The sequence below is a fragment of the Paraburkholderia solisilvae genome, assembly GCF_902859875.1.
In the GTDB taxonomy this organism is placed as follows: Bacteria; Pseudomonadota; Gammaproteobacteria; order Burkholderiales; family Burkholderiaceae; genus Paraburkholderia; species Paraburkholderia solisilvae.
This window is the reverse complement of the sequence record NZ_CADIKF010000050.1, coordinates 1-54,191: the sequence shown is the minus strand read 5'-3', so window position 1 is coordinate 54,191 and position 54,191 is coordinate 1. Positions and strand designations below refer to the sequence as shown.

Here is a 54,191-nt window from a genome sequence, read left to right as displayed (position 1 = left end):
CTTTGCCGCGCCGGCGCACTGCCGTGACGGCCGCGCCGCGGCGCGGGCCGCGGCGCTCAGCGCCGCGCGAGCAGATCCGCCATATCGTCCGCGTGCTCCTCCTCGACCGCGAGAATCTCCTCGAAAATGCGCCGGGTCGTCGTATCCGCATCGCCGAGATAGTGAATGATCTCGCGATAGGTATCGATGGCGATGCGCTCGGCGACGAGGTTTTCGCGAATCATATCGGTCAGATCCTTGCCCACCTTGTATTCCGAATGCGAACGCGCGACCAGGCTGTCCGGCGACAGATCCGGCTCGCCGCCCAGTTGCACGATACGCGTGGCAAGCTGGTCAGCATGCCCCTGTTCCTCATTCGCATGCGCGAGAAACTCCTGCGCCACGGATTCCGAGTTGATGCCCTTCGCCATGAAATAGTGGCGCTTGTAACGCAGCGTGCAGACGATTTCCGTCGCCAGCGCGCCGTTCAGCAGCTTGAGAACCGTTTCGCGATCGGCGTTGTAGCTCTGCGTGACCGGGCCTTCCTCCATATCTTTACGCGCCTGCGCGCGAATCTTTTCGAGGTCCATCACAAATGGGCCTTTCGCCGCGCCCTGTGCATCAGATGACTTCGACATTTAACTGCTCCTTATGCGATGAGTGGGGACCGCGGAGGACTGTGCCGTCTGCCCGCCGCGCATAGGAAAAGCTGCCGCCGCTACGTTCGGAACACGCCCAGCAGCAGCGTGACGACGAACACCACCAGAAAGATGTAGAACAGGATCTTCGCGATTTCGGCGGCGCCGGCCGCAATGCCGGTAAAACCGAATACCGCGGCAATGATTGCGATCACGAAGAACACGAGTGCGTAATGCAGCATGGCAACGCTCCTTTTTTGAACGATGGATTGTTGTTGTCCGCGAGTGTCTCCCGACCGCTAGTCGACGATCTTCTTCGTCACGACAAAGCCGAGCACGAGAAACACGACGCACAGGATCACGAATACGATGAACAGGATCTTGGCGATCGCCGCCGCACCTGCCGCGACGCCGGTAAAGCCGAGCAAGCCGGCGATCACGGCCACGATGGCAAACAACAGTGCCCACTTGAGCATGATGGGACCCTCCCTGGTTATTTCGGTTGACACTGTCATCGTAGAGAGCACGGAACGGGCCCGCATTCGGGCGCGCTCCGGTTTTCGTGTGAGAATCCGCTGACATCGGCTTACAGCGCGGCCGCGGCGCATGCGCGGCCGTCCGCAAAGCGCGCGCGGACAGCTACACTTGCGAGGCCGGCGCTCGAGTCGAGCGCGCGGCGCTCATCAGACGGGAGCATGTGTGCGCGGCAACGAAAACGGCAACCCGGTTGGGATCGATCCTCGCACCGACGGCGGCGACGCCGGCGTTGACGGCCGCGTGCGAGCGCTCGCGCGGCTCGAGCGCTGGACGCGCGGCTGGATGCGCGAGCGCAGCTGGGCGATTGCGATGACCGTCGCGATCGTGATTACGGTCGGCGGTCTCGTGCTGCTCGAAAGCGCGCGGCAGCGGATCGCCGCCGAATACGAAACGGCGCTCGACGCGCGCGGCGCGGCCGCGCAATTGAGCGAACTCGGCGGTCAGTTCGCGCAATTGAACGCGCATCAGAGCGCGTACCTTCTGGCGAGGCAGGACGCGAGCGCCCGCGCGTTTTGCGGCAGCGCCGCGCGAATCCGCCACAGCGCGCAAGCGTTGAGCGGCTGGTTCAGCCGTGCCGGCGAAGGCGCGGATAGCACCGAGCGGGCGAGCTTCGCGCAGGTGGTCGCGCTGCTCGAGGCGCGCATCGATGCCGGCGCCGCCGCGCTGCAACGCGCGGCGCCGCGGCCGCTGGATCTCGCCGCTTGCGAGGCGAGCGCGCCGGCCGCACCGCCGAACAACGAGCAGGCCGCGCCGGCCGGCCGGGCCGTGCAATCTGATCTGCCCGCGCGGCCCACGCAGCCCGCCGCGAACGCGGATCTCACGAACACGGACGCGGCGGGCAATGCCACTGCAGTTGTCGGCAGCATGCTCGCGCTATTGCGCGACAACGAAGAACGCCGCGCGCAGCATGCGCTCGACGCGAGCCGCGCCGACCAGCGGCTCTCGACGCTTTACGCCGCCGGCCTGTCGGCGCTCAATATCGTGTTGTTCATCCTGCTGTTCCGCAATCTCGGCATTCAGATCGATAGCCAGGCGCGCGTGCAGCGCCAGTTGATCACCCAGCAGGAAGAGCTCGACCAGCTCGTCAACGAACGCACGCGGCAGCTCGAAGCGCTCGGCTGGCACCTGCAGGCGGTCAGCGAAAACGAAAAGACGCAGCTTGCCCGCGAACTGCATGACGAACTCGGCGCGATCCTCACGGCCAGCAAGATGGATGTCGCATGGGCGAACCGCAAGCTGAAAGATGCGGACCCGGCGATCGTCGAGAAGCTGCAGCGCGCGCTCGCGAATCTCGACCAGGGTATCGCGCTGAAACGGCGAATCATCGAAGACATGCGGCCGACCGTGCTCGCGAATTTCGGGCTCGTCACCGCGCTGCGCACGCTCGCCGACGAGGCGGCGCAGCGCAACAGCTGGACGCTCGAGCTGCACCTGCCCGACGACGAGCTCGCGCTCAATGAGCAGACCGAGATCGCGCTCTTTCGCGTCGCGCAGGAATCGCTGAACAATGCGGCGAAGTACGCACGCGCGTCGCAGGTCACGATCGGCCTTGCGATGGGCGATGGCGAGGTAACGCTGCATATCGCGGACAACGGCATCGGCATCATGCCCGCCGACCTCACGCGCACGCATACGCACGGGCTGCTCGGCATGCGCCAGCGCGTCGCCGCGCATGGCGGCCGCTTCGAGATCCGCCGCGGCGCCCGGCACGGCACCGATATTCAGGTGGTGATGCCGGCGCCGGTGACATCGGCCGGACATGATGAGCCAGATGCCCGGGCGTCTGACTCGGCCGGCTCACCAGGCTCACCAGGCTTATCCGGCTCACCTGGCTCACCTGGCAAACTCGCCGCGCAACTCGCCGGGAATCCCGGCGCACATTCCACCAATACAAGCGCTTCGGCGAGTGCCACGGTTACCCCAGCAGTCTCCGCGCCCGCCGTCGACAATACGGCCGATCATCCCGCCCCGCCCGACTTGCCCGCAGGCAACGCGTCGCGCGCGTAGGACTGCGCCGACAACAAAATCGCTGCGCCGCCGACAGCGCCAGCGGGCGCGGCTCCCTATCATGAAATCAGACCGGATCGGCTGGTGCAGCCAGCCGGGTCGAACGATACGCGATGTGCCTGAGGGCTCGCGAATCCATCGTGCATCCTTGTTAAGGGGAAGACTCATGACTCGACTCATCGCTCTGCTTCTGCTCGTGGCCGCAGGCACGGCCACGCTTTCCGCATGCAACACCGTGTCCGGAGCCGGCCAGGATATTTCGAAGGGCGGTCAGGCTATCAGCAACACGGCGGAGCAGGCCAAGTAGCCGTTCCGTTGCCATGCTTCGCCCGGGCGATGCGATGGGCGTTATCTCCATTGCGCATCGTCAATAGTCCGAAGCCCGATGCAGTTCATACGCCGCGCACTGTCGCGGCGTTTTTTTGTTCTGGCGAGCGCGCCGCGCGGCGCGGTGCGCGCGACTGGTTCGATTGGGCCGATCAACTCGATCGACTCGATCGACTCGATCGACCCAATCGACGCGACCGGCGCAGCGCGCGAGATTCGCGCATGCGTCGAATGGACCCGATGCGGCGGGGCAGAAAAAACGGCCCGCGATAGCGGGCCGTCGATACCGCACCTCCCTGATGCGACGTCGTTATTGTCCGTTCAGCGCGTTGGTCAATTCGAGCGCCGGTTGCGACGTGTTGCCGCCCTGCGCGACCAGCAGATGGATCTGGTTCGGCAGCAGCTGGCTCAGCGTGCCGGCAATCGGCACCGTCGTCACGAGCCAGTCCGCGTTGTTCGACAGCGAGAATGTGCCGGACTGGAAAATGACCGTCTTGGTGCCCGCCGTCGTCGCGATCAGCACATACGTGCCGCCGTTCACGTAGACCGAATCCTGTCCGGATGGCGGCACCGCATTCTTGAACGACACGCCGGATAACGTCGGTCCCACCGTGTTCACGTCGGTGCCCTGCGCAACCAGATACAGGTCGACGTTCGGCGCGTTCACCGACGCGTTGAACGCCCGCACGCGCGCGCTATTCGACAGCAGGCCCTTGTCGAACGGATCGTCGATCAGGCCGATGTCAGGCGCGGTCAAGCCCGGCACGGCAATCACCGTGTACTCGTGACCGTTCGCGACGTCGGAGAACGTGCCGCTCGCCAGCGCCGTCGTGCTGCCGGTCGGCGCATAGCCGACCACCGTCTGACCGGTATTGACGTTCGCGAAGTTCGTCACCTGCTTGTAGCTGATACCGGTCTGCAGCGCCGCGCCGTTGACGAGGAAATCGACCGTCGGACCACCCGGAATCGCGTGCACGAAGTGCATCACCGGATTGGTCAGGCCGAGTTCCTTGCCGACATCGTGGGTTCCCCCGCCGCATGCCGCGACTAAGGACGCCGTAGCAAACAGCGTCGCAATGGTACGGATGAGCTTCATGTGCCACCTCTCTGATAGCGGGCATGCCTGCACCCATTGATATGCGGCTTGCCGCGGGCGCCGCTGCGCGTCCGGTTGTGACCGGTTGCGCAGCGCACCCTCCAAACGGCGGCACGCCTTCCTGTCCCTGGAGTTGCGGTCCGCGTCGAAGGACTGTGCTTCGATCGCCGTGCCGCATTGTTTGGACGACCGCATTCAGCAAACCGTGTGCCGCACGAAAGCACAACGCAATGCGAAGCTCAAAGGTGACCCGTCAGATATAGGTCTGCAGATGGTTAGAACACTTCATCAACGCAGGTTGCTGCAAAGCAGCGCGACAAACGCGCGCCGCTCGCGACAGGCCGGCATTACACGGCGTCGTGCAGCGGTTACCGGATCGGCATCGATCGAACGGGATCGCACCGGGATTCGCGCCGGTCACGCTCGCGCGCGCCGCCGGTAGTCGAACCAGAACGACAGGCCGACGCTCGACAGAATGACCACCGTCGCGATCACCGTCGATTGCGTGACCGGTTCGGCCAGCAGCAGCGCACCGAGCGCGACCGCGACGAGCGGATTCACATACATGCAACTGCTCGCGACGATCGGACTCGTGTGGCGGATCAGATACCCGTACGCGACGTATGCGGCCATCGTGCCGATCAGCATCAGATAGAGAAACGCGACGACCGGCAGCACGTGCAACTCGAGCATCCGTTCACCGGATGCCCACGCGACGACACTCGAAATCGCGCCGCCGAGGCCGATCTGCAATGCGGTCGACAGAAACAGATCGGACGGCAGCGACAGGCGCCCGGCCAGATGCGCGCCGCCGGCCCAGAACAATGCGCCGCACAGGATCGCGAGGCTGCCGCCGGCCGAGCCCGGCGTGGTGTCGCCGTGGCTGAGGATCATGATGCCGGCAAGGCCGAGGCCGACCGCAAACCATTCGCCGCGCGCGACGCGGCGCCCGGCGAGCGCGGCGATCACGGTGGCGAACAGCGGCACGGTCGCGACCATCACCGCCGCGGTGCCGGTGCCGACCGTGCGCATCCCGTACGCGAGCATGCCGCTCGACAGGCCGACCAGCATCGTGCCGACGAGCGCCGCATTGCGCACCTGCCCGATGCCCGGCCACGGCGGGCGCCGGCGCACCGCGAAGACGAACAGGCCGATGCCGGCAAACAAGTTGCGCAGGCCGGACATCAACAGCGGCGGAAACGAACCGAGCGCGACATGCACGCACAGATACGTCGAGCCCCAAACGAGATACACGACGGCGAGCGCGAGTGCGATGCGGCCGCCGGTCGATTCCGGCAAACGGAACGGGAAGCGCGCGGGAAGATTCAGCCGCATCGACCGCACCTGCCGCGGCCGGTCGATGCGCCGGATGGATCATCACCATCGGACGGCAACACGGTAAAAGACACCGCGCGAATGGGTGCGGCGGCGGCATGGCGGACTGGACTGAAACACATGGCGGTAGAACAGGCAGAGCAACAGGACGGCAGGCGGAAACGTTCCGGCGCATGCGAATGCGCGCCGATCGCAGACACGCCGCGCGCAGTTCGCGCGTAGCGCACAGACGGCGCACAGGCCGCATGCGTGCGGCTTCAAACCCGATGGCGCACGCGGCGCCCCGCAATTATGCAGTAACCGTCAAGCTCGCCGACGAAAATCCGGCGACGCGATCGCAACCGGACGTTCGCGCCGCGCGGGCGCCATATGAACGCACGCCGGAAAAAACAGAAGCCGGCGCACGCATGCGTGCCCGGCTTCGCGCGAGCCGCCGGCCGCACCCGGCGGCCTGTCGCGGCTCGTATGAGCGGGCGGCGCCGCAGCGCCGCCCGCGTCGCAGACCCGATCGCTCAGTGGCTCATCGCGCCCGACGCCTCGTGGCTCATACCCATCGCGTCGTCGCCCTTCTTCATCTTGTCGTGCTTCATCTTGTCGTCCGAACCCATCTTCGAGGTGTCGTGCGACATGTTGTCGTGCGACATCGCCCCATGCGACATCGCATCGTTCGACATCGCGCCGCTTGCCTGTGCGAACGCGGCCGTACCGGTGGTGAGGAATGCGGCGGCTGCCGCGATCATTGCGAGCTTCTTCATGGTTGACTCCGTGTGTGTCCTGCCTGTTTGAACCGGCGATGCCGGGTGCTTTCCGATGCTCCTGTTGCGCGCCCCTATACCAACGTTGATGCGCATCAGGAGCCTCCGAACCAGTTGTATCCCTGGTCGCTCCAGTAGCCGCCGGGATACGTATTCGTGACGAAAATTTCGACGATGTGCTTCGGGTTCTTGTAGCCGAGCTTGGTCGGCATGCGCAGCTTCATCGGGAACCCGTACTTCGCGGGCAAACGCTCGCCGTCGTAGTCGAACGTGAGCAGCGTCTGCGCATGCAGCGCGGTCGGCATGTCGATGCTTTCGTAGTAGTCGTCCGCGCATTTGAAGCCGACATACTTCGCGCTCGTATCCGCGCCGACGCGCTTCAGGAAATCGCCGAACGGCGTGCCGCCCCAGCGGCCGACCGCACTCCAGCCTTCGACGCAGATATGCCGCGTGATCTGCTCCGCGTGCGGCAGCGTGTAAAGTTCGGGCAGCGTCCACGTGCGCTTGCCGGTCACGAGGCCGCTCACCTGCAGCCGGTAAGCGGCCGCGTCGACATGCGGCACTTCATCGACGCCGTAGTACGCATTGAACGGAAACGGCCGTGTGATCTGCGCTTCCGTATAGGTCGGCGCGAGCTGGTGCGGATCGAACAGGAACGCTTGCGCGCGGTCGTTCAATCGCGACACCGCGACCAGAAACTGGTTGACCGATTTCTCGTCGGTCAGCGAACAGCCGGTCAGCAGCGACAGGCCGCCGAGCGTCAGCAGCTGCTTGCCGAACAGGCGCCGCGCCGGCATCGCCAGTTCGCGCTGCGCATCCTGCAGGATCGAGCCGCGGTCGAGTGCTTGCCGCGGCTTGCGCGTGATGATGGTGTTGTCTCTATCGTTCATCGCGCGCTCCTTATCGTCCACGCAGCATCGCGAGCAGCGAACGCGGCACGAGCGCGACCATCGCGAGGTGCACGACGATAAACGCCGCCATCAGCGACATCGCGCAGAAGTGCACGATGCGTGCGTTGTCGTAACCGCCCATCAGTTCGCGCAGCAGCGGAAACTGCACCGATTTCCAGATAGCGAGGCCGGACAGCACGAGCACGATCAGGTCGGCGATCACAAACAGATACGCGAACTTCTGCACCGCGTTGTAGTGGCTCAGATCCGCGTGCGACAGCTTGCCGGTCAGCGCGGCCACGAAGTCGCGCAGTATCGCGCGCGGCGACAGCGGCATGAATTTGCGAATCAGGCGGCCGCTTGCCAGGTTCAACCCGAGATAGACGATGCCGTTGAACACCAGCAGCCACATCGCCGCGAAATGCCATTGCAGCGCGCCGCCGAGCCAGCCGCCGAGCGTCAGGTTCGGCGGAATCACGAAACCGTGAAAGACCGGCGACGCGTCGTAGATGCGCCAGCCGGACAGCATCATCACGATCGCGGCAAGCGCATTGAGCCAGTGCCCGATGCGCACCCACAGCGGGTGAACCTGGCGCGAGCCGGCCGCCGGCGGCGGGGCTGCCTGCATGTGCGCCGGCGTGTGCGGTACATCGGCGTGAGGGGTAGCCATCATCCGTTCCTCTTACGTTGTGCTTCGTGTGCGTAACGCCGGTCGTCGCCGTGATGCGGCGCGCGGCCGGTCTTTTCGTTCAATCTGCTTACAGCCGCCGGCGCGCGCGCCGGTGGGCAGACGAAATGCGTGCCGGTAACAAGCTTCCCGAAAGCGCGCATCGCAGGCTCCGTTCTTCAGATCTGCACGTTTGTCGACGCGCCGCCGCCGATATGACAGCCACGCTCATATTTTTTTTCGAAAGGAAAAGGCGCACAGATGTGCATCGGCGCCCGCGGCGCCGCGGGCCCGAGGGATCGTCGGCAGGCACGCGGCGTCATACCGGCGCGAACGGCGATATCTTCGACGTTGCTGTCAATGTTAGTGGGCGGACCCGGGTGTGCGCACCCATGAATAGGTATAGGTCCGGCAACCCTTTGCGCGATGCACCGGTTGCCAAGCACCACTGAGCCAGGGTATCTTGTCCCCTGCTAACGCGGGGGTCCTGCATTACGCATCGTTGTCCGTCAATCCGAAGGCTTGCTCAGCCCGGGTCGGTCGCCAATATCGCGTAACGTGGGTGAGAAATACCCTTTGAACCTGATCTGGATAATGCCAGCGCAGGGAAGCGTTCGGGTTTCGCCGCTTCTTTCAACTGCAAGCCTCCCGCGAACCCGTCCCACTTCCTCTCGTCTCCCGTGTAGCTCAACCAGAAGCGGTCCGCCACAGGAGAGCCACGTGAACGCCAACCCGAAGTTCATTTCCGCCAATGCGCATGTCGATGCAGCCGCCGTCGCGCCGCTGCCGAATTCGCGCAAGGTTTACATCACCGGGTCGCAGCCCGATATTCGCGTGCCGATGCGTGAAATCACGCAAGCCGACACGCCGACCGGCTTCGGCGGCGAAAAGAATCCGCCGATCTACGTGTACGACACGTCCGGCCCGTACACCGACCCCGACGCGCGGATCGATATCCGCGAGGGTCTGCCCGCGCTGCGCCAGCGCTGGATCGAAGCGCGCGGCGACACGGCGGCGCTCTCCGGCCTGTCGAGCGAGTACGGCCGCGAGCGCGCGGCCGATGCGGCCACCGCGCAACTGCGCTTTCCCGGCCTGCATCGCACGCCGCGCCGCGCCGTCGCCGGCGCGAACGTCACGCAAATGCACTACGCGCGCCAGGGCATCGTCACGCCCGAAATGGAGTACATCGCGATTCGCGAGAACCAGCGGCGCGCCGAATACCTCGAAAGCCTGCGCACGAGCGGGCCGAACGGCGTGAAGCTCGCCGAGATGATGGGCCGCCAGCATCCGGGCCAGGCCTTCGGCGCCGCCGCGTTCGGCGCGAATGCGCTAAAGGAAATCACGCCCGAATTCGTGCGCGAGGAAGTCGCGCGCGGCCGCGCGATCATTCCGGCGAACATCAATCACCCGGAATCCGAGCCGATGATCATCGGCCGCAACTTCCTCGTGAAGATCAACGCGAATATCGGCAATTCGGCGGTCACGTCGTCGATCGGCGAGGAAGTCGACAAGATGACGTGGGCGATCCGCTGGGGCGGCGACACCGTGATGGACCTGTCCACCGGCAAGCACATTCATGAAACGCGTGAATGGATCATTCGCAACAGCCCGGTGCCGATCGGCACGGTGCCGATCTATCAGGCGCTCGAAAAGGTGAACGGCAAGGCCGAAGACCTGACCTGGGAAATCTTCCGCGACACGCTCATCGAACAGGCCGAGCAAGGCGTCGATTACTTCACGATTCACGCGGGCGTGCGTCTGCAATACGTGCCGCTGACCGCGAATCGCATGACCGGCATCGTGTCGCGCGGCGGCTCGATCATGGCGAAGTGGTGTCTCGCGCATCATCGCGAAAGCTTCCTGTACGAGCATTTCGAAGACATCTGCGAAATCATGAAGGCGTATGACGTGAGCTTCTCGCTCGGCGACGGCCTGCGCCCCGGCTCGATCTACGACGCCAACGACGAAGCGCAACTCGGCGAACTGAAGACGCTCGGCGAACTGACGCAGATCGCGTGGAAGCACGACGTGCAGGTGATGATCGAAGGCCCGGGCCATGTGCCGATGCAACTGATCAAGGAGAACATGGACCTGCAGCTGGAATGGTGCGACGAAGCGCCGTTCTACACGCTCGGACCGCTCACCACGGATATCGCACCGGGCTACGACCACATCACGTCGGGCATCGGCGCCGCGATGATCGGCTGGTTCGGCACCGCGATGCTCTGCTATGTAACGCCGAAGGAACACCTCGGCTTGCCGAACAAGGACGACGTGAAGGAAGGCATCATCACGTACAAGCTCGCGGCGCACGCGGCCGACCTCGCGAAGGGTCATCCGGGCGCGCAGGTGCGCGACAACGCGCTGTCGAAGGCGCGCTTCGAGTTCCGCTGGGAAGACCAGTTCAACCTCGGTCTCGATCCGGACAAGGCGCGCGAATTCCATGACGAAACGCTGCCGAAGGATTCCGCGAAAGTCGCGCACTTCTGCTCGATGTGCGGCCCGCACTTCTGCTCGATGAAAATCACCCAGGACGTGCGCGAATTCGCCGCGCAACAGGGCGTAACCGCCGACGAAGCGCTGCGCAAAGGCATGGAAGTGAAAGCGGTCGAATTCGTGAAGAGCGGCGCGGAGATTTATCAGCGGCAGTGACGCGCGGCACCGAGCAGTAAAAAGCACCGCCGACGCGCGCGCTGACGCAATCTTTGCATCAGCGCGGCGCGACAAGGCCCGCCATTCATCGAATGCGCGGGCCTTTTTGCGTGTGGCGTGCCGTGCTTACCGAAGTCGATGCAAGATTCGGACCGCGGCGAAACATTTGATTACCGAACCGACATTTCGCTGACAACCTCACACAAATCGAAACCGCGTGCGGCGATACCATCGATTGCAAGGGTTGAAGAGTCGCGACGATTCGCGGCTCGCCCGTCAAGAACAAGGGAGTGGGATCATGAACGCATGCAAGCGAATCGGTATGGGTGCTGCGATTGCCTTGATCGTCGCAGGTCTGTCGGCGTGCGGCGGCATGTCGCGTGATACGCGCGACACCGCGATCGGTGCGGGTCTGGGCGGCGCGGCGGGTGCGGCGGTGGGCGGCAATGCGCTGTCGACGGTGGGCGGCGCGGCCGCCGGCGGCATCATCGGTCACGAAGTCGGCAAGTGATGGTGTGACGATCACGCGAATATGTCGGCCGTGCGTCGTGGTGCGATGAGTGGCGTGTCAGTTCGCGTGATGAACGCATAAAACGTGTGGTGTGGCGGCGGTGACTGTGTAACCGCCGTCGCCACGCTGCTGTTTCTGCTCGCGGTGTGCCGGCGTTCTGTCGGCGCCAGTGTCTCTTCTTTCGCATTCCACCTGCTCTATTTTCAGCCGGGTCGACCGCGAGGCCAGGCTCGCTCTGCTCGCGCGTCGGCGATTGCAACGCAGTGAAATAGACGGTAACCCGGGCGTGACGCGACTGACGTAAGCTCGCCGCATAAACATCACTGTTGAGCACGCCAGGCTTGGCGCGCGATCATGTATCAGGAGCACGTCATGAATCCGTTTCCGATGGCGGCACGCGTGAGCGTCGCTGCTGCGGTGCTTGCGCTGTCCGGCTGTTATTACGTTGGGCCGTATCCGTACGGCTACTATGGCGCGGCCCCTTATCCGGCCTACCCGGCTTACCCGGGCGCCGCGCCGTCTGGCGCGACGCAGCGCGACCCGGCGCTCGAGCAAACCCATCCGTCTGGGCCTGGCGGCCCCGGACCCGAAGACGAGGGTCCAAATGCGAACGACGATGGCGCCGGCCCGCCGCCCTCCGCGCAATCGCAGGCACAAGCACAGGCGCCCGTCGCGGGTTACGCACCGCCGCCGGTCGTGGTCGCGCCTGCTTACTATCCGGCGTACCCCGCGTACTATCCACCGTACTACGGCTACGGTTATGGTTACGGCTATCCCGGCTGGTGGGGACCGTCCGTGTCATTGCACTTCGGTTTCGGCGGACACGGCGGCTACCATCATCATTGACCCGGCAGCGCGACGCCGCTCGCGCTTGCAGCCCCGCCAACCATTCAGTTTCATTACATAAAATAGAGACCCACCCGCGCGTCGACCTCTTTTCAGCGGGTTCGCGAACAGCGATTCGCGTTTCAAGGTAGTTTCCCTATTGACTGAAACGGTACGCGCTCTATCCTTGCGTGTGCCACTGCTACGCCTGCTTAATAACCCGGGGTGAGCCGCGCTTGCGCGGCGCCATCGTCATCCGTACTGCTCCCACTCGGCTTGCCATGTCACGCGCGGTAAGGCGCAGAACCATGGCGATTCGAATAACAAAGAAGGAGACGTGATGTTTCACCAGTTGTTGACGCCTATCGGTAACTCGCTGTTCCCCTCGTTCCTCGTCGCCGTCCTTCCGATCATCGTCGTGCTGATACTGCTCGGCTGGGCGCGCCGTCCCGCCTGGCAGGCATCGCTCGCCGGGCTGATCGTCGGCCTGCTCGTCGCCATCTTCGCGTGGCAGTTCCCCGTCGGACTTGCGATCAACTCGGTCGTCGCGGGCGCGGTATTCGCGGTCTGGCCGGTGATGTGGATCGTGGTCACCGCGATCCTGCTGTACAACATCTCGGTGCGCTCGGGCCGCTTCGCCGCCTTCCGCATGTGGATGATCGATCACCTGCCCAATGACCGGCGCATCGTGCTCGTCGTGGTCGGCTTCTCGTTCGGCGCGCTGCTCGAAGGCATCTCGGGCTTCGGCACGCCGATCGCCATCACGAGCTCGCTGCTCATCATGATGGGCTTCCCGACGCTCGAAGCGCTGACCTTCACGCTGATCTTCAACACCGCGCCGGTTGCATTCGGCGCACTCGGCGTGCCGATCACGGTGCTCGGCGCGGTCACGCACCTGCCCGCCGATACGCTCGGCAAGATGGTCGGCCGGCAACTGCCGTTCTTCGCGTTCCTGCTGCCGTTCTACGTGCTCACCGTGTACTCGGGCTTCCGCAAGATGCTGAGCATCTGGCCGGTGCTGTTCGTGTCGGGCGGCAGCTTCGCGCTCACGCAGTTCGTCACGTCGAACTACATCAACTACAGCCTGACCGACGTGCTGTCGTCGCTCGTGTCGCTGGTCGTGACGATTCTCTTCCTGCGCGTCTGGCGTCCGGCGCCGGACCCTGAGTTCGCGATCAACATCGACCGCGCGAACGAAGTGCGCAGCGAAATCAGCGGCATTCAGGGCTGGTATCCGTGGCTGATCGTGTCGGCGGTCGTGATTATCTGGACCGTCGCGAAGATCTTCCTGATCGGCGACGTGAAGGTGCCGTGGCCGGGCCTCGACAAGGCGGTCTACATCACGCTCTATAACCAGCCGTATGGCGCGATCTGGGACTTCCAGCCGCTCGCGACCGGCACCGCGATTCTCGTCGCCGCCATCATCACGTCGTTCGTGGTCGGCCTGAAGCCGTCCGAGTTCGGCCGCGCGGTGATCGATACCTGGGTGCAAACGCGCATCGCGATCTTCACGGTCGCGACGATCGTCGGCCTCGCCTATCTGATGAACTACTCGGGCCTGAACTACACGCTCGGCCTCGGTGTCGCATCGGTCGGCGCGTTCTTCCCGCTGGTGTCGGCGTTCCTCGGCTGGGTCGCGGTGTTCCTGTCCGGCAGCGATACGTCCGGCAACGCGCTGTTCGGCAATCTGCAGGTGGTCGCCGCGAATCAGCTGAATCTGCACCCGGTGCTGATGGCCGCGACCAACTCGTCGGGCGGGGTGATGGGCAAGATGATCTCGCCGCAAAACATCTCGACCGGTGTCGCGACAACCGAGCTCAAGGGCAAGGAAGGCGTCGTGTTCGCGAAGACCTTCAAGCACTCGATTTTCCTCACCATCCTGCTCGGTATTCTGGTGTGGCTGCAGCAGAACTACCTGCAAGGGATGATTCCGCATTGAGCATTCGATAAGCGCTGCGCCGCGCCTCGCGCGCGGCGCTTGCGTGGCGGCCTTGCGTTGAAAAACGGGCGGCGCCTTTTTCAGGCGCCGCCCGTTTTTACATCGCACGCCGGCACTGCCGGGACGCACGCATCCGGTTTCCCGTTTCTTGCTATTTCATTCCAGCGTGAACTGTTCGCCCGATTGCCGGTGATACGATGCCTGCACGTCCTGACTCAACTGCGCGTGACGTCCCACCAATGACTCCGATCAATATCGTTCAACTACTGATTCTCGCCGCCCTATGGGGCGCGTCGTTCCTGTTTATCCGCATCGGCGTAGCCGACTTCGGCGTCACGCCGCTGATGGCATTGCGCGTCGGCATCGGCGCGCTGTTTCTGATCGTGGTCCTGATTGTGCGGCGTCCGCTGCGCGCGTCGGCCGGCACGCTGCGGCGGCAAGCGTGGCCGCTCGCGGTGGTCGGCGTGCTGAATTCGGCGGCGCCCTTCTGCCTGTTCGCGTACGCCGAGCTCACGTTGTCGGCCGGAGTGACATCGGTGATCAACGCGACCACGCCGCTGTGGGGCGCGGTCGTCGCGTTCATCTGGCTGAAGGACCGCTTGAGCGCGCTGCGCAGCATCGGCCTCGCGATCGGTTTTGCCGGCGTGCTGATGCTGGTCTGGGATCAGATCGTTGCGCCGGCCGCCAACGGTGCGAGCGCAACGCCGGCCACCACCGCGCTCGCCGCCGCCGCGGCGCTCGGCGCGACGCTACTGTACGGCATCGCGGCCAGCTATACGAAGCGCCACCTGATGGGCGTCGATGCGTTGACGGTCGCGACCGGCACCATGATCGGCGCGACCGTCGTGCTGCTGCCGTTCGCGATCGCGCAATGGCCCGCCGCGCCGATTTCGCTGCACGCGTGGAGCGCGGTGCTGTGCCTCGGCGTCGGCTGCACCGGCATTGCGTACATGCTGTTTTTCCACCTGATCGCGGTCGCCGGTCCGGCCCGCGCGATCACGGTGACGTTCGTGATTCCGGTATTCGGCATCCTGTGGGGCGCGCTGTTTCTCGGCGAACGCGTGTCGGCCGGTATGCTCGCGGGCTGCGCGGTGATTCTCGTCGGCACGGCGCTCGCGACCGGCGTCGTCAAGCGGATTCCAGGCGTCGGCACGCGCAGCGGCGCGGCGGCGGCAGTGGATAAGTCCTGAGGCAGATCGGATCGGGCGCATCCGAATACGCCCGGCACCGCCCGCGGCCGGACAAACCGCGCTGCACATGAAAAATGCCGCAGGACGTTTCCGTCCTGCGGCATTTGCACTTTCACGGCCTGGACCGTGCATGGCGGCCGCTGCTCGCGGCCGTCACTCCCAGCCGTTACTGCAGCTGATCGACCATCAGCGACATGATCTGCTTCGCCTGCGGCGACGAATCGATCGTGCCCTTGTCGTCGATCACCGCGACGCGCGTCTGGTTCGGCGTAATCGCGCGCACGTTCACGCGATACTGCTTCGCGACCTTCTCCTTGCGGCCGTGGAAAATCTGGCTCCAGAAGCCCTGTTCGGCTGACGTCATGTCCTTCGGATCGACATAGCGCACGAAGTACAGGCCGCGCGTACGGTCGCGATCGTCGACCGTGAAGTTGCTGCGATCGAGCGCAAGGCCGACGCGCAGCCATGCGCGGTCGTACGGTTCGCCGAGCGTCAGTTCGGTCGACGAAAATTGCGCTGACGCGCCCGCGCTGCTGTCGGTCGCCTTCGATGCCGGCGGCGTCTGCGCGGCAAGCGAGACGTTTTGCGCGGCCGTCGCCGCAGCCGCGGCGTTCGCGCCAGCCGGACCCGCCGCCGTGCTGCCCGCAGCCGCGTTAGGCGCCGTTTGCGCACCGGCCGGCGACAGCGCGACGTTCTGCAGCTCGCCGCCACCGGTCGTGCCGGACGCCTGCTGACGTGCCTGCGCCTGCACGAGCGACGCCATCAGCCGCTTCAGATACTCGGCCTCGAGCGCCGGATCGTTCGGCTTCGGAACCCACGTGCTCGAATCGTTGTTCGCGCCGGACAACTGCTCGCTCAGCCCCTTCTGACTCACGAACACATACGTGCCGCCGTTCGGCGCCGGCTCGAGACGCGTGCGGTACTTGTTGCGCTCGGCCGTCACATACGAGTTGCCCATCGCCTTCGACAGCGTGTTGCGGATCAAACCGTCGTTGATGGCCGGATGGGTTTCGTTCCAGTCGGTTTCCATCACGCTTCTTTTACGGTCGTCAACGACCAGCAGAAAGCCCTGTTCCTGCCAGAAGCGGCGCACCTGCGCCCAGACCTGATCCGGCGCTTCGCTGTCGACGACGAGCCAGCTTTCGGTGCCGTCGCGCTGGATATGCATGCCGGTGACCTGCGGCACAACCGCGGTTTCCGGCGGCGCCGAGCTTTGCACCTGCTGCAGCGTGGAAAAGGACGTCTGGCCGCCCTGCGGCGGCAGCGAACGCTGATCGGCGGTCTCGTCGATCATGTTCGGCGGAACGGCGAGCGACACTTCCTTCGATTTCTGGTCGCTTTTGTAATCGATTTTGGTCGGCGACGACGTGCCGCAACCGGCCACCAGTCCGCCTGCCATCAGCAATGCTGCAAACCGCGTGGTGAAACGAAGATCAGTCATGTTCGGAGAATCCTTCCGCTACGCCACGGCGTATCCGTGGATCAACCCGCTATTTTACCGGTCCGGCGACCCTGATGGCAAAAACCGGGATTTGCCCGACCCGAACCCGATTTGCGCCCGGCCCGGACTCGACTCCCACCCGACCCGCATTCGATGCAAAACCGCCGTTGCGCGGAACGTCGCGCAACGCCGCGCGAGGTCATGCGCGACATCCGCCCGCGTGGAAGCGCATCCGCCGTGCTTGTCGATTTGCCGGCGGATCGCGCTGTCTGGCGACCGCAATTTAACACTCTGCAATGTTTTCCACGCAATTCGAGCGAACCGTCAAATTCGAGATAAGTCCATTGTTTTGCCTGGAAATTTCCGGCTCACGAAGCCCTTATTTTTGAGATCGAAATCGCCCGCTCCAGCCCACGGTTGATGGGACGGACCACGCAGGTGCTACTTTGAACCGGCGATCTCAAAAAACTCAGGAGCCCTTGGCAATGAATTTCGCGATAAATCGAAGCATGATGCGCGCGACCGTCGGACTCGTCGCGGGCGCGATGTTCGCGCTGACCGCGTGGCCGGCCTGCGCGCAGCTCGGCGGCATGCAGACCGCGACGCCGGACGCGGGCAGCGAAGCCATTGCGAACAACACGCTCGCCGATGCCGGCATTCGCATCCGCGGGTGGACCGACGAAGGCGGCACGGCGATCCGCGAGTACGCGACCCGCGACGGTCTGATCTTCGCGTACACGTGGCAGGGCCCGACGATGCCCGATCTCAACCGCCTGCTCGGCCAGTACCAGACGTCTTATCGCGCGCAAGCGGCTGCGCTGGCCGGCGCCGGCGCCAGCCTGCATGCGTTGCGCGTCGCGCTGCCTGACGTGGTGGTCGACTCGGGCGGACAGATGCGCAGCTACGTGGGCCGGGCATGGCTGCCGGCCGCGCTACCGCCCGGCGTCGTGCCGGCGGATCTGCCTTGACGGAGGAGCCGTGTGTACGCGAAAAACTCCCTGCTCTACATTTTTGCCTTCCGTGTCAAAAATGACACGCGCAAGACGTGCGCGCGCGGCGGCGCCGATTGCACACGCGATCGCGGGCGCGCTCGCGCTGGCGTCGGCAACGATCCTTGCCGCATGCGGCGGCGGTGGCGGCGATAGCGGCGTCGCACAACGGCCCGCCACGACAGCGCCGAACAGCGCGCCCGTAAGCGCGCCACCAGCCGCCGCACCGTCGATTCCGCAGTCGACCACGCCGAATGTGCAGCCGATCGCGATCAATGCGCTGCCGACCCGCGTGCGCAACATGCTGACGACGAGCGTCACCCTCTGCGTGCCCGCAACGACACAATGCGCGACGATCGACAACGTGCAGGTCGATACCGGATCGCAAGGGCTGCGCCTGCTTGCGTCCGCGCTGCCCGCCGCACTCGCGCTGCCGGCCGTGGCCGGCGCCGGCGGCACAGCGGGCGCCGGCACGGTAAGCGGCGAATGCGGCGTGTTCGGCAGCGGTTATACATGGGGCGCGGTGCGTACCGCGGATATCCGGATGGCCGGGCAGGTCGCGGCCGGCCTGCCGATTCAGGTGATCGCCGACCCGGCGTTGCCGACCGTGCCGGCAGACTGCGCGAGTGCCGGCCCGGCGATGATGTCGCCCGCCACGCTGCACGTGAACGGCATTCTCGGCGTCGGCCTGTTCGCCGCGGATTGCGGCAGCGCATGCACGCGCAACGCGTTGCCGCGCTGGTACTACGCATGCGACATGAGCGGCGCGTGCACACCGAGCTCGCAGCCGCTCGCCGCGCAAGTGACCAACCCGGTCGCCGCCTTCGCCGAAAACAACAACGGCGTGATCATCGAGCTGCCGGCCGTGCCCGATGCCGGCGCACCGAGCGTCACCGGACAGTTGATCTTCGGAATCGGCACGCAGGCGAACAACACGCTGGGCGGCGCGACCGTGCTCAGAACGAACGCGCAGACCGGCTACGTGGTCACCGCCGCGGACGGCCAGACGTGGTCGCGCAGCTTTATCGACAGCGGCTCCAACGGCATGTTCTTCGCCAGCACGACGCTCGTGCAGTGCGGCCTGTGGTACTGCCCGGCGGCCGAAACGACGCAAACCGCGACCATGGCCGGTACGGACGGCGCCACGGTGACATTGTCGTTTCCCGTTGCCAACGCACAGACGCTGTTCGCCACCTCGAACAACGCATTCGACAACCTGGCGGGCATATCCGGCACGACCTTCGACTGGGGACTGCCGTTCTTCTTCGGACGCCGCATCTACACCGCGATCGAAGCACGGCCGACCGCCGCGGGCAACGGCCCGTATTACGCGTTCTGACGCGTCGCGTGCAGGCCGCGCCTCGTGTCACGCTGTGTCCGGGTCGCCGCGCGCTTACGGCCGCGGCGGGGTGCTCGCCGCAGCCTGTCACGGCGAACCGCGGCCACACGCGCAGCCCACGCGGTTCCCGATAACGCCGGTCGCCGCCGTGCGCTCACCGCTGAGGGAGAGCGCGGCGAAGGCGTTGCGGAACGGTGAGGCGCGCGCACGACACGATGACACGCCTTATGGTCGACCGGGATGGGCGCGCACCGCCGTCTCGCCGGTCTATTGCTTCTGTTGCTTCTGTTGCTTCTGTTGCGCGTTCAATTGCGCACCGGTCACGCGAATCTCGACACGCCTGTCCGGCGCGAGGCAGGCGATCAGCGCTTCCCGGTTGCGCATCGAACAGGCGCTGCCCGGCTGCGCCTTGCCGAAGCCGCGCGCGTCGATCGGCACGCTCACGCCGCGGCCGGCCAGATAGCGCCGCACCGTATCCGCCCGCTCACGCGACAGACGCAGGTTGTAGTCCGCCGACCCGAGCCGGTCCGTATAGCCGGCGACGACCAGCCGCTCGATCGTGTCGAGCGCTCGCAAGCGCGCCGCGACACGATCGAGTTGCTGGCGCCCTTCGTCGCTGATCGCGGCGAGATCGCCGCGGCCGAACGCGAACAACGCATCGGCCGACAGCGCAATCACTTCCGGCGCAGGCGCGGACACGGAGGCGAGCGGCGCCTTGCACGCGGCGAGCGCCTGCGTGGCGTCGCGCAAAGGCGCTTGCAGCGCGTCGGCACGCTGCTGTGCGGTGGTGAATGCGCGCGTCCACGCGTCGTGCCCGGCTCGCGTCAGTTCCACCTCGGCGCATGCAGTCAGTTTCTGTGCCGGCGGACAGGACGCGAAACGGGTATCCGCCTTCAGCGCCGCCAGTTGCGCCCAGAGATCCGGGCGCACCGGCACGGACGTGCGCAAGGTTCGCCCGCCGACCGTTCGTGCATTACCCGATGCCGGGACCGGCTGCGACCTGGATTTGTGGCCTGACTCGAGGCCCGATTCGAGGCCTGATTCGCGGCCTGATTCGCGGCCTGATTCCAAGTCTGACTCGAGGCCTGATTTGCGGTCTGACTCGTGGCCTGATTCCAGGCCTGAGATCAGGCGTGTGGCCTCGCCGATCGACTCCTCGACAAAGCCCCATTCGTCGCGCGCCGCAAACGCCTGTTTGCCCGTGTCGATCCAGCATTGCGCCTTCGCACCGTCGTATGACAGCTGCTTCGAACCGAGCCGGTCGAGCCTCTTCTGTAACGCCTCGAGCGTGGCGCCGCGGCGCTTGATGGGCGTGTAGACGTCGGTCCACGCGCTGAGCGCCGCGCCTGCCGGCGCGTCCTGCGGCGTGCCGAACCCGCCGTGTGCGACCGACGGATCGCGAATATCGAGTTGCTCGCGCGCCGCCTGCCCTGCACAGCCCGAACAGGCAGCGAGCACGGCCGCGACGATGCACAGTTGCTTCATATCGTTCCCTTACGCTTGAGCGCCGCGCGTGAGCGTCTCGTTGATCGAGCGTTTGCACGCACGGCGCCCGCACACTTCTTCGATGGTTGACCGGCGAGCGTCAGTCGCCGATGACGATGCCGACGCCGGCCCTGACGATCGTGCTGTTGCTGCCCGCCGAAGCGACACCCGCATTGAGATTGAAGGTGCCCTTCTCGCTCCAGCGCGAGACGCCGATGGCAAGCGCCGCCTGCCCGCGGTACGCGGCTACGCCCGCATTGAGCGTCGTGCGCCCAGGCAGATACGGCGTGACGATCTGCAACGCCGAGGCCGACGCAATGCCTTTGCGTGTGCTTCGGTCGAGATCGCGGAGCGCCTGCTGGGTCTGGTTGAACGCGCTGTTCAACTGGTCGAGGTTCACCGCATCGGTGCCGCGCGTGCCCGGCGCGACGTTCGCGATCTGTCGTTCGGCGCCTGGGCTGCCGACCGACACCGTGTTCGCACGATCCGCCACCGAACCCGCGCCGAGCGCCACCGCGCCGTCCGCCGACGCGACGCTGTTCCAGCCGAACGCGGATGCGCCGTTGCCCTGCGCCGTGGCATATGCGCCGAGCGCGCTGGCGGTGTCGCCGGTCGCGTGGGCATTCGCACCGAGCGCGAGCGCCGCTTCGCCGTTTGCCGATGCGTTCGCGCCAAGCGCCGCCGCATGCGACCCGCTTGCCTGCGCGGCTTCGCGCGTCGCATCGCCGTTCACCGCGACAAACGGACTCGGCGCGCGCGGCAGATCGTTGTTGATCGCGTGACTGATCGCACTGTTCAACTGACCGACGTTGACCGCGTCGGCATCGAGCACGCCGTTCGCGACGTTGTGGATGTGCGTGCCGCCCGCGATGCCCTTGCCGAGCGTGATGCTGCTGTAGTCGACCTGGCCTGCGGCGTTGTCGTAAGTCACCGCGCTGCTTGCATTGCCGTTGCCGTCGATCAGGCCGGCATCTTTCAGCTGCCGCACGTTCACCGCATCGGTGTCCGCGGTACCGGCCGCGACGTTGGCGATCTGCCGCTCGCGCCCCGCGGCGCCGACCGATACGACGTTGTCGCGATCCGCGATCGAATTCGCGCCCAGTGCGATCGAATTCGCCGCCGACGCCCGCGCGTTGCCGCCGATGGCGATCGCTTCACTGCCGGTTGCCGCCGCGTCGCTCAACGCGGAGTTCGCGCGGAAGTAACGAACCACCATCGAGCCGCCGCTGCTGATGTTGTTCACCACGCTGGTCAGATCGTCGAGGCGGACCGTATTGGTCGTCACCCGGCCATCGAGATTCGCGAGCGCATCGCCGACGTTGCGATACACGCTGCCGCCCACGTCGTACACAGGCGCCGACACGGCGCCATCCGCGTTCAGCGAAGCGCCGCCGCCGAATGCCGCCGCGGCGCCTTTCAACTGCGCGACGTTCACGACGTCCGTATCCGAGGTGCCCGCCGCCACGTTGACGATTTGCCGGCGCAACCCCGCATTGCCGACCGACACCGCGTTCTGCCGGTCCGCCACCGAGTTCGCGCCCAGCGCGACGCTGCCCGCGCCGGCCGCAAGCGTATCGGCGCCTAGCGCCAGCGCGCCCACCGCCTCGCGAGAGGTGGTGGCGTTCGAGCCGATCGCGGCGGACTTTACGCCGGAAGCGGTGGACTCCCTGCCCATCGCCAGGGTCTCCGCGCTGTCGCCGCGCGCGAGGTGGCCGATCGCGACCGCGCCGTCCGCTTCGAAACCCGTCGATGCGTAGGCGCCGATCACGGTTGTGCGCAGCCCCAATGCGCCTGCGCCCGCACCCACCGCCGTCGAATACGAGCGCGCGGCAAACGCGCCCGCACCGACCGCGGTTGCATTGATGCCCGAGGCCGCCGATGTCGGGCCGACCGCCATCGCGTTGAGATCCTCGGACGCGTGGGTCGGCGCGCCCGGCGTGGTGTTGACGCTCACCGCAATGTAGTCGGTGACCGGCGCCGCGGCCAGCAAGGCCGCATGCAGCGGCAGCCCGGATGGCTGCGCCGACAGCTGCCGCATCAGCGCGAGCGTGACGCTGTCCGTTTCCGCGCTATCCGCCGCGCTCGCCGCATGAGCGAGCGAGGCCGCCCCGATGCCGACCGCCAGCGCCGCCAGCCGCGCCGCTCCCGGCGACATTCGCGGCCGCCGCGCGCTGCGCCGCGCCGCCACCACCGATGCATATTTGTCGCGCGCACGCGTGACATATCGTTTCTTCTTCATCTCTAGCCCTGCAACGTGTAAATGCCCGACCGATTCGAGCCAACCCCGCTCCGCCGCTCAAGACCGGCAAGCGGATGACACTGCCTATCAATATGGATAACGAATCAATTTCTACGAACCGATTGCATCGCGATCTCCTTCCTTTCCGGCCAACACGATCTCTCCAATTCGCCGGCCGCCGTCAATACAAAGCCGCGCCGACAGCATCGCCCAGTCGACCGACAAGTTTGCTTACGTCGAACGACAGGCGAATCCTACAAACATTGCGCGTCTTTCGATACAAGAAAACTCCCAAAACGATGGCAGCACGGGCACATTGACGGCCGCCATCCATTCACCAGCCGATACAATTAGCGATGCAAACCTTTCTACCTAAACATGTATGGCCACTTCTTTCCTGCTCGATGACTTCGAGCACCATGTCTATCGTCGTGAGCATGACGAAGCCGCCGGCCAGCTGACGCTGCTGCTCTCGCTGCTGCAACAGAAGCGCGGCGAACTCGACGGCGACTTTCGCGCATCCGGCATCGCGAACTTGCCGCCTGACTTGCAGCGCGAACGCTTTTACGCTCGTGCGGTGGCGGCCATCACGACGCTCTTTGCCGATCCGGCGTTTCGCCCGCAAGGCACCGTGTTCACTATGCTGATGTCCGCGCACGCATGGCTTGGCGCGTTATTCGCGGCCACGCCGCTCGGTCACGCCGACCACGTCGGGCGCTGTCTCTATGCGCAGTGGACCGGCGACTCGCCTTCGAGCGCCACAGACGGCGCGCTCGAGAAACTGTACCTGCTCTATTCAGGCGAATCCGATCTGACGCTCGAGCTGGATACGCTTTGGACACGCCAACCGGCGGTCGCCGCCAACCTTGCGCTGGCCTTGCTGTCCGCCGAATTCCAGGGCACCGCGAGCGCACACGGCAAACGCGAGGCGTTGCTCGAATGGCTGCCCGGCAAGCTCGCGCAAATCGGCAGCCTCGATGTCCTGCCGACCGGTGTGCTGCACAACGCGTATATGTTCTGCAGCTACGCGGATACGCCGCGCCGTCATGCGATCAAGGCCGACATCAATCAACTCGTGCGCCGCAAGCTGGACGAACTCGGACTGGACGACCTCGACGCGGCGGCGGCACCCGCAGCCGGACGCAAGCGCAGGAAAAAGCCGCTGATGATGGTCGTGCTCGAGTGGTTCGGCAGCGCGCATTCGATCTATCGCACGCATTCGCGCACGCTCGCCGCGGCGCGCGAGCATTTCGACGTGGTTGCGTTCGGCTTCGGGTATGCCGTCGACGACGCGGGGCGTGCGCTGTTCGATCGCTTTATCGAACTGAAGGAGCCGGACTATATCGGCGAATGCCTGAAGACGATTCGCGATTTCGCCGAGGCTGAACAACCGGACGTGCTCTATATGCCGAGCGTCGGCATGTTCGTATTGACGATTTTCATGTCGAACCTGCGCATCGCGCCGCTGCAGATTGCCGGACTCGGTCATCCTGCCACCACCCGCTCGGAGCGGATCGACTATGTGAGTGTCGAGGAAGACTACGTCGGCGACCCGGCCTGCTTCAGCGAAAAGCTGCTGATGCTGCCGCGCGACGGCCAACCCTATGTCGCGTCGAGTGCGCTGCCGCCGCTCACGCCCGCGGTGCCCGCCCGGCGCGACACGCTGGAGATTGTCGTGACGGCAAGCCAGATGAAGCTCAATCCACGTTTTTTCGACGCCTGCAGACGGATCCGCGAAGCCGCGCGCGCACCGGTGCAGTTTCATCTGATGACCGGCGCACGGCATGGCCTGCTGCTCGAGCAGATGCGCCGCGCCGCCGCGCTCGTGCTGCCGGGTGCCGTCGTGCACGGCTTTTATCCGTACGCGGACTATCTCGCGCGCGTTCAGCACGCGGATCTGTTCTTGAGCCCGTTCCCGTTCGGCAATACGAACGGCATTGTCGATGCATTCACGCTTGGGGTGCCAGGCATTTGCAAAACGGGACCCGAGGTGTTCGAGCATATCGACGGGGCGTTGTTCGAGCGTGCGGGAATGCCGGCATGGACCATCGCGTCATCGGTCGACGACTATACGAACGCCGCGCTCAGAATGATCGATCAGCACGATGAGCGCGAAATGTTGCGCGCCCGGTTGATCGAAACAGCAGCGGTCGGGCGATTCTTCGAGGGCCGGCCGCAGGTTTTCGGCGAACGCGTGCGGCAACTCGTCGAGCAAACCCGATCTGCCGCCGGCAGCGTGCCGGACGACGCGATGGCGCACTGATGGCGCGCGACGGATGCGCCGCTAGGCGGCGCCGCCCGCCAGCACCTTTTCGAGCGCCATCGAGCGCGCGGCCTCTTCCGCCGCCGCCGCAGTATTGAACACACTGCCCGACACATGCACCTGATGCCAGTCAGGCTGGTCGGCCGCATCGCGGAAAATCCGGAAGCGTGCGCAGAAGCCGTGCGGCTTGACCGGAACGACGTCGATATCCACCGACGCGCCTTCAATCTGATGTCTGATGTAGCCGTCCATGCTGACCTCCCGCTTCACCCTGGGGAAATCGTAGCACTGCAGGCCGCGCGCGCACGCAAGCGCAGTCGATGCGCATGTTGCGGTGCGATAGGGGTGGGCGAACGGCGATCGCTGCACGGGCGGTGAGAACGGGCCGCTCGTGGAGAGCGAGGCACGGCTAGCGGTTGGCCTGTGCGCTGGATGGTCCGGACGGATCGGCTGACGCGCGTGTCGCAGAGCGGTTGCGCAAGTGGAGCGGCGGCGCGACCAGGCCGTTCGTTACGTTACCCGTTACTCGGACGGCTCGCTCGCAGCAACATCGGCACGCTTCGCCAGTTTGGCAGGCGCGAGCCATCGGAATGACGTGAGGCTCTCGCCGTCGAACTGGCATTCCATCGCAGCGGGAATCGCGAGCTTGACTGGCTTCGCGGGCCCACGGCGTGTCACTTCCGGTTTGGCCGTGCCGCTTTCAACCGGCGCGGCCGCGAATGGCGGCGCCGTCGCGCCGAGTACGGCCATCGGCGTCGAGGTGGTCTGCCACGCCGGCGCGGTGGGTGACGCCATCGATGTCACCGCAGCCGCCGATGCGGCCGACGCAGCCGCAGCAGCGGCCGCTACCGACGAGTTCGATGCCGCCGCCGCAGTCGCCGCCGCGGTCGCCATGGACGGCGTCGGCGGAGGCGGCAACCCGGCCCAGTCCGCCTGAATCGCCGGCACCGACGACGCCGGCACCGTGCTCACGAACGCGCCCTCGACCACCACGCGGCTACCGTGAATACCCGCGCCGGTATGACTGATCGTCATCGTCTCCGACGCCGCGTCCTCGCCTGCCGCGCTACGCATTCTGTCTTCACACAGCGCGGAGTTCTTGTAGACAGCCGTACACCCCGCGAAGAGCGCGAGCGCCGCAGCAGCGGAAACGAGAGTAAAAACGCGGGTGTTCATAAATCGTCCGTTCTTGATCTGCCGGGCATTGTAGCCTGGGGCGATCCGGAACCCGCCGCCACACCGCGCATGCGGCACACGGCCGTACACAGCCGGCTCGCGGCCTGGCGGGACGAGCCGAAGGCCGGCGCCCACGCATGGCGTCCGGCGATCAGTTCGCCCACGCGTCGGGCAAGCTTTGCGTAAGCGTCGACACGAAGTTCGCGGTTTCCTGCTTGCGCGGCCGCGTAAAGATCTCGCGCGACGGACCGGCTTCGACCACGACGCCGTTGCTCAGGAACAGCACATCGCGTGAAATGGATGCGGCGAGGCGCAGGTCGTGCGTGGCCATCAACATCGTCATGCCTTCCTGCGCGAGCTGACGCAGCACCTCCACGACCTCGCCGGCGAGACCCGGGTCGAGCGCGGAAGTCGGCTCGTCGCACAACAGCACGTCCGGCGACGGTGCGAGCGCGCGCGCAATCGCGACGCGCTGCTGCTGGCCGCCCGATAGCGTGGTCGGCCACGCGTCCGCCTTGTGTGCGATGCCGACTTTCTCGAGCAACTCCAGCGCGCGCGCACGGGCACGGTCCGGATCCCATTTCTGCACGCTCACGAGCCCTTCCATCACGTTCTCGAGCGCGGTGCGATGCGGAAACAGCTGGAAGTTCTGGAACACCATGCCGGTCCGGCGGCGAATGGCGAGCACGGTGTCGCGCGGCGGCCGGCTTGCGCGGCTGAACTCGACACGCAGGTCGCCGAGTTCCAGCGTGCCCGCCTCCGGAATTTCCAGCAGGTTCACGCAGCGCAACAGCGTGCTCTTGCCGCTGCCCGACGGGCCGATCAACGCGGTGACGCTGCCCGGTTCGAGCGCGAGATCGACCGCGGAAAGCACGCGATGGCTGCCGAAGTATTTGTCGATTTTCTCGAGACGGATCATCAGCTGCCCGACTGGAAAAGCGCATGCCGCCCGAACCTGCGTTCAAGCCGTACCTGCGCGGAAGACAGCACCGAGCTGAACACCAGGTAAATCAGCGCGGCTTCCGTATAGAGAATGAGTGGCTCATACGTGACCGATGCGATGCGCTGCGCCGCCTGGAAAATTTCCGGCACGGTCAGCACCGCCGCGAGCGACGTGTCCTTGACAAGCACGATAAACGAGTTCGACAGCGGCGGTAACGCGACGCGCGCCGCCTGCGGCAGGACGACGCGCAACAGCGCCTGGCTGCGCGTCATGCCGATCGAGTACGCGGCTTCCCACTGCCCTTTCGGAATCGACTCGATCACGCCGCGAATCACTTCGGAATTGTACGCGCCGACATTCAGCGAAAAGCCGATGATCGCCGCCGTCAACGGATCGAGCACGATGCCGACGCTCGGCAAGCCGTAAAAGATCACGAAAAGTTGCACGAGCAGCGGCGAGCCGCGGATCAGCCACACATAGAAGCGCACGATTGCCACGGCCCACGGCGGCCCGAACAGGCGCAGCAACGCGGCGACGAACGCAAGCGTCAAGCCGAGCGCGAACGAGACGAGCGTAAGCGGCACCGTAAAGACGAGGCCCGCGTACAGCAGGGGCCACAGGGACTGACCCATCAGATGCAGCCAGGCAGGCATGATTCAGGCTCGCGTGATTCGTGTTTTGTGTGCAGCTGGCGAAAACAAATGTGCAGCGCGACGCTCGAGCGCAATGCCGCTCATTGCGACACGTCTTTGCCGAAGTACTTGTCCGAAATCTTCGCGTAGGTGCCGTCCGCCTTCATATCCTGCAGCGCCTTGTCGATCGCTGCCTTCAATTCCGGGTTGCCCTTGCGAATCAGCACGGCGGAATGGTCGCTATCCGCGCCGTTGTCGATTGCCGCGATTTTCACCTTCGCGTCCGGCTTGTGCTTCTTGAAGTCGAGGAACGACAGCGAATCGTTGACGGTTGCGTCGACACGGCCCGACGTCAGCAGGTCGATCGATTCGTTGAAGCCCTGCACCGGCACCACTTCCGCACCGCGCGCGGCAGCGAGCTTGCCGAAGTTGCTGGTGAGCGTATTGGCCGACTTCTTGCCTTTCAGGTCGTCGAACGACTTGATCGACGTGTTGTCCGCGCGGACGATCAGTGCCGGGTGCGACACGATGTACGGATCGGAAAAGTCGTATTTGACCTTGCGGGCGTCGGTGATCGCCACTTCATTGATCACCGCGTCATAGCGGTTCACATCGAGGCCGGCGATCAGGCCGTCCCACTTGCCTTCGATGAACTCCGGCTTGACGCCGAGGCGTTTCGCGATCTCGCGGCCGATCTCGACGTCAAAGCCCGTCAGTTGTCCGGAAGCGTCGTGAAACGAGAACGGCGCATAAGTGCCTTCCGTGCCGATCTTGATCACGCCGGCGGATTTGATCTGTGCGAGGCCGTCCGCCGCGAACGCCGTGGTTGCCGCTGCCACTTGCAGCAGGCCGATCAGCAGAAGGGATCGAATCGACTTCATGACTATGAGCTCCTGATTTGTTTTTCCGTCAAGGCGATGTCTGCAACTGACAGACGCGCCGCAGAGTGCGCGGACTGTAGCAAACGGCCTTTATTTCGGCAACGCATTTTGCGCTTTAAACATATGCGATGGCGGAATAAGCTAGACCGAAACCGCAAGTTTGGCAAGACGCATGTCTACCGGGCAAACCTCGCTTAACTGGCACCGGCGCGGGCACCGGCGCGCGACGCAGCCGGAAAGGTCAGGTATGCGATGCTCTGCAACAACCGTTCACGGAGGCCGTCGACGCAATGCACAGTCCAATCGAGCCCGCTCCCGCCCCCGACGGTGGCCCTGCGCACACTGCCCGCAGCGCATTTGCCGAACTGCCTTCGAGTGCAGCCCATCCTGCGCTCGCCCTCGAGTACCGGTGGCTCAACCCGCATTGGCGTGACGCGCCGCTCGCCGTGTTCCTGCACGAAGGGCTCGGCTCGGTCGCCATGTGGAAAAACTGGCCGCAGTCATTGTGCGACCGGCTGGGCATGCGCGGCCTCGTCTATTCCCGCCCCGGTTATGGGCGCTCGACGCCACGCCCACACGACATGAAGCTGCCCGTCGATTACCTGGCAACCCAGGCACGCGACGTGTTGCCCGCGCTGCTCGATGTGCTCGGCGTCGGCGCCGCGGAGCGTGCCCGCATGTGGCTGATCGGCCATAGCGACGGCGCGTCGATTGCGCTGCTGTACGCGAGCGCCTATGTGCGTGCGCTTGCGGGAGCCGTGGTGATCGCGCCGCACGTTTTTGTCGAAGCGGTGTCGATCGAAGGAATCGTCGAATCCAGAATGGCCTACGAGCAAGGCAATTTACGCGACAAGCTCGCTCGCTATCATGCCGATGTCGACTCCGCGTTTTACGGCTGGAGCGATATCTGGCTCAGCCCGGCGTTCAGGACATGGAACATTGTGGAGTTACTGCCTGCGATTCGCTGCCCTCTGCTCGCCGTACAGGGCTGCGACGATCACTATGGAACGATGGCGCAAATTGAGCGGATTGCCGATGAGGTTCCGCATACAAAGCGGGTCAAGCTGGGAAATTGCGGCCACTCGCCGCATGTCGAAACACCCGGCGCACTCGACGATGCAATTGAGTCGTTCATCACGGCGAGTCGTTCATCACGGCGAGTCGTTCGTAGCGGCGAGTCGTTCGTAAAGGCGTCAAAGCGTTGACACAATTCGCCCCGGCACGGGCGACTCATGCGAAATGACATGTAGTCAGCCTGCTGACACGCACTGCCTGCCTCACATGCGCAGCGCGCCATACCGAAGCCTTCCCCACTCCGGCATAGCGTGACGCCCGCACATCAGGCGACGGCTCGCAAGCCGTCAGGCGTCGGCGCCGGCTTGACCTTCTTCGGCGCATGCTTGCGCGCTTGCCACAAGTCGTAATCCACCTGCAAACCGAGCCATAGGTCGGCGCGGCCGCCGCGCTCGACACCGAGCCACGCTTCGATACGCAATGCCATTTCCGCCGTGACGCCCGCCCGTTCGTTCAACACACGCGACAGCATCACACGCGATACGCCCAACTGGCTCGCGGCCTCCGTCACACTCAACTGCAGCGCGGGCAGCACATCTTCGCGCAGGATCGCGCCGGGATGCGGAGGATTGAACATCTTGGCCATAAACACCTCTCTACAAGAAATACAAGAAAACCGACAAGACGCCATGCTTCGGCGCCGGCAATGCGCAACCACCTTAGTGATAGTTCTCATAGTTGACGAGAATGACATCTCCCTCGTCGAACTCGAACGTCAACCGCCAGTGGCTATTCACCTGAACCGACCAGCAACTTTTCCGGTTGCCCTGCAACTCATGCAACCCCCAGCCGAACTGGTTCATATCCGCCGGGATTTTCGCCCGGTTCAACACGCCCAGTTGACGTTGCAGCTTCGCCGCATGCGCCGGCTGTATGCCGCTTTCGCAGCCTGTCAGAAAAAAACGCTCAAGGCCTTTGTGCCTGAATGATTTGATCATCTTCGATCTTCCGGGACCGCGCCTGCCTCACGGCGTTGTCCTCATCCCGCACAGACACCACTATAAACTGTAAACCGAAGCTTTACAATAGTACGGAACCGGGCAGGACCGCCCCGTGCCGCTGCATGCTCTTTGCCTCATCGAAACATCGCACTGCGACTGGTTTTCGCGAGGGACGCGATACAGCGAACCGTGTCTTTCCGCGTGCTGTTTGCGCCGCCATCCGAGAAAAAAACTGCAAGGAAAACGGGAGCAAAAGCGCAGCCTTCACGCGGTCCTGCCGCGCTCGATACGGGTACCTGATCCACGGCTGCGGGCAACGAAAAACACCTGAGCGCCCGCGCCGTGTGAGGTCTATCTTCCGTGATGCACGAGGTCTGCCGCAATATGCCGATCGGCCAGTCGCGCGGACTTTTTTGTGTGATCGCGCGCGGCTGCGCACAAGCGTGAAGGCGCCGACGCTCAGCCTGGTTGCGGAATCGTCAAGCCGCGCGCGACTGCGGGGCGCGCGACGAATGCATCGAGCACACGCGTGACATGTTTGAAATCCGCGATGCCGACCAGTTCGCCGGCTTCATAGAAGCCGGTCAGATTGCGCACCCACGGAAACACCGCGATATCGGCAATCGTATAAGCGTCGCCCATCATCCATGGCCGGCCCGCGAGCCGGTCGTCGAGCACATTGAGCAGACGCCGCGCTTCGCCGGCATAGCGGTCGCGCGGACGCTTGTCTTCATAGTCCTTGCCGGCAAACTTGTTGAAGAACCCGACCTGTCCGAACATCGGCCCGATGCCGCCCATCTGGAACATCAGCCATTGAATCGTTTCGTAGCGCTCAGCGGGGTTTTGCGCAATGAGCTGACCGGTCTTGTCCGCCAGATACAGCAGGATCGCGCCGGACTCGAACAGCGCGAGCGGCTGCCCTTGCGGCCCATTCGGATCGATGATCGCGGGGATTTTCGCGTTCGGGTTCAGCGCGCGAAACGCGGCTGACTTCTGGTCTTCCGTATCGAAGTTCACACGATGCGGCTCATAAGGCAAGCCGGTTTCCTCCAGCATGATCGACACCTTCACGCCGTTCGGCGTCGGCATCGAATACAGCTGCAGACGATCGGGATGCTGCGCCGGCCAGCGAGCCGTGATCGGGAAAGTGGAAAGATCGGTCATCGGGTTGTCTCCTCTTTTATTCGAACGCGGCACGGTGCGATCGCATCCGGGCGCCAATACGGCAATACGGCGACCGCTAATCGAACGGCCGTCACGTACGCGACACGCCCAATATAACCATTCCACTTGCCATTGTCCGGCGCTGCCCGACCGGACCGCCAGCCCGCACCCCTCCCCGCGCGGCAAATGCAAAGCGCCCCACCAATGCATGCTCGACCCGATGAATCGCAAATATTTAATGTCGATTTGAAATGTTATGTTATATCATTTGCCCCGCTGCGCATGACGACGGATCGGCCTCAAAGCGGCTTCAAGCGATCTCAAGCGGCCGTAGAGATGACCGCATCACCACCGCGCAGCCACGGGAGCCCGCCGCGCAATAGCCATCGGATAGCCAGAGCGGGCCTGAAAGAAGACCAACAACTCGAAAACATTTTTCCGGATGAAATCTCGCACACACATCGCGCAAGCGGCCGTGCTGCTGTTCGCGGCGCTTGCCGGCAGCCACACCTGGGCGGCCGCTTCGGCCACGACATTGAGCGGCACCGTGCAGGACCCGAACGGCAAGCCGATCCCGCATGCGGATATCCAGCTGAAGACCTCGAGCGGCGGCGATGCCGGCCATGCAAGCACGGATGCGCAAGGTCACTTCGAACTGCACGACGTCGCGCCCGGCGCATATGCGGTTGCCGTCACCGCAACCGGCTTCGCGGCGACCACGAAGCTCGCCGATACGACGGGCGGCACGGCCGCACCGCTTGCGCTCACGCTCAAGAAAGACGACACGCTCGATGTCAACGTCAACGCCAAGCGGCTTGATCAGGCGCGCAACGGGCTGTTGCCCGAGACCGGCAGCAGCATCTACCGCATCACGAGTGCCGATATCCAGCAGATGCCGCAGGGCGAAAACACGCCGTTGAACCAGGTGCTGCTGCAGGCGCCCGGTGTGGTCGACGACTCGTTCGGCCAGGTGCACGTGCGCGGCGATCATGCGGACCTGCAATACCGGATCAACGGCATTCAGATTCCCGAGCCGATCAGCGGCTTCGGTCAATCGTTCGATACGCGCATCATCGACCAGGTGAATCTGCTGACCGGAGCATTGCCGGCGCAGTATGGCGACCGCACGGCCGGCGTGGTCGATATCCATACCAGGAACGGCGACGCCGGCGACGGCGGCTCGATCGACGTATTCGGCGGCAGCCATCAGACGCTGCGCACGAGCGCCGACGTGTACGGCAGCAAAGGCGACTTCAGCTACTTCTTCACCGGCTCGCTGGGCGTCAACAACCTCGGCATCGAGGCGCCGACCGCGAGCCCGTCTCCGATTCACGACCACACGCGCCAGGGCGACGCGTTCGGCTACATGTCGTATCTGATCAATCCGCTCACGCGTATTTCCGTGATGTTCGGCACGGCGGCCAACCAGTTCGAGATTCCGAACACGCCGGGTCTGCCGCAGGTGTTTACGCTGGCCGGCACGCCGACCTTCAATTCGGCGAACCTCAACGAGACGCAGTCGGAGTTGACCAACTACGCGGTGGTCGCGTTGCAAGGCACGAACGGGGCCGCGTTCGACTATCAGGTCGCGTTCTTCACGCGCTATACGCGTACGCAGTTCAATGGCGATCCGATCGGCGATCTGATCTTCAACGGCGTCGCGTCGAACGACTTCCACAACGACACCTCGAACGGTCTGCAAGCCGATACGACGTGGCGTCTGAACGGCGCGCACACGTTGCGCGCCGGCGTGCAGCTGCAGCAGGAACACGCGCAGTTCAGCGACACGGTGTCGGTGTTTCCGACCGACGCCGACGGCAATCAGGCATCCGACGTGCCGATGACGCTGCAGGATTCGAGCAGCAAGACCGGCTATCTGTACAGCGCGTATCTGCAGGACGAGTGGAAAATCACCAGCAAGCTGACGCTGAACTACGGTCTGCGCTACGACGGCATGGACGAGTTCGTGACCGCTCATCAGTTCAGCCCGCGCATCGGCGCCGTCTACCAGCTGACGCCCGCGACCACGCTGCACGCCGGCTTTGCGCGCTACTTCACGCCGCCGTCGTTCGAACTGGTGACGAGCGGCACGATCGGCCGCTTCGCCGGCACGACCAACGCGCCCGAAGTCACGCAAAACGACCCGGTGCAGCCGGAACGCGACGACTACTTCGATCTCGGCGTCACGCAGCGCCTCGGCTCGGACGTGACCGTCGGGCTCGACGCGTACTACAAGAAAGCGCACAACCTGCTCGACGAAGGCCAGTTCGGCACCGCGCTGATCTTCGCGCCGTTCAACTACCGGTACGGGCGCGTCTATGGTCTCGAGTTCACCGCGAACTACAAGCACGAAAACGTCTCCGCGTACCTGAACCTCGCGTATAGCCGTGCGCAGGGCAAGGACATCGATTCCGCGCAGTTCAACTTCGGCGCCGACGAGCTCGCGTTCATCGCGAAAAATTTCGTGTTCCTCGATCACGATCAGAGCGTGACCGCGTCGCTGGGCGGTGCGTACACGTGGCATACGTTCACCTTCACCGCGGACGGCACGGTCGGCAGCGGGCTGCGCGCGGGCTTTGCGAACACCGACAAGCTGCCGCTCTACGCGCAGTTCAATTTCGGCGTGATCGACCACATCCATGCGCCGGTGGTCGGCAAGGTCGACGTGCGCGCCTCGGTGGTGAACGCGTTCGGCCGCGTGTATGAGCTGCGCGACGGTTCCGGCATCGGCGTCGGCGCACCGCAGTTCGGCCCGTATCGCGCGTTCTATGCGGGCGTCACGAAGTACTTCTGAAGCAGTTCACGTTCCACGGGAAGATTCGATGCAAGACTGGCTCGGTATTGTCGAAGCGGCGCGCGTGGCGGGGTGGATCGTCTATCCGCTCACGCTGCTCGCGCTCATCGCGCTCTTTATCATCCTCGATCGGCTCTATGTGTTCTGGCGCTTCGCGCAGGTGCCGGGCATCGCGTCTTACGGCGGCGACGTCAGCGCGCTGCTCGCCACGCTGCCGCCGCAGCATGCGCTGCGCCGGCTGCTGACGCCGCTCGTCGGTCAATTCGCGAAGCCGGTCTGGTGGATCGAGGAACGCGCGAGCGCGGTCGCGCTCGACGTGCAGCGCGACATGTCGCGCGGCTTGTGGGTGCTCGAAACGATCGTCACGGCCGCGCCGCTCGTCGGGCTGCTCGGCACGATCGTCGGCATGATGCACGCATTCCGGCTGATCGGCGGCAATGGGCTCGTCAATCCGACCGGCGTGACCGGCGGCGTCGCGCAGGCGCTGGTCGCGACCGCGCTCGGTCTCGTCATCGCGCTCGTCGCGCTGTTTGCGTTCAACTACTTTGCGCGGCGCATCGACCGGCTCGTCGAAGAACTCGAGGCGTTCGCGAGCGCGTGGCTCGCCGATGTGCGGCTCGCCCGCGAACGCACGTCGGTCAGGGACGGCGCCGCCGGCACGGTCGGCACGGCAACATGAAGCTGCGGCGCTCCCGGACCGCGAAGCGCGGCCGCATCGAAATCATTCCGATGATCGATGTGATGTTCTTCCTGCTCGCGACGTTTATGCTGACCTCGCTGTCGATGCAGCGGCTCGACGCGATCCGGCTGAATCTGCCGCAAGGGCATGCGCAGGCGTTGGCGCAACAGCAGCCGCTGACGCTCGCGGTGACGCGCGACGGCAATATCGAAATCAACCGGCAACGGGTTACGCTCGACCAGGTCGCGGCGACGATCCGCCGGCTCGTCGGGCCGGACGGCAATGTCGTGATCGCGGCGGATGCGGGCGCGGCAAATGGCGTCGTGGTTCAGGCGATGTTGCGCGCACGCGAAGGCGGCGCCGGTCATTTTCTGGTGGCCGTCCAGCGTGACCAATAAGGCGGCCGGCAAACGGATGCGCGTCGGCAGCATGCTCGATGCGCGCGGGCCGCGTGCGTTGCTCTGCGTGCTGCTGGCCGTGGCGATCTGGCTCGGGTTCGCGGTGGGTTTCGTGCGCGGGCTGTGGCGCGCCGACGATCAGGTGAAAGCGCCCAGGCCGGTCGCCTTCGATGTGCGGCTGGTGCGCTTGCCGCCGCCCGAACCGCCGCCGTCGCAGCCCGCGCGGCAGCCGTCGCCAGCCACGCAGCAGCCGCAACGGCCGGCGAGCGCGCGCGCGGTTCAGACGCCGCGCGTGCCGCGCACGCCGACGGCAACCGCCACGCAGACGAATCCTGCGCAAACGGCGCGTCGCGGCCCGGCGCCGGCGCTTACTGCGCCCACGTCCGTGACACCCTCTCGCGACGTGCAGCAACACACTGCGCCAGCTGTTGTCACGGCGCCTGTCGCACCGGACACGCAGCCTGCGCCGCTGACACCGCCGATGCCGCCCACGCCGTCTGCCGCACAGGCGCCGAACGCCACGCCGTCTGCAACGGCCTCGCAGTCTCAATCCGCGCCAACACCTGCCCGATCGGCGACGCAGGACTCATCGTCGAGCGCCGGCAACGGCGCTGCGCATCCGATTCTGCAACCGCTGCCGTCGTTACCCGACGACTTGCGCGAGGACGCGTTTCAGGCAGTCGCGACCGCCCGCTTCTCGGTTCATCGCGACGGGTCGGTCGACGTCGAGCTGATCAAGCCGACGCACAATCCGCGGCTCAATCAGCTACTGCTCGACGCGCTGAAAAAATGGCGCTTTTTCCCGGCGATGAAAAACGGCGAAGCGGTTGAAAGCACGCAGGATATTCGCGTGCATTTCAACGTCGACTGAGCGTCGACGCCAAACTTTGCTGCGCTTGCAAGCGGCACGGCGGCGACCGACTGACCGACATACGGCGGCAATTTCAAGCGACACGAGACGGCAGCCGACATGCAGCGTACCGTACGGCGAGGCGCTCCTCGCCGACCTCCGCGCGCTAGCGAAAACCCCTCACGCCGCGCCGACCTTCCCCGCTTCGAGCGCCTCCTGCAGCGCCGCGCCGCCGCGCGCGAGCACCGGCGCCAACGCCTGTCCGGTATGGCTTGCGCGCACCTTGACGAGCCCTTCCGGATCGGTCGCCGCGACGATCGTGCCGCCACCGACGCCGCCTTCCGGTCCGAGATCGATAATCCAGTCCGCTTCCGCGATCACATCGAGGTCGTGTTCGATTACCACCACGCTGTGTCCGCCATCCGCGAGCCGATGCAGCACGCGGATCAGCTTCGCGACATCGGCCATATGCAAGCCGACAGTCGGCTCGTCGAGCACATACAGCGTATGCGGCGCCTTCTGCCCGCGTCGTGTGATGTCGTCGCGCACCTTCGAGAGTTCGGTGACGAGCTTGATACGCTGCGCTTCGCCACCGGATAGCGTCGGCGACGGCTGGCCGAGCGTCAGATAGCCGAGCCCGACGTCCTTCATCAGTTGCAACGGATGCGCGATGTTCGACAACGATGCAAAGAATTCAACCGCTTCGTCGATTTCCATCGTCAGCACGTCGCCGATATTCTTGCCGCGCCAGGTGACGGCAAGCGTCTCCGGATTGAAGCGCTGCCCGTGACAGACATCGCACGGCACTTTCACGTCCGGCAGGAAGCTCATGCCGATCGTGCGCACGCCCTGCCCTTCGCACGCGGGGCAGCGCCCGTCGCCGGTGTTGAACGAGAAGCGCGAGGCGGTATACCCGCGGGCGCGCGCCTCGAGCGTATCGGCGAACAGACGCCGGATCGCATCCCACACGCCGATATACGTCGCCGGGCATGAGCGCGGCGTCTTGCCGATTGGCGTCTGATCGACTTCGAGCACGCGGTCGATCGCTTCCCAGCCGGTAATCGATGCGCAGCCCTGCCACGCATGCGTAACGCTCAACGCGGGCCGCGGTGCGCTGCGCGCGAGCACGCTCGTGCGCCGGTTGGCCTGCGGCTCGTCGGACTGCGCGGCTTTGCGCGCGCGCCGCGTCGCCGGCGACGACAGCACCGAGCGGCCAACCGCGTCGAGCAGATTGGTCATCAGCACGTCGCGCGCGAGCGTCGACTTGCCGGAGCCGCTCACGCCCGTCACCGCCACGAGACGCCCAAGCGGAATGCCGACCGTCACATCGCGCAGATTGTGCAGCTTGCCGCCGTACACGGTCAGCCATTGCTCGGGCACCGCGGCCGCGCGCTTGCCGGGCGCGACGACCGGACGGCGCGCCTGCAGCGGATGCGGAATCGGCTTCGCGAGGAAGCGGCCGGTCAGCGAATCGGGCCGCGCGGACAGGTCATCGACGCCGCCCTGCGCGACCAGCGTGCCGCCGCGCTTGCCGGCGCCCGGCCCGATATCGATGATGTGATCCGCGCGCCGGATCGTATCTTCGTCATGCTCGACGACGACGAGCGTATTGCCCTTGTCGCCGAGCTTGCGCAGCGCGTTCAGCAGAATCTGGTTGTCGCGCGGATGCAGGCCGATGGTCGGCTCGTCGAACACGTAGCAGACACCCTGCAGATTGCTGCCGAGTTGCGCCGCGAGACGGATCCGCTGCGCTTCGCCGCCCGACAGGCTCGGCGCCGCGCGATCGAGGCTCAGATAACCGAGTCCGACTTCCTCGAGAAACTGCAGGCGGCTCGCGATCTCGCTGACGATATCGCGCGCGATATCGGCCTCGCGGCCTTTCAAACGCAACCCGTCGATCCAGCGGCGCGTATCGGACACCGTCCATTGCGCGACGTCGACAATCGGCTTGCCGCCGAACGTCACCGCGCGCGCGGTCGGGTTCAAACGCGTGCCATGGCAATCCGGACACGGCTCGTCGCCGACGCCTTCGGGCTCCTGCTCATCCGAAGGCAGCGTCTGCTCACGGCCGCGGTTGTCGTCGACGAGCACCGTGTCGTCATAAGCGGCGCGCTGCTCGCGCGTGAGCGCGAGGCCGGTGCCGACGCAGGTGGTGCACCAGCCGTGCTTGCTGTTGTACGAGAACATGCGCGGATCGAGTTCCGGATAGCTGGTGCCGCACACCGGGCAGGCGCGCTTCACCGACAGCACCTTGATCGCGCCGACCCGCGACGTGCCGCCGTTGCCCATCGCATGCTGCAAGCCGTCGAGCGGCGCGAGCAGATGCATCACGCCCTTGCCCGCCTCGAGCGTCTGTTCGAGCAGACGCCGCAACTCCGCTTCGTTATCCGCGGACACGATCAGATCGCCGACCGGCAATTCGATCGTATGCTCGCGGAAGCGATCGAGCTTCGGCCACGGGTCGACCGGCACGAATTCGCCGTCCACACGCAGATGCGTGTTGCCGCGCGCCTTCGCCCACTTCGCGAGATCGGTATAGACGCCCTTGCGGTTCACGACCAGCGGCGCCAGCATGCCGACATGCTGCCCCTTGTGATCGCGCAACAGCTGGGCGGCAATCGACTCAATGCTTTGCGACGTGACCGGCGTGCCGTCGTGAATGCAGTGCTGCAAGCCGAGCTTCACATATAGCAAGCGCAGGAAATGCCAGACCTCGGACGTGGTCGCGACCGTACTCTTGCGGCCGCCGCGCGACAGGCGCTGCTCGATCGCGACGGTCGGCGGAATGCCGTACACCGCATCGACTTCGGGACGGCCGGCCGGCTGCACGATCGAGCGCGCGTATGCGTTCAGCGATTCGAGGTAACGGCGCTGCCCTTCGTGGAAGAGAATATCGAACGCAAGCGTCGATTTGCCCGAACCCGATACGCCGGTGATCACATTGAAACGGCCATGCGGAATATCGACGTCGAGCGCTTTCAAATTGTGCTCGCGCGCGTTGACGATGCGCACCACGTTCTCGCCTTCGACGGCGCGCCGCGCGCGCGCGGCGGCGAGCGTCGCCTGCAGCGGCACGCCCTCGGAGGCCGCTTCGGCCGGCTCGACCGCGCGGCCCATCGCATTGTCGTATTGCACAAGCGCGACGCCGGTGTGCGACCCCGCGCATTGCTTCACGTCCTCCGGCGTGCCGGCGCACAACACGAGGCCGCCGCCGTCGCCGCCTTCGGGACCGAGATCGATCAGCCAGTCGGCCGCGCGGATCACATCGAGGTTGTGCTCGATCACGATCAGCGAATGGCCGCCCGCGAGCAGCTTGCCGAATGCCTGCATCAGCTTCGCGATATCGTCGAAATGCAGACCCGTAGTCGGTTCGTCGAACATGAACAGACGCGCGGCTCCGGTTTCCTTCCTGTTGCGCGCACCGCTCGCCTGCGCGGTCTCCGCAAGAAAGCCCGCGAGCTTGAGCCGCTGCGCTTCGCCGCCCGACAGCGTCGGCACCGGCTGGCCGAGCTTCACGTATTCGAGACCGACGTCGACGATCGGCTGCAGCACGCGCAGCACTTCGGCATCGGTGGCAAAGAACTCGATCGCTTCGTTGACCGTCAGATCGAGCACATCCGCAACACTGAGCGCACGCTCGCCGCGCGCGATTTTCACTTCGAGAATCTCGGGACGATAGCGCCGTCCGTCGCAGTCCGGGCAGCGCAGATAGACGTCGCTCAGGAACTGCATCTCGATATGCTCGAAGCCCGAGCCGCCGCAGGTCGGGCAACGGCCATCGCCGGAATTGAAGCTGAACACGCCCGCACCGTAACCGCGCTGCGCCGCCAGCGGCGCTTTCGCGAACAGCTTGCGGATTTCGTCGAACGCGCCGACGTAGCTGGCCGGATTCGAGCGCGTGGTCTTGCCGATCGGCGATTGATCGACGAATACCGCGTCGCTGATCTGTTCCGCGCCGGACAACCCGCGATGCACGCCGGGCGTTTCGGTCGCCTTGCCGAGATGACGCGCGAGCGCCGGATACAGCACGTCCTGCACGAGTGTCGATTTGCCGGAACCGGACACGCCGGTCACGCAGACGAGCCGCTGCAGCGGAATCTCGACGTTGACGTCGCGCAGATTGTGCTCGCGCGCGCCTTCGAGCACGATGCGCGGCGTGCTCGCATCGACCGGCCGGCGCGACCAGTGCGCGGCATCGGCGACGTGCTTGCGGCCGCCGAGATACTCGCCGGTCAGCGTGCCGGCCGCGCGAATGGCCTGCGGCGCGCCGTCGAAAATGATCGTGCCGCCGCGTTCGCCGGGTCCCGGGCCCATGTCGATCAGACGATCCGCGGCGAGCATCACCGACGGATCGTGCTCGACCACCACCAGCGTATTGCCCGCGTCGCGCAAGCGGTGCATCGCTTCGACGATGCGGTTCAGGTCGCGCGGATGCAGACCGATGCTCGGCTCGTCGAGCACGAACAGCGTTTTGGTCAGCGACGTGCCGAGCGCGGTGGTCAGATTGATCCGCTGCACCTCGCCGCCCGACAGCGTGCGGCTTTGCCGGTCGAGCGTCAGATAGCCGAGGCCGACGTCGCACAGATACTTCAGCCGCGTGCGCACTTCGGCGAGCAGCAGCTTGAGCGCGTCATCGAGCAATGCGCTCGGCAGCGTGATGTCGTCGAAGAAGCGGCGAATGCGTTCGATCGGCAACAGCATCAGGTCGTGCACGGTCAGACCGGGCAGCGCCTCGAGCTGCGCACGCGCCCAGTCGACGCCGCGCGGCAAGAACCGTTGCGCGGGGTCGAGCACCGCATCCGCATTGGCCTTGGTGCCGAGGCGCCACAACAGCGATTCGAGCTTCAGACGCGCGCCGCCGCAGGTCTCGCACGGCGTGTAGCTGCGGTACTTCGACAGCAGCACGCGAATGTGCATCTTGTACGCCTTCGATTCGAGATACGCAAAGAAGCGCTTCACGCCGTACCACTGCTTTTGCCACTCGCCGTCCCAATCGGGCGAGCCGTTGATCACCCAGTCGCGCTCGTCGTCGGTCAGTTCGGACCAGCGCGTGTCGCGGCGAATATTGGCCTTCGCCGCATAGCGCATCAGATCGTCCTGGCACTCCTTCCAGGCGGGCGTCTGCATCGGCTTGATTGCGCCGCCGCGCAGCGTCTTGCGTTCGTCCGGAATGACGAGACCGAGGTCGACGCCGATCACGCGGCCAAAGCCGCGGCAGGTGTCGCATGCGCCATACGCGGAGTTGAACGAGAACAGCGCCGGCTGCGGGTCCGCATAGCGCAGATCGCTATCCGGGTTGTGCAGGCCGGTCGAGAAACGCCATATTTGCGGCGCCGGCGCCGGTGACGCCGCGTCGGCCGCGCCGCCGGACGTGTCTGCCGCGGCAGGCAGCACGTAGACGTTCACGCGCCCGCCGCCGCGCTTGAGCGACGCTTCGATCGCTTCGACGACGCGCGCCTTGTCCGCCTGTTGCAGCCGGAACCGGTCGGCCACCACGTCGAGCACCTTGCGCGGGCCGGTCGGCGACTCGACCTCGCGCTGCGCCTGCACCCGCGTGTAGCCGCTCGCGGACAGCCATTGTTCGACTTCCGTATCGCTCGCGCTTTCCGGCAGCTCGACCGGAAACGTGACCACGACGCGCGGGTCGCCCGCCTCGGTGCGCGCGACGAGGTCCGCGTAAATCGTTTCCGGCGTGTCGTGCCGCACCGGCTGTGCGGTCTTGCGGTCGAACAGTTCGGCGGCGCGCGCGTACAGCAGCTTCAGATGGTCGTTCAGTTCGGTCATCGTGCCGACCGTCGAGCGCGAGCTGCGCACCGGATTCGTCTGGTCGATGGCGATGGCGGGCGGCACGCCGTCGACGCGGTCGACCTGCGGCCGGTCCATCCGGTCGAGGAACTGGCGCGCATAGGCGCTGAAAGTTTCGACATAGCGGCGTTGACCTTCCGCGTACAGCGTGTCGAATACGAGGCTCGATTTACCCGACCCCGACGGCCCGGTGACGACGGTCATTTCGCCGGTGCGCAAGTCGAGGTCGATATTTTTCAGATTGTGCTGGCGGGCTCCGCGGATGCGGATCGTTCCTTGAGATGCCAATTTGCTATCCGTCAAATGAATGAGCGTGAATACGCGTGGAGCGCGAAATGCGCGTGGTCAGGGTCGTACCGATGCTCAGCCTTATCAGGCTGGCGGCGGCAGTCGCGACCGGTCCGGCCGGCAAGCAGGAAGCACTGAATGTACGCCTGATCGCGGAAGCCGGCTGCCGGCGCGAACCGTCAGCGCACGCTTACGTGCGGGAGAACCGGCGCGCACGGCGCGGCGGCGTTGGCCGCGATCGTACATGGCTGCCTTTTCGACTCAACCCGAATCACCCGGACTTTGGCCCGTTACCTGTCGCCGAACTTGCATCGGGAAAAGCTGAAGCCGACGGATACTATACTGTATGTTTATACAGTTTTCCATGCCCGCGCCGACGGGCCGCACGATGACTGCCGCGCAAAGCGCCGGCCAGCACGCCGCGCGCGCACAAGAAAAAACCCGGCGCAAAGCCGGGTTCTGAAGGTCGCCGCCGGCCCGTTGCAAGCCGGAAAGCACCGGTACCGCCGCCATCTTCGCCTTGCGGCAGTCGACGAGGCGCCGACGATGGTCTTCGTTCACCACCCCCCGGTAGTTCACGAAAGCGGTCGCCAAGGGCGGGCGTTCTGGCCCGCGACTTGCGCGGCGGTATCAATGTAGGAGCGAACTCTTAACCGGAACTTAAGGCGCACTCCTGACGATGCGAATTGCAACGCCGCGACCATCCCGGCGTTTTCACCTTCTGAAAACGGGGCATTATCCGGCCGCACCGGCCGGCCGGCGCTTCGTTCAGGGAAAAGTGAGCGTCAAAGCGGCGGTCGCAACGGGCCGCGCGTGCCTATCATGAGAGAGCAAGGGACCGGAGGACATCGATGCAGAACCCTGCTCTGTTTCACGTGCTGCTGGACCAGTTCGAGGCGCTCGGCACGCCGCCGCAAGACGTCGAACGCTACGTCGACCGCTGGCACCGGCTGCGCTCGCATGAAGCGTTTCCGTGTCCGGTCTGCTTCCTCGCGGGCGAGGAGCAGCCGCTCGTGCTGGGTGCGCCGCAGGGCGAATTCATGCCGGTCGAATGCCGCGGCTGCGGCACGCGCTTCGAGGTGCCGCTCGAAGACTGAGCGACTGCGCGGAAAGCGGCGCGCACGGCCGGCGGTACACGCCGGCCGGAGGTTCACTCCACGTTGTCCGACACGTCGGTCATCCGCACCATATGCGGCTTCACGCCGTCGTCCCCGTCGTCGGTCTGGCCCGTCGCCGCGGGCGGATGAATCAGCGCTTCGAGCCGCGCGCGGGTCGCGATGAATTCCGCGGAGGTTGTCTGCGCATAATCGCGCGGACGCGGCACCGGCACTTCGATCAGCTCCTGCACTTCGCCGGGGTTCGCTTTGAGCACCAGGATGCGGTCCGCGAGAAAAATCGCTTCGTCCAGATCGTGCGTGATGAACAGCACCGTCACGTCGATGTTGCGCCAGATGTCGAGCAGATGCGTCTGCATCTTCGCGCGCGTTTGCGCATCGAGCGCGCCGAACGGCTCGTCCATCAGCAGGATGCGCGGCCGGTTGGCGAGCGCGCGCGCGATCGCGACGCGCTGCTTCATGCCGCCCGACAACTGATGCGGATAGACGTCCGCGAATTTCGTCAGCCCGACCAGGTCGAGCCATTGCAGCGCCTCGCGTTCGGCCTGGGTGCGACCGAGGCCGTTCATTTTCAGGCCGAACATCACGTTCTTCTTGACCGTGAGCCACGGAAACAGCGTATAGCCCTGAAACACCATGCCGCGCTCGGCGCCCGGCCCGTCGACCGGCTTGCCGTCGATCAGCACGTCGCCGCTGGTTTGCCGTTCGAGCCCGGCGAGGATGCGGATCAGCGTCGACTTGCCGCAACCCGACGGGCCGATCACGCAGACGAACTCGCGCCGGTGCGTCTGGAAACTGACGCCGTCGAGCGCGACATGTTCGCCGTGCGCGGTCGGGAAACGCTTGCCGAGATCGCGCACGTCGAGAATCACATTGCGCGCTTTCAGACGGTCGAAACGCGCGCGCACCGCGTCGGACTGCAGCAGATACGACGGAACCGGTTGCGGATTCAACATGATGAAGTCCTGTGAATGAGCATAGGAGCGGATAGAGGGCGAAGCGGCGCCGCAGCGCGCGGCTACGCCTTCAGCGTACGGTCCCATGGAAACAGCTTGCGGCCGATAAACGCGAGCACGAGGTCGGTGCCGAGTCCGATGATGCCGATCATCATGATCGCCGCGTACACGTTGTCGAAATGCTCGTAGCGGGCCTGCTGCGTGATGTACCACGTGATGCCCGAACTCGTGCCGACCAGTTCCGCGACAATCAGATAAGTCCATGCCCAGCCGAGCAGGATGCGTTGATCGCGATACAGGTCCGGCAGAATGCCCGGCACCACCACATGCGTGAGCAGCTTCAGCTTTTTCGTGCCGAGCGTCATCGCGGCTTCGAACAGCGCGTAGTCGAGCTTGCGCGTCGTATTCGCGACGATCAGCACCTGCTGAAAGAACGTGCCGATCACGATGATCGCGATCTTCGGTCCGTCGTAGATGCCGAGTATCGCGACCATCAGCGCGCCGAACGCCGGCGCCGGCAGATAGCGGAAGAACTCGATAAACGGCTCCTGCAGCCGTGCGAGCGCGCTGTATGTGCCGCATACGATGCCCAGCGGCACGCCGAGCGCCGATGAAATGACGAAGCCCCAGAAGATCACCTGGATGCTGTGCCACAGGCTCTCATGCAGCCATGGGCCGTCGCGCGAAGCGGGCGGCGTGGTGAACGCGGTGTAGAACGCGCGCAGCACTTCATGCGGCGCAGGCAGATAGACCGGGTTGGCCGGCACGCCGGTCGGCAGCGCCGCGTGCTTCGCGCGCGCCGTGGCGAGTTCGTCGTTGAAGGTCGCCTTGTCGATGCGCATGCCCGGCTGGAAGTAGTCGACGCTGCCGGGACTGTCGATCAGCATCTGCGGATGCCAGACGAACGGCACATAGCTGAGCACGCACCACACGAGAACCGGCAGCATGAACGAGCCGATGCCGAGCGTCCAGCGGCTTCGGGCCGACAGTTCGCGGCGCACCGCGAACCATTCGGTGCGGCGACTGCGAAGGGGGCGGGTCTGCGTGGTCATCGTGGTCTCCTTGCGCGTGGCGCGGCTGTTGCGTACTGCACCCGCCTCGCCCGGGTTCGAGCCATCGAGGTCCGCGCGCGTGGCGCGGGTCGTGTTCATCGCGCGGCGAGGCTTGCGCGATACGCGCGCCAGCCTCCGAACGATGTGATGTCGGTGGCGCCGTCGAGCGCGCTCGATTCGCACAGGAAGCCTTGCACGGTGCTGCCGTCCGCCAGCGTCAGCGTACCGATGCCAAGCGGCGCCGGTATTGCCGCGACGAAACTGCCGTACGCGGCAAGCGGCATGTCCCAGACTTCGAGCGCGATCGCCGCGCCGTCGGCCGGCACACGCACGAGGCCCGGCTTCGCGACGCCGCCGTTCGCCGCGGCGGGCAGTGCGTAGAGCCGGTACGTGGGCGCGGTGGTGGTGGCTTCGAGCAGGCGCGCGTTGCGGTCGGTCAATTGCGCATTGAGCGGCTCGCCGCGCAGATGCGCGCCGACGACCGCGACGCGGATCGATGCGGATGCGGATGACGACGTCGAGGATGCGGATGCGGGCGTGGATACGGATGCGGGTGCGGACGACGATGCTGGTGCGACCGCGGATGCGGGCACGGACGCGGACCGCGACGCAGACACAGACGCCGAATCCGCCTGCGCCGAAACACGCGCCTGCGACTGCTCATCCTCGCCGAGCCATGCATACGCTAACTGCAGCAACGCGGCATCTTCATGCGCGCGCCCGACGAACGTCACGCCGAACGGCAGCCCGCTATGCGCACCGACCGTGCAACGACCCGCGGGCACCGCCAGCGCGGACAGATCGAGCAGATTGACGAAGTTCGTGTAGTAGCCGAAGCGCGAGTTCACGCGAATCGGGTCGGCTTCGAGTTCATCGACCGTCGCGGTGGTGGCGGAGGTCGGCATCAGGATCGCGTCGATGTGCTGCCACACCGTGTCGGCGCGCATGCGCAGTTCCGCGAGCCGGTCCTGCGCAGTGAACAGATCGGCGGCGCTCCACTTCGCCGCGCCGCCGATAATCGTGCGGATCACCGGATGCAGCGCATCCGGATGCTGCTCGAAAAACGGCCGGATCGCGGCGAGCCGTTCCGCGACGAACGGGCCTTCGTAAAGCAGACGCGCGGCGTCGAGAAATGGTTCGAAGTCGATCTCGACGAGTTGTGCGCCGACGTCACGCAAGCGCGCTTGCGCCGCTTCGAACGCCTGCGCATACGACGTATCGCCGAAAAATTCGAGCTGTGCCGCGCGCGGCACACCGAAGCGCACACCGCGCAGGGTCGGCGCGCCGTCGCGTTGCGTGAGCGGACGCGCTCGCGGCGGCGTCCATGCGCGCGCGTAAGGGTCGCCTGCGGCGATGCCGCGCGCGACATCGAACACCTGCTGTGCATCGTGCGCGGTCTGCGCGAAGATCGACACGCAATCGAGCGACTTGCACGCGGGCACGACACCGAGCGTGCTCAGCACCCCTTTGGTCGGCTTCAGTCCGACCAGTCCATGAAACGCCGCCGGCACGCGTCCCGACCCTGCCGTGTCGGTGCCGAGCGAAAACGCCGCAAGCCCAAGCGCGACCGCGACCGCCGAGCCGGAGCTCGAGCCGCCGGACGCATAGCGAGCATCGAGCGCATTGCGGCACGCGCCATGCGGTGAGCGCTGGCCTGACAGGCCGGTCGCGAACTGATCGAGGTTGGTCTTGCCGACCGGAATCGCGCCGGCCGCGATCAGCCGCTCGACCACCGCCGCGCTTTTCTGCGGCGTGTACGCGTAGGCGGGACAGCCCGCCGTAGTCGGCACACCGGCGAGGTCGATGTTGTCCTTGATCGCGAACGGAACGCCGTACAGCGGCAGCGTATCCGGACCCTTACCTTCGAGCGCATCCACGTAATGCATCATCTCGTCGCGCGTGAGCGCGCGAATCCACACGCGATGCGGATCGTCGCCCACAGTGCGCGCGGCGATCATGTCGACCAGTTGCGCGGGCGTCAAACTCCGCCCGCGGTAGCGCGCACGCAGCGAAGCGATCGTCAGCGGCGGCGACGCAGTGTTGTCCGGCTTCATTTGCACACGACCTCCTCGATGACATCGGTTGCGACGGCACTGCGCACCGTCATCAGCCGTTGCCCTGCGACGACCGCCGCGCCTTCCGCGCAATCGATCGTTTCGATCACGCCATCGTCGACGGCTTCGATCGACACTTCCATCTTCATCGACTCGACAATCGCGACCACCTGCCCGGCGCTCACGCGCTCGCCCGCCGCGACCTGAAGTTTCCACACGCTGCCGGACACGTCCGCGACGATGCCGCGCACGCCGTCCGCAAGCGCGGCATCCGCCGTGGCTGCGCCATCCGCGCCGCTTGCGCCGGCTGCATCGACAGCGGGTTCGCCGACGTATTCCGCCGTGCCGGCCGCGCGCCAACGCTCGCGCTCGGCATCGAACGCGGCCTGCTGCGACGTCTTGAACGCGGCAATCGAGGCGGCCTCGTCGCGCAGAAAGCGGTTGTACGCGCCGAGATCGAAGCTCGATGCCTCGATCTTCAGACTCGTGCGTCCGGCAACGAAATCCGCACGCAGGTCAGCCAGTTCCGCTTCGCTGACTTCATAAAAGCGGATCTCGTCGAAGAAGCGCAGCAGCCACGGCTTGCCCGCTTCGAATTCGCGCGTGGTCCGGTAGCGGTTCCACATCTGCACGGTGCGGCCGACGAACTGATAGCCGCCCGGCCCTTCCATCCCGTACACGCACAGATACGCGCCGCCGATGCCGACCGCGTTTTCCGGCGTCCAGGTGCGCGCCGGGTTGTACTTCGTCGTCACCAGCCGGTGACGCGGATCGAGCGGCGTCGCGACCGGCGCGCCGAGATAGACATCGCCGAGTCCCATCACCAGATAGCGCGCGTCGAACACGATGCGCTTCACGTCGTCGATACTCGCGAGACCGTTGATGCGGCGAATAAACTCGATATTGCTCGGACACCACGGCGCGTCGGGCCGCACCGATTGCATATACCGTTCGATTGCGATGCGCGTGGACGGATCGTCCCACGACAGCGGCAAATGGACGATCCGGTTCGGCACCCGCATGCCGTCGATCGCGGGCAGTTCCGTTTCCGCGCGTTGCACATGCGCGAGCAGCACGTCGCGCGACAGCACGCGCGGATCGAAATGCACCTGCAGCGAGCGGATACCCGGCGTCAGGTCGACGATGCCGGGCAGGCGATGCGCGAGAAGCCAGTTCATCAGCGCGTGTACGCGAAAACGCAGATTCAGGTCGAGCGCGAGCGGCCCGTACTCGATCAGCACATTGCGATCGCCCGATTGCCGGTAGACCACACCGATGCCGTCGCCCGCCGACGGATCGCGGTACAGCACGCACGCGTCTTCGTGGCTGACGGTTTGCGACGCGCGCACATCGAGCGTTGGCGCAGCGCCAGGTTGCGTGATCGCCTCGATGAGTTCGTTACCGGATTCACCGCGCGCGTCTGCCGTGCCGGCCGTCGCCGGTTGCGCGGGCGCAAACCGCACCGTATCGCCGGGGCGCAATTGCCCGAGCTTCCACAATTCGCCGGCCACCACGGTCACCGGGCACACGAAGCCGCCGAGACTCGGACCGTCCGGTCCGAGAATCACCGGCATATCGCCGGTGAAATCGACGGCGCCGATCGCATACGCATTGTCGTGAATGTTCGACGGATGCAGCCCCGCTTCGCCGCCGTCCGGACGCGCCCATGCCGGCGCGGGTCCGATCAGCCGCACTCCCGTGCGGCTCGAGTTGTAGTGCACGGTCCAGCTCGTGCCGTACAACATCGCGATATCGTCGCGCGTGAAAAAGTCCGGCGCGCCGTGCGGGCCGTTCAGCACGTGCAGCGTCCAGTCGCGCGTCAGCGCGGGTCGGCGCGCCGTGTCGAGCGTCGCGCCCGGCTCGCCCGCATCCGCATCGGCGGCCAGATGCAGCACGTCGCCCTTGCGCAACGCGCGGCCCGCGTGGCCGCCGAACTGTCCGAGCGTGAAGGTCGCCTTGCTGCCGAGATAGTCGGGCACCTGCAGGCCGCCCCGGATCGCGAGGCATGCGCGCACGCCGGCGCCGGTCACGCCGCCAAGCTTCAGCACCGCGCCGGGCACCGCGCGCAGCACCTGCCAGAAAGGCGCCGGCTGACCGTCGAGGGTCGCCGCGAGCGGCGCGCCGCCGAGCACGAACAGCGCGGCCGTATTGAAACGCAGCGTCGCGCCGACCATCGTGAATTCAAGGCCGGCCGCATCCGGCGCATTGCCGAGCAATCCGTTCGCGAGCGCGAACGACAGGTCATCCATCGGACCGGACGGCGGCACGCCGATATCCCAGTAGCCGAGCCGTCCCGGTAACTGCTGCACCGTGGTTTGTACGCCGCCGTCGAGCACGTCGACGGTGTGCGGCGCGAACAGGAAGCGCGACAGGAACGCGGTGGTCTGCGCGCCGCGCGAGAACGTATCGGAACCGGCCACCGCACGCAGGTAATCGAGGTTCGTCTCGATGCCGTACAGCTGCGTGCGCTCGAGCGCGTCCCGTAGCGCCGCCAGTGCGGCGTCGCGCGTGTCGCCCTTCACAATCAGTTTCGCGAGCAGCGGATCGTAGAACGCGCTGACTTCGGTGCCGGCGTCGACCCACGTGTCGACGCGCGCGTCACCGGCAAACTCGACGTGCGTGAGCGTGCCTGCGCTCGGCTGGAATTGCTTGTGCGGATCTTCCGCGTAAATGCGCACCTGGATGCTTGCGCCGCCAGCAGCGTTCGCCGCGGGCGCAATCGATGCGAGCGGCGGCAGCGTGTGCTCAGCCTGGCGAATCATCCACGCCACCAGATCGATGCCGGTGACTTCCTCGGTCACGCAATGCTCGACCTGCAGCCGCGTATTCACTTCGAGAAAATAGAAGCGGCGCGCCTGCGCATCGAACACGAACTCGACGGTTCCGGCCGACTCGTAGTTGACCGCCTGCGCGAGCCGCACCGCGCTCGCGTGCAGCATCGCGCGCTCCTCGGCCGTGAGGCCGGGCGCCGGCGTTTCCTCGATCACCTTCTGGTTGCGCCGCTGCACTGAGCAATCGCGCTCGCCGAGCGCGATCACGTTGCCGCGGCCATCGCCGAAAATCTGCACTTCGATATGACGCGCGTGCTCGACGAACTTCTCGACGTACACGCCCGCATTCGCGAAGTTCGCCTCGCCCAGACGCACCACCGAAGCAAACGCCGCTTCGAGCTCCGGCGCGCTGCGGCATAGCGACATGCCAATCCCGCCGCCGCCCGCGGTGCTTTTCAGCATCACCGGATAGCCGATCGAGGCGGCTTCGCGCAGCGCAGTCGCGACATCGGGCAGCAGACCGGTGCCGGGCAGCAACGCGACATTGTTCGCCGCGGCGAGCTCGCGCGCCGTGTGCTTCAAGCCGAATGCGCGCATTTGCGCGGGGCGCGGTCCGATATAACGGATGCCGGCGTCCTCGCATGCCTGTGCGAACGCGGCGTTTTCAGAGAGAAATCCGTAGCCCGGATGGACCGCGTCCGCACCCGTCGCACGCGCTGCTTCGAGTATCGCCGCGACGTTCAGATAACTGGCCGAGGCCGCGGCCGGTCCGATGCAAACCGCTTCGTCGGCAAGCGTCACGTGCATCGCGTGTCGATCGGCCTCCGAATAGACCGCGACCGACGCGATATTCAAACGCTTCAGCGTTCGCATCACGCGGCATGCAATCTCGCCTCGATTCGCTACGAGCACCTTCGAGAAGCGCGACGGCTCGCTCATTGCGCCTCCCAGATCGTCAGCCGCACGGGCGTCGGGTTATAGCCGTTGCATGGGTTGTTCAATTGCGGACAGTTCGAGATCAGCACCGTCACGTCCATTTCGGCGCGCATCTCGACGTACTTGCCGGGGGCCGAAATGCCGTCTTCGAAGGTCAGTTTGCCGAGCGGCGTCACCGGCACGTTCATAAAGAAGTTGACGTTGCTGACAATGTCCCGCTTCGTCAGCAGCGTGCCGACGCCGCAGGTGCAATGCGTGAGCGCGTGCAGGAAGGTGTCGCGGCAGCTATGCATATGGCGCTTGTCGAGCGAGTAGCGCACGGTATTGCTCTCCGCCGCGCATGCGCCGCCCAGCGTATCGTGGCGGCCGCAGGTGTCGGCGACAATCTTCAGCAGCGGGTTGCCGAGGTTCGACATCAGCACGCTGCCCGCGCCCAGATACAGATTCAGCTGCGCGCGGATCGTGTCCTGCGCGCTGTAACGCTCTTGCGGATCGGCGCTGTTGTAGAACAGCGTGTCGACGGCCTGGTTGCCTTCGAGATCGAGTATGCGGAAGATCTGTCCGCGCTTCACTTCGTGCAGCCACGGTTCGCCGGACGGCAGCGTGAAGTCGTACACGGCGTCGCGCGGGTCCAGCGTGCTTTCGAGAATGGCCATCGCGGCGCTCCTTAGACGAACAGACGTTCAGTGTTGACGAAGCCGCGTTCGTTCTCCGCGCAGCGCGCGCGGCACGGGTCATCGGACGGCACGTTGGCATCGCTCGCGTAAGCGCGATAGGCGATCAGGCGGACTGGTTTCGGCTGGTACGCGGCGGCCGGATCGAGCGGATGCGGGGCAGTCGAAAACGCCGCGAGCGTGTTCATCTCGAAGCGCAGATCGAATGCGTCGCCGGCTCGCGAGTGGCCTTCGACGAAGGTCAGCGAGCCGTCGTCGCCCGGTGCGAGCTTGCTGAAGAAATTGATGTTCGCGACAAGGTCGCGCGCGCCGAGCCCGTACTTCGCCAGTTCCACGAGCAGGCTGTCGCGGCCGTTGCGGATCATCGCGTTGCGATGCTGCTGATAGCGCGCCGCGCCGTATTTCCGCTCGAACAGCTTTGCGTCGCCGACGCCGCCGAACGCGTCGTGCCAGCCGAGCGTATCGGCGGTGAGCGACGCCAGCACGTGGCCCATATCCGAGTACAGCACGCAGCCGCGCGTCAGATGCGCGGTGTGCTGCGCCTTGAGCGTATCGGCCATGTTGTAGCGTTCGAGCGGATTGTCGTCGCGATAGAACAGCGCGGACAGGTTGGCGCCGCCTTCGAGATCAATGATGCGCAACGCGATGCCGCGGCGCAGGACGCCGGACCAATGCGTGCCGGCAGGGATCACCGCTTCCCACAGCGGATGCGGGACGGGCGCAAGGTCGACGGGGGGATTCGACGGCATCGAGGCTCCTGTTTGATCGAAAGGAATAAGCGTGAGAGGAGCGACGAAACGACATCGCGACCTCCCGGGCTTTTATCCCTCCGTGGAGCCTCGCCGCCGCCTTCGAAACAAGGTGGCCGGCAAGACCGGATTGCTCTCGGACCAGCCATCGCGCGACGCGTGTCGCACGACCGGAACCCTAGCGATCCTGAAGATGATGCAAATTGCTTCGCACCTCTCGCCGCGTGTTTAAGCGAGTACTGTGCCAGCACAACGGCAACCCGCAGTGGATGTGACGCGGTTGCGCGTTCACGCATGTCTTCCATGCCGTGTTCGTGCGGCGTTCCCACGCAGTTCCCGATTCCGCAAGCGCCGGAGGCGCGCGCGTGCACCGTGTGCACGACGACAAGCTAGCCGCCCTGACGCGGGGCGAGCGCGCACCAATCGAATGCGCGCGAGCGCCATCTTCGGGCGCACGTCACGCAGGTGTCACGCGCTCGCCATTGCAACGCGGCGCTTTTCAGCGCGCTTACGCGATGGCATAGCCGTTGCTCTGATGGAGTCGCATACTCACTTCCCGCACCCCGCCATGTCGCTGCTCTCCACCGTTCGCCGCACGCTCTACGTATTGCTTTCAGCGCGCTTCATCGAAATGCAGAAGAAGCCTGTGAGCGCACGTTAGCCAAACGTCTTCCTTGCGCGATCGTCGCCCGCGCCCATCCATGCGCATTCGTTGGCATGCTTCTGGCTTCGCGCAGCCCCTCGAGAGGTGCGGCGGCGTCGCATCTTAGGGATGCTAGGGTTCCGGTTCACGCGAACGTGTCGTGAATGTCTGGTCCGAGAGCAGCCCGGTGCATCCGCGAATCGATGATGCTTCGCAGAGCGCACTACACGGCGGGACAAAAGCCCGGGAGATCCGCGATGGCGAGCGATAGCGGCCGCCGTCGTGCCTCTCCGTGACGGCTTTCCGCGCAACACAGGAAACCGGTCATGACGCCGGCACGCGCACGGTCTGCGCGCCGCCCCGGCGACCCATTTCGATAACACTTCACCCGGTCTCCTGGAGCAACCACAATGAAAGCATTCGAATATGCACGCGCTCAACTTCTCGCGTCCCGCACGCTGCGCCGCGGGCTCGCGGGCGCGGCGGCCGCGCTCGCGGTCGGCTTCACGCCG

General features: G+C 65.4%; 42 protein-coding genes and 3 riboswitches. Of the genes, 16 read left to right on the top strand and 26 right to left on the bottom strand.

Translation table 11 applies throughout. The features are described 5' to 3' along the window. Positions 1 to 56: 56 nt before the first annotated feature. From HV675_RS25245 to HV675_RS25235, 3 genes are all read right to left on the bottom strand, one after another. Positions 57 to 617, bottom strand: coding sequence for a ferritin-like domain-containing protein (locus HV675_RS25245; protein WP_175114180.1), 561 nt, complete (start codon positions 615 to 617; stop codon positions 57 to 59). 80 nt (positions 618 to 697) lie between these two features. Beyond that, a complete protein-coding gene (locus HV675_RS25240; protein ID WP_012400904.1) occupies positions 698 to 859 on the bottom strand; it encodes a DUF1328 domain-containing protein in 162 nt (53 codons plus the stop codon). Between the two features lie 57 nt (positions 860 to 916). Beyond that, a complete protein-coding gene (locus tag HV675_RS25235) occupies positions 917 to 1,093 on the bottom strand; it encodes a DUF1328 domain-containing protein (RefSeq protein WP_175114179.1) in 177 nt (58 codons plus the stop codon). Between the two features lie 343 nt (positions 1,094 to 1,436). Between HV675_RS25235 and HV675_RS25230 the strand changes: the two genes are divergently transcribed. Continuing rightward, positions 1,437 to 3,161 (top strand): ATP-binding protein, encoded by a 1,725-nt coding sequence (locus HV675_RS25230; protein WP_246270527.1) that lies wholly within the window; start codon positions 1,437 to 1,439, stop codon positions 3,159 to 3,161. Between the two features lie 166 nt (positions 3,162 to 3,327). Then, complete coding sequence (locus HV675_RS25225) at positions 3,328 to 3,468, top strand: entericidin A/B family lipoprotein (protein WP_175114178.1); 141 nt, start codon at positions 3,328 to 3,330, stop codon at positions 3,466 to 3,468. Positions 3,469 to 3,798: 330 nt separating this feature from the next. Here the strand turns inward: HV675_RS25225 and HV675_RS25220 are convergent, their stop codons facing one another. From HV675_RS25220 to HV675_RS25200, 5 genes are all read right to left on the bottom strand, one after another. Next, complete coding sequence (locus HV675_RS25220) at positions 3,799 to 4,584, bottom strand: DUF4397 domain-containing protein (RefSeq protein WP_175114177.1); 786 nt, start codon at positions 4,582 to 4,584, stop codon at positions 3,799 to 3,801. A 417-nt stretch (positions 4,585 to 5,001) separates the two neighbouring features. Next, a complete protein-coding gene (locus HV675_RS25215; protein WP_175114176.1) occupies positions 5,002 to 5,919 on the bottom strand; it encodes an EamA family transporter in 918 nt (305 codons plus the stop codon). 512 nt (positions 5,920 to 6,431) lie between these two features. Next, complete coding sequence (locus tag HV675_RS25210; RefSeq protein WP_175114175.1) at positions 6,432 to 6,674, bottom strand: pentapeptide MXKDX repeat protein; 243 nt, start codon at positions 6,672 to 6,674, stop codon at positions 6,432 to 6,434. Positions 6,675 to 6,769: 95 nt separating this feature from the next. Beyond that, the gene (locus HV675_RS25205) at positions 6,770 to 7,564 is read right to left on the bottom strand and encodes a molybdopterin-dependent oxidoreductase (RefSeq protein ID WP_175114174.1); all 795 of its coding nucleotides are present in this window, start codon (positions 7,562 to 7,564) and stop codon (positions 6,770 to 6,772) included. Between the two features lie 10 nt (positions 7,565 to 7,574). Then, the gene (locus HV675_RS25200; RefSeq protein WP_377700660.1) at positions 7,575 to 8,234 is read right to left on the bottom strand and encodes a cytochrome b/b6 domain-containing protein; all 660 of its coding nucleotides are present in this window, start codon (positions 8,232 to 8,234) and stop codon (positions 7,575 to 7,577) included. 467 nt (positions 8,235 to 8,701) lie between these two features. Next, positions 8,702 to 8,858: riboswitch (TPP riboswitch) on the top strand. Positions 8,859 to 8,951: 93 nt separating this feature from the next. Between HV675_RS25200 and thiC the strand changes: the two genes are divergently transcribed. From thiC to HV675_RS25175, 5 genes are all read left to right on the top strand, one after another. Next, positions 8,952 to 10,883 (top strand): phosphomethylpyrimidine synthase ThiC, encoded by a 1,932-nt coding sequence (thiC, locus tag HV675_RS25195; protein ID WP_175114173.1) that lies wholly within the window; start codon positions 8,952 to 8,954, stop codon positions 10,881 to 10,883. A 298-nt stretch (positions 10,884 to 11,181) separates the two neighbouring features. Next, a complete protein-coding gene (locus tag HV675_RS25190; RefSeq protein WP_175114172.1) occupies positions 11,182 to 11,394 on the top strand; it encodes a glycine zipper 2TM domain-containing protein in 213 nt (70 codons plus the stop codon). A 372-nt stretch (positions 11,395 to 11,766) separates the two neighbouring features. Next, positions 11,767 to 12,240, top strand: a complete 474-nt coding sequence (locus tag HV675_RS25185) for a hypothetical protein (protein WP_175114171.1) — start codon at positions 11,767 to 11,769, stop codon at positions 12,238 to 12,240. Positions 12,241 to 12,559: 319 nt separating this feature from the next. After that, positions 12,560 to 14,158 (top strand): L-lactate permease, encoded by a 1,599-nt coding sequence (locus tag HV675_RS25180; protein WP_175114170.1) that lies wholly within the window; start codon positions 12,560 to 12,562, stop codon positions 14,156 to 14,158. Positions 14,159 to 14,355: 197 nt separating this feature from the next. Further along, positions 14,356 to 15,348, top strand: a complete 993-nt coding sequence (locus tag HV675_RS25175; protein WP_377700659.1) for a DMT family transporter — start codon at positions 14,356 to 14,358, stop codon at positions 15,346 to 15,348. A gap of 166 nt (positions 15,349 to 15,514) precedes the next feature. Here HV675_RS25175 and bamC read toward each other — a convergent pair whose 3' ends face one another. Next, positions 15,515 to 16,789 (bottom strand): outer membrane protein assembly factor BamC, encoded by a 1,275-nt coding sequence (gene bamC / locus HV675_RS25170; protein WP_175114168.1) that lies wholly within the window; start codon positions 16,787 to 16,789, stop codon positions 15,515 to 15,517. Positions 16,790 to 17,298: 509 nt separating this feature from the next. Here bamC and HV675_RS25165 point away from each other — a divergent pair. Both HV675_RS25165 and HV675_RS25160 read left to right on the top strand, forming a co-directional pair. Next, a complete protein-coding gene (locus tag HV675_RS25165; RefSeq protein WP_175114184.1) occupies positions 17,299 to 17,757 on the top strand; it encodes a DUF2844 domain-containing protein in 459 nt (152 codons plus the stop codon). Between the two features lie 61 nt (positions 17,758 to 17,818). Further along, complete coding sequence (locus HV675_RS25160) at positions 17,819 to 19,117, top strand: DUF3443 domain-containing protein (RefSeq protein WP_175114167.1); 1,299 nt, start codon at positions 17,819 to 17,821, stop codon at positions 19,115 to 19,117. Between the two features lie 267 nt (positions 19,118 to 19,384). Here the strand turns inward: HV675_RS25160 and HV675_RS25155 are convergent, their stop codons facing one another. Together HV675_RS25155 and HV675_RS25150 are read right to left on the bottom strand one after the other, a co-directional pair. Then, positions 19,385 to 20,602, bottom strand: a complete 1,218-nt coding sequence (locus HV675_RS25155; protein ID WP_175114166.1) for an OmpA family protein — start codon at positions 20,600 to 20,602, stop codon at positions 19,385 to 19,387. Positions 20,603 to 20,702: 100 nt separating this feature from the next. Further along, complete coding sequence (locus HV675_RS25150; RefSeq protein WP_246270526.1) at positions 20,703 to 22,841, bottom strand: YadA family autotransporter adhesin; 2,139 nt, start codon at positions 22,839 to 22,841, stop codon at positions 20,703 to 20,705. Positions 22,842 to 23,223: 382 nt separating this feature from the next. Here HV675_RS25150 and HV675_RS25145 point away from each other — a divergent pair, with 382 nt between their 5' ends. Next, complete coding sequence (locus HV675_RS25145) at positions 23,224 to 25,104, top strand: glycosyl transferase family 1 (RefSeq protein WP_175114165.1); 1,881 nt, start codon at positions 23,224 to 23,226, stop codon at positions 25,102 to 25,104. 21 nt (positions 25,105 to 25,125) lie between these two features. Here the strand turns inward: HV675_RS25145 and HV675_RS25140 are convergent, their stop codons facing one another. The 5 genes from HV675_RS25140 to HV675_RS25120 form a co-directional block, all read right to left on the bottom strand. Further along, positions 25,126 to 25,356 carry a hypothetical protein gene (locus tag HV675_RS25140; RefSeq protein WP_175114164.1) on the bottom strand — a complete coding sequence of 77 codons (231 nt, stop codon included), beginning with the start codon at positions 25,354 to 25,356 and terminating at the stop codon, positions 25,126 to 25,128. A 270-nt stretch (positions 25,357 to 25,626) separates the two neighbouring features. Continuing rightward, positions 25,627 to 26,280 carry a hypothetical protein gene (locus tag HV675_RS25135; RefSeq protein ID WP_175114163.1) on the bottom strand — a complete coding sequence of 218 codons (654 nt, stop codon included), beginning with the start codon at positions 26,278 to 26,280 and terminating at the stop codon, positions 25,627 to 25,629. 151 nt (positions 26,281 to 26,431) lie between these two features. Further along, on the bottom strand, positions 26,432 to 27,199 hold the full coding sequence (locus HV675_RS25130) for an amino acid ABC transporter ATP-binding protein (RefSeq protein ID WP_175114162.1): 768 nt from the start codon (positions 27,197 to 27,199) through the stop codon (positions 26,432 to 26,434). Next, positions 27,199 to 27,876, bottom strand: a complete 678-nt coding sequence (locus HV675_RS25125; RefSeq protein WP_175114161.1) for an amino acid ABC transporter permease — start codon at positions 27,874 to 27,876, stop codon at positions 27,199 to 27,201. The genes HV675_RS25130 and HV675_RS25125 overlap by 1 nt, the downstream gene beginning before the upstream one ends. A gap of 80 nt (positions 27,877 to 27,956) precedes the next feature. Continuing rightward, positions 27,957 to 28,736: an amino acid ABC transporter substrate-binding protein gene (locus HV675_RS25120; protein WP_175114160.1), complete on the bottom strand. Its 780-nt coding sequence runs from the start codon at positions 28,734 to 28,736 to the stop codon at positions 27,957 to 27,959. A 290-nt stretch (positions 28,737 to 29,026) separates the two neighbouring features. Between HV675_RS25120 and HV675_RS25115 the strand changes: the two genes are divergently transcribed. Next, the gene (locus tag HV675_RS25115) at positions 29,027 to 29,941 is read left to right on the top strand and encodes an alpha/beta fold hydrolase (RefSeq protein ID WP_175114159.1); all 915 of its coding nucleotides are present in this window, start codon (positions 29,027 to 29,029) and stop codon (positions 29,939 to 29,941) included. Between the two features lie 134 nt (positions 29,942 to 30,075). On the opposite strand, the gene HV675_RS25110 is transcribed toward HV675_RS25115, so the two are convergent. From HV675_RS25110 to HV675_RS25100, 3 genes are all read right to left on the bottom strand, one after another. Next, positions 30,076 to 30,396 carry a HigA family addiction module antitoxin gene (locus tag HV675_RS25110; protein WP_175114158.1) on the bottom strand — a complete coding sequence of 107 codons (321 nt, stop codon included), beginning with the start codon at positions 30,394 to 30,396 and terminating at the stop codon, positions 30,076 to 30,078. A gap of 73 nt (positions 30,397 to 30,469) precedes the next feature. Then, positions 30,470 to 30,748 (bottom strand): type II toxin-antitoxin system RelE/ParE family toxin, encoded by a 279-nt coding sequence (locus HV675_RS25105; RefSeq protein WP_175114157.1) that lies wholly within the window; start codon positions 30,746 to 30,748, stop codon positions 30,470 to 30,472. A gap of 462 nt (positions 30,749 to 31,210) precedes the next feature. Continuing rightward, positions 31,211 to 31,915, bottom strand: coding sequence for a glutathione S-transferase N-terminal domain-containing protein (locus tag HV675_RS25100; RefSeq protein ID WP_175114156.1), 705 nt, complete (start codon positions 31,913 to 31,915; stop codon positions 31,211 to 31,213). 442 nt (positions 31,916 to 32,357) lie between these two features. Between HV675_RS25100 and HV675_RS25095 the strand changes: the two genes are divergently transcribed. The 4 genes from HV675_RS25095 to HV675_RS25080 are packed head-to-tail and all read left to right on the top strand — an operon-like array spanning position 32,358 to position 36,657. Next, positions 32,358 to 34,709, top strand: coding sequence for a TonB-dependent receptor (locus tag HV675_RS25095; RefSeq protein WP_175114155.1), 2,352 nt, complete (start codon positions 32,358 to 32,360; stop codon positions 34,707 to 34,709). 28 nt (positions 34,710 to 34,737) lie between these two features. Further along, a complete protein-coding gene (locus HV675_RS25090; protein ID WP_175114154.1) occupies positions 34,738 to 35,388 on the top strand; it encodes a MotA/TolQ/ExbB proton channel family protein in 651 nt (216 codons plus the stop codon). Next, positions 35,385 to 35,786, top strand: coding sequence for an ExbD/TolR family protein (locus HV675_RS25085; RefSeq protein WP_175114153.1), 402 nt, complete (start codon positions 35,385 to 35,387; stop codon positions 35,784 to 35,786). Before HV675_RS25090 ends, HV675_RS25085 begins: the two co-directional genes overlap by 4 nt. Then, positions 35,776 to 36,657 (top strand): energy transducer TonB, encoded by an 882-nt coding sequence (locus HV675_RS25080; RefSeq protein WP_246270525.1) that lies wholly within the window; start codon positions 35,776 to 35,778, stop codon positions 36,655 to 36,657. Before HV675_RS25085 ends, HV675_RS25080 begins: the two co-directional genes overlap by 11 nt. 159 nt (positions 36,658 to 36,816) lie before the next feature. Here the strand turns inward: HV675_RS25080 and uvrA are convergent, their stop codons facing one another. Beyond that, a complete protein-coding gene (gene uvrA, locus HV675_RS25075; protein WP_175114152.1) occupies positions 36,817 to 42,729 on the bottom strand; it encodes an excinuclease ABC subunit UvrA in 5,913 nt (1,970 codons plus the stop codon). Positions 42,730 to 43,580: 851 nt separating this feature from the next. Here uvrA and HV675_RS25070 point away from each other — a divergent pair. After that, positions 43,581 to 43,826: a hypothetical protein gene (locus HV675_RS25070; protein WP_175114151.1), complete on the top strand. Its 246-nt coding sequence runs from the start codon at positions 43,581 to 43,583 to the stop codon at positions 43,824 to 43,826. Positions 43,827 to 43,879: 53 nt separating this feature from the next. Here the strand turns inward: HV675_RS25070 and HV675_RS25065 are convergent, their stop codons facing one another. The 6 genes from HV675_RS25065 to HV675_RS25040 all read right to left on the bottom strand — a co-directional run bounded on the left by HV675_RS25065 (position 43,880) and on the right by HV675_RS25040 (position 53,036). Further along, positions 43,880 to 44,800 carry an ABC transporter ATP-binding protein gene (locus HV675_RS25065; protein WP_175114150.1) on the bottom strand — a complete coding sequence of 307 codons (921 nt, stop codon included), beginning with the start codon at positions 44,798 to 44,800 and terminating at the stop codon, positions 43,880 to 43,882. Positions 44,801 to 44,862: 62 nt separating this feature from the next. Further along, a complete protein-coding gene (locus HV675_RS25060) occupies positions 44,863 to 45,852 on the bottom strand; it encodes an ABC transporter permease (RefSeq protein ID WP_175114181.1) in 990 nt (329 codons plus the stop codon). A gap of 95 nt (positions 45,853 to 45,947) precedes the next feature. After that, positions 45,948 to 47,906 carry an allophanate hydrolase gene (gene atzF, locus HV675_RS25055; RefSeq protein ID WP_175114149.1) on the bottom strand — a complete coding sequence of 653 codons (1,959 nt, stop codon included), beginning with the start codon at positions 47,904 to 47,906 and terminating at the stop codon, positions 45,948 to 45,950. Continuing rightward, positions 47,903 to 51,616, bottom strand: coding sequence for an urea carboxylase (gene uca / locus HV675_RS25050; protein WP_175114148.1), 3,714 nt, complete (start codon positions 51,614 to 51,616; stop codon positions 47,903 to 47,905). The genes atzF and uca overlap by 4 nt, the downstream gene beginning before the upstream one ends. Beyond that, positions 51,613 to 52,269, bottom strand: coding sequence for an urea amidolyase associated protein UAAP2 (locus HV675_RS25045; protein ID WP_175114147.1), 657 nt, complete (start codon positions 52,267 to 52,269; stop codon positions 51,613 to 51,615). The genes uca and HV675_RS25045 overlap by 4 nt, the downstream gene beginning before the upstream one ends. Positions 52,270 to 52,280: 11 nt before the next feature. Next, positions 52,281 to 53,036 (bottom strand): urea amidolyase associated protein UAAP1, encoded by a 756-nt coding sequence (locus tag HV675_RS25040; RefSeq protein ID WP_175114146.1) that lies wholly within the window; start codon positions 53,034 to 53,036, stop codon positions 52,281 to 52,283. A gap of 59 nt (positions 53,037 to 53,095) precedes the next feature. Then, positions 53,096 to 53,229, bottom strand: a riboswitch (guanidine-I (ykkC/yxkD leader). A gap of 571 nt (positions 53,230 to 53,800) precedes the next feature. Beyond that, positions 53,801 to 53,931, top strand: a riboswitch (guanidine-I (ykkC/yxkD leader). Positions 53,932 to 54,191: the final 260 nt, after the last annotated feature.

Bases quoted from the DNA above. Each gene is read 5' to 3' on its own strand.
- HV675_RS25245 (WP_175114180.1), bottom strand. From the start codon at position 617: ATGTCGAAGTCATCTGATGCACAGGGCGCGGCGAAAGGCCCATTTGTG.
- HV675_RS25240 (WP_012400904.1), bottom strand. From the start codon at position 859: ATGCTGCATTACGCACTCGTGTTCTTCGTGATCGCAATCATTGCCGCG.
- HV675_RS25235 (WP_175114179.1), bottom strand. From the start codon at position 1,093: ATGCTCAAGTGGGCACTGTTGTTTGCCATCGTGGCCGTGATCGCCGGC.
- HV675_RS25230 (WP_246270527.1), top strand. From the start codon at position 1,437: ATGCGCGAGCGCAGCTGGGCGATTGCGATGACCGTCGCGATCGTGATT.
- HV675_RS25225 (WP_175114178.1), top strand. From the start codon at position 3,328: ATGACTCGACTCATCGCTCTGCTTCTGCTCGTGGCCGCAGGCACGGCC.
- HV675_RS25220 (WP_175114177.1), bottom strand. From the start codon at position 4,584: ATGAAGCTCATCCGTACCATTGCGACGCTGTTTGCTACGGCGTCCTTA.
- HV675_RS25215 (WP_175114176.1), bottom strand. From the start codon at position 5,919: ATGCGGCTGAATCTTCCCGCGCGCTTCCCGTTCCGTTTGCCGGAATCG.
- HV675_RS25210 (WP_175114175.1), bottom strand. From the start codon at position 6,674: ATGAAGAAGCTCGCAATGATCGCGGCAGCCGCCGCATTCCTCACCACC.
- HV675_RS25205 (WP_175114174.1), bottom strand. From the start codon at position 7,564: ATGAACGATAGAGACAACACCATCATCACGCGCAAGCCGCGGCAAGCA.
- HV675_RS25200 (WP_377700660.1), bottom strand. From the start codon at position 8,234: ATGGCTACCCCTCACGCCGATGTACCGCACACGCCGGCGCACATGCAG.
- HV675_RS25190 (WP_175114172.1), top strand. From the start codon at position 11,182: ATGAACGCATGCAAGCGAATCGGTATGGGTGCTGCGATTGCCTTGATC.
- HV675_RS25185 (WP_175114171.1), top strand. From the start codon at position 11,767: ATGAATCCGTTTCCGATGGCGGCACGCGTGAGCGTCGCTGCTGCGGTG.
- HV675_RS25180 (WP_175114170.1), top strand. From the start codon at position 12,560: ATGTTTCACCAGTTGTTGACGCCTATCGGTAACTCGCTGTTCCCCTCG.
- HV675_RS25175 (WP_377700659.1), top strand. From the start codon at position 14,356: ATGCCTGCACGTCCTGACTCAACTGCGCGTGACGTCCCACCAATGACT.
- bamC (WP_175114168.1), bottom strand. From the start codon at position 16,789: ATGACTGATCTTCGTTTCACCACGCGGTTTGCAGCATTGCTGATGGCA.
- HV675_RS25165 (WP_175114184.1), top strand. From the start codon at position 17,299: ATGATGCGCGCGACCGTCGGACTCGTCGCGGGCGCGATGTTCGCGCTG.
- HV675_RS25160 (WP_175114167.1), top strand. From the start codon at position 17,819: ATGACACGCGCAAGACGTGCGCGCGCGGCGGCGCCGATTGCACACGCG.
- HV675_RS25155 (WP_175114166.1), bottom strand. From the start codon at position 20,602: ATGAAGCAACTGTGCATCGTCGCGGCCGTGCTCGCTGCCTGTTCGGGC.
- HV675_RS25150 (WP_246270526.1), bottom strand. From the start codon at position 22,841: ATGAAGAAGAAACGATATGTCACGCGTGCGCGCGACAAATATGCATCG.
- HV675_RS25145 (WP_175114165.1), top strand. From the start codon at position 23,224: ATGGCCACTTCTTTCCTGCTCGATGACTTCGAGCACCATGTCTATCGT.
- HV675_RS25140 (WP_175114164.1), bottom strand. From the start codon at position 25,356: ATGGACGGCTACATCAGACATCAGATTGAAGGCGCGTCGGTGGATATC.
- HV675_RS25135 (WP_175114163.1), bottom strand. From the start codon at position 26,280: ATGAACACCCGCGTTTTTACTCTCGTTTCCGCTGCTGCGGCGCTCGCG.
- HV675_RS25130 (WP_175114162.1), bottom strand. From the start codon at position 27,199: ATGATCCGTCTCGAGAAAATCGACAAATACTTCGGCAGCCATCGCGTG.
- HV675_RS25125 (WP_175114161.1), bottom strand. From the start codon at position 27,876: ATGCCTGCCTGGCTGCATCTGATGGGTCAGTCCCTGTGGCCCCTGCTG.
- HV675_RS25120 (WP_175114160.1), bottom strand. From the start codon at position 28,736: ATGAAGTCGATTCGATCCCTTCTGCTGATCGGCCTGCTGCAAGTGGCA.
- HV675_RS25115 (WP_175114159.1), top strand. From the start codon at position 29,027: ATGCACAGTCCAATCGAGCCCGCTCCCGCCCCCGACGGTGGCCCTGCG.
- HV675_RS25110 (WP_175114158.1), bottom strand. From the start codon at position 30,396: ATGGCCAAGATGTTCAATCCTCCGCATCCCGGCGCGATCCTGCGCGAA.
- HV675_RS25105 (WP_175114157.1), bottom strand. From the start codon at position 30,748: ATGATCAAATCATTCAGGCACAAAGGCCTTGAGCGTTTTTTTCTGACA.
- HV675_RS25100 (WP_175114156.1), bottom strand. From the start codon at position 31,915: ATGACCGATCTTTCCACTTTCCCGATCACGGCTCGCTGGCCGGCGCAG.
- HV675_RS25095 (WP_175114155.1), top strand. From the start codon at position 32,358: ATGAAATCTCGCACACACATCGCGCAAGCGGCCGTGCTGCTGTTCGCG.
- HV675_RS25090 (WP_175114154.1), top strand. From the start codon at position 34,738: ATGCAAGACTGGCTCGGTATTGTCGAAGCGGCGCGCGTGGCGGGGTGG.
- HV675_RS25085 (WP_175114153.1), top strand. From the start codon at position 35,385: ATGAAGCTGCGGCGCTCCCGGACCGCGAAGCGCGGCCGCATCGAAATC.
- HV675_RS25070 (WP_175114151.1), top strand. From the start codon at position 43,581: ATGCAGAACCCTGCTCTGTTTCACGTGCTGCTGGACCAGTTCGAGGCG.
- HV675_RS25065 (WP_175114150.1), bottom strand. From the start codon at position 44,800: ATGTTGAATCCGCAACCGGTTCCGTCGTATCTGCTGCAGTCCGACGCG.
- HV675_RS25060 (WP_175114181.1), bottom strand. From the start codon at position 45,852: ATGACCACGCAGACCCGCCCCCTTCGCAGTCGCCGCACCGAATGGTTC.
- atzF (WP_175114149.1), bottom strand. From the start codon at position 47,906: ATGAAGCCGGACAACACTGCGTCGCCGCCGCTGACGATCGCTTCGCTG.
- uca (WP_175114148.1), bottom strand. From the start codon at position 51,616: ATGAGCGAGCCGTCGCGCTTCTCGAAGGTGCTCGTAGCGAATCGAGGC.
- HV675_RS25045 (WP_175114147.1), bottom strand. From the start codon at position 52,269: ATGGCCATTCTCGAAAGCACGCTGGACCCGCGCGACGCCGTGTACGAC.
- HV675_RS25040 (WP_175114146.1), bottom strand. From the start codon at position 53,036: ATGCCGTCGAATCCCCCCGTCGACCTTGCGCCCGTCCCGCATCCGCTG.